Origin of the sequence: Klebsiella sp. JN_Kp127, assembly GCF_040062505.1 — a bacterium.
Lineage (GTDB): Bacteria > Pseudomonadota > Gammaproteobacteria > Enterobacterales > Enterobacteriaceae > Klebsiella > Klebsiella quasipneumoniae.
The window spans coordinates 1-57,084 of record NZ_JBEAHS010000041.1 but is presented as its reverse complement, the minus strand read 5'-3'; the positions used below and the strand labels follow the sequence as shown (position 1 = coordinate 57,084).

The 57,084-nt window shown below is 58.3% G+C and carries 54 protein-coding genes and 1 riboswitch (1 of these 55 only partly in view); of the genes, 33 read left to right on the top strand and 21 right to left on the bottom strand.

Features of this window, described 5'->3' with window-relative positions; all coding sequences use genetic code 11:
• Together ABLV04_RS15750 and adhP are read right to left on the bottom strand one after the other, a co-directional pair.
• On the bottom strand, positions 1-775 hold the 5' end (the start) of the coding sequence (locus ABLV04_RS15750; RefSeq protein ID WP_032452998.1) for a TIGR04028 family ABC transporter substrate-binding protein. The gene continues 848 nt to the left of window position 1, outside the view; 775 of the gene's 1,623 nt are visible here — the first part of the coding sequence; its start codon is at positions 773-775; its stop codon lies off the left edge, out of view.
• 171 nt (positions 776-946) lie between these two features.
• Positions 947-1,957, bottom strand: a complete 1,011-nt coding sequence (gene adhP, locus ABLV04_RS15745) for an alcohol dehydrogenase AdhP (protein ID WP_002906221.1) — start codon at positions 1,955-1,957, stop codon at positions 947-949.
• A 253-nt stretch (positions 1,958-2,210) separates the two neighbouring features.
• On the opposite strand from adhP, the gene ABLV04_RS15740 reads away from it, so the two are divergent.
• Complete coding sequence (locus ABLV04_RS15740; protein ID WP_023289834.1) at positions 2,211-2,810, top strand: inorganic diphosphatase; 600 nt, start codon at positions 2,211-2,213, stop codon at positions 2,808-2,810.
• 143 nt (positions 2,811-2,953) lie between these two features.
• Positions 2,954-3,907 (top strand): helix-turn-helix domain-containing GNAT family N-acetyltransferase, encoded by a 954-nt coding sequence (locus ABLV04_RS15735; protein ID WP_032452996.1) that lies wholly within the window; start codon positions 2,954-2,956, stop codon positions 3,905-3,907.
• 35 nt (positions 3,908-3,942) lie between these two features.
• Here the strand turns inward: ABLV04_RS15735 and ABLV04_RS15730 are convergent, their stop codons facing one another.
• Both ABLV04_RS15730 and ABLV04_RS15725 read right to left on the bottom strand, forming a co-directional pair.
• Positions 3,943-5,655: an ABC-F family ATP-binding cassette domain-containing protein gene (locus ABLV04_RS15730; RefSeq protein WP_180265890.1), complete on the bottom strand. Its 1,713-nt coding sequence runs from the start codon at positions 5,653-5,655 to the stop codon at positions 3,943-3,945.
• A 523-nt stretch (positions 5,656-6,178) separates the two neighbouring features.
• Positions 6,179-7,876 carry an NAD-dependent malic enzyme gene (locus ABLV04_RS15725; protein WP_180265891.1) on the bottom strand — a complete coding sequence of 566 codons (1,698 nt, stop codon included), beginning with the start codon at positions 7,874-7,876 and terminating at the stop codon, positions 6,179-6,181.
• A gap of 78 nt (positions 7,877-7,954) precedes the next feature.
• Between ABLV04_RS15725 and ABLV04_RS15720 the strand changes: the two genes are divergently transcribed.
• Positions 7,955-8,062, top strand: a complete 108-nt coding sequence (locus ABLV04_RS15720) for a hypothetical protein (protein WP_032425875.1) — start codon at positions 7,955-7,957, stop codon at positions 8,060-8,062.
• Here ABLV04_RS15720 and sra read toward each other — a convergent pair.
• On the bottom strand, positions 8,059-8,199 hold the full coding sequence (gene sra, locus ABLV04_RS15715) for a stationary-phase-induced ribosome-associated protein (protein WP_012541615.1): 141 nt from the start codon (positions 8,197-8,199) through the stop codon (positions 8,059-8,061). The genes ABLV04_RS15720 and sra overlap by 4 nt on opposite strands.
• A gap of 177 nt (positions 8,200-8,376) precedes the next feature.
• A complete protein-coding gene (locus ABLV04_RS15710; protein ID WP_180265982.1) occupies positions 8,377-9,228 on the bottom strand; it encodes a Vmh family MBL fold metallo-hydrolase in 852 nt (283 codons plus the stop codon).
• A 114-nt stretch (positions 9,229-9,342) separates the two neighbouring features.
• Between ABLV04_RS15710 and ABLV04_RS15705 the strand changes: the two genes are divergently transcribed.
• Complete coding sequence (locus tag ABLV04_RS15705; RefSeq protein WP_044523447.1) at positions 9,343-10,236, top strand: LysR family transcriptional regulator; 894 nt, start codon at positions 9,343-9,345, stop codon at positions 10,234-10,236.
• Between the two features lie 67 nt (positions 10,237-10,303).
• On the opposite strand, the gene ABLV04_RS15700 is transcribed toward ABLV04_RS15705, so the two are convergent.
• Both ABLV04_RS15700 and ABLV04_RS15695 read right to left on the bottom strand, forming a co-directional pair.
• Complete coding sequence (locus ABLV04_RS15700) at positions 10,304-10,549, bottom strand: YmjA family protein (protein ID WP_044523445.1); 246 nt, start codon at positions 10,547-10,549, stop codon at positions 10,304-10,306.
• Positions 10,550-10,738: 189 nt separating this feature from the next.
• Positions 10,739-11,653, bottom strand: coding sequence for an SDR family oxidoreductase (locus ABLV04_RS15695; protein ID WP_023289828.1), 915 nt, complete (start codon positions 11,651-11,653; stop codon positions 10,739-10,741).
• Positions 11,654-12,307: 654 nt separating this feature from the next.
• Between ABLV04_RS15695 and ABLV04_RS15690 the strand changes: the two genes are divergently transcribed.
• From ABLV04_RS15690 to ABLV04_RS15670, 5 genes are all read left to right on the top strand, one after another.
• Positions 12,308-12,493 carry a general stress protein gene (locus ABLV04_RS15690; protein ID WP_008804757.1) on the top strand — a complete coding sequence of 62 codons (186 nt, stop codon included), beginning with the start codon at positions 12,308-12,310 and terminating at the stop codon, positions 12,491-12,493.
• 345 nt (positions 12,494-12,838) lie between these two features.
• Positions 12,839-13,054, top strand: a complete 216-nt coding sequence (locus ABLV04_RS15685; RefSeq protein WP_004202641.1) for a hypothetical protein — start codon at positions 12,839-12,841, stop codon at positions 13,052-13,054.
• Between the two features lie 23 nt (positions 13,055-13,077).
• Positions 13,078-13,584: a ferritin-like domain-containing protein gene (locus tag ABLV04_RS15680; protein WP_023289827.1), complete on the top strand. Its 507-nt coding sequence runs from the start codon at positions 13,078-13,080 to the stop codon at positions 13,582-13,584.
• Positions 13,585-13,600: 16 nt separating this feature from the next.
• Positions 13,601-13,774: a hypothetical protein gene (locus tag ABLV04_RS15675; RefSeq protein WP_044523443.1), complete on the top strand. Its 174-nt coding sequence runs from the start codon at positions 13,601-13,603 to the stop codon at positions 13,772-13,774.
• A gap of 39 nt (positions 13,775-13,813) precedes the next feature.
• Positions 13,814-15,439: an alpha-amylase family protein gene (locus ABLV04_RS15670; protein ID WP_180265892.1), complete on the top strand. Its 1,626-nt coding sequence runs from the start codon at positions 13,814-13,816 to the stop codon at positions 15,437-15,439.
• Here ABLV04_RS15670 and ABLV04_RS15665 read toward each other — a convergent pair.
• The 3 genes from ABLV04_RS15665 to ABLV04_RS15655 form a co-directional block, all read right to left on the bottom strand.
• Entirely contained in the window at positions 15,436-16,431 is a 996-nt protein-coding gene (locus ABLV04_RS15665) for an SDR family oxidoreductase (protein ID WP_180265893.1), read from the bottom strand. The two genes, ABLV04_RS15670 and ABLV04_RS15665, sit on opposite strands and share 4 nt — an antisense overlap.
• A gap of 317 nt (positions 16,432-16,748) precedes the next feature.
• Positions 16,749-17,195 (bottom strand): YetF domain-containing protein, encoded by a 447-nt coding sequence (locus ABLV04_RS15660; RefSeq protein WP_023289822.1) that lies wholly within the window; start codon positions 17,193-17,195, stop codon positions 16,749-16,751.
• Between the two features lie 8 nt (positions 17,196-17,203).
• Entirely contained in the window at positions 17,204-17,707 is a 504-nt protein-coding gene (locus ABLV04_RS15655; protein WP_180265894.1) for a hypothetical protein, read from the bottom strand.
• Between the two features lie 145 nt (positions 17,708-17,852).
• Between ABLV04_RS15655 and ABLV04_RS15650 the strand changes: the two genes are divergently transcribed.
• The 4 genes from ABLV04_RS15650 (at position 17,853) to ABLV04_RS15635 (ending at position 19,947) form a co-directional block, all read left to right on the top strand.
• Complete coding sequence (locus ABLV04_RS15650; RefSeq protein WP_032452981.1) at positions 17,853-18,257, top strand: YdeI family stress tolerance OB fold protein; 405 nt, start codon at positions 17,853-17,855, stop codon at positions 18,255-18,257.
• A gap of 15 nt (positions 18,258-18,272) precedes the next feature.
• On the top strand, positions 18,273-18,419 hold the full coding sequence (locus ABLV04_RS15645) for a hypothetical protein (protein ID WP_065881663.1): 147 nt from the start codon (positions 18,273-18,275) through the stop codon (positions 18,417-18,419).
• A gap of 113 nt (positions 18,420-18,532) precedes the next feature.
• Positions 18,533-18,964 carry an OsmC family protein gene (locus ABLV04_RS15640; protein ID WP_004202630.1) on the top strand — a complete coding sequence of 144 codons (432 nt, stop codon included), beginning with the start codon at positions 18,533-18,535 and terminating at the stop codon, positions 18,962-18,964.
• 113 nt (positions 18,965-19,077) lie between these two features.
• A complete protein-coding gene (locus ABLV04_RS15635; RefSeq protein WP_180265895.1) occupies positions 19,078-19,947 on the top strand; it encodes an oxygenase MpaB family protein in 870 nt (289 codons plus the stop codon).
• 1 nt (position 19,948) lies between these two features.
• On the opposite strand, the gene ABLV04_RS15630 is transcribed toward ABLV04_RS15635, so the two are convergent.
• Positions 19,949-20,635, bottom strand: a complete 687-nt coding sequence (locus ABLV04_RS15630) for an ABC transporter substrate-binding protein (protein WP_180265896.1) — start codon at positions 20,633-20,635, stop codon at positions 19,949-19,951.
• Between the two features lie 221 nt (positions 20,636-20,856).
• Here ABLV04_RS15630 and ABLV04_RS15625 point away from each other — a divergent pair, with 221 nt between their 5' ends.
• The 11 genes from ABLV04_RS15625 to ABLV04_RS15575 all read left to right on the top strand — a co-directional run bounded on the left by ABLV04_RS15625 (position 20,857) and on the right by ABLV04_RS15575 (position 35,038).
• Positions 20,857-21,798, top strand: a complete 942-nt coding sequence (locus ABLV04_RS15625) for a cation diffusion facilitator family transporter (protein ID WP_180265897.1) — start codon at positions 20,857-20,859, stop codon at positions 21,796-21,798.
• A 242-nt stretch (positions 21,799-22,040) separates the two neighbouring features.
• Positions 22,041-22,958 carry a bestrophin family ion channel gene (locus ABLV04_RS15620; protein ID WP_032452977.1) on the top strand — a complete coding sequence of 306 codons (918 nt, stop codon included), beginning with the start codon at positions 22,041-22,043 and terminating at the stop codon, positions 22,956-22,958.
• A gap of 319 nt (positions 22,959-23,277) precedes the next feature.
• Positions 23,278-25,578, top strand: coding sequence for an FdhF/YdeP family oxidoreductase (locus tag ABLV04_RS15615; protein ID WP_348815878.1), 2,301 nt, complete (start codon positions 23,278-23,280; stop codon positions 25,576-25,578).
• A 146-nt stretch (positions 25,579-25,724) separates the two neighbouring features.
• Entirely contained in the window at positions 25,725-26,606 is an 882-nt protein-coding gene (locus tag ABLV04_RS15610) for a LysR family transcriptional regulator (protein WP_023289814.1), read from the top strand.
• Between the two features lie 402 nt (positions 26,607-27,008).
• Positions 27,009-28,244 (top strand): PTS transporter subunit EIIC, encoded by a 1,236-nt coding sequence (locus ABLV04_RS15605; RefSeq protein WP_348815894.1) that lies wholly within the window; start codon positions 27,009-27,011, stop codon positions 28,242-28,244.
• Between the two features lie 50 nt (positions 28,245-28,294).
• Positions 28,295-30,907 (top strand): family 78 glycoside hydrolase catalytic domain, encoded by a 2,613-nt coding sequence (locus ABLV04_RS15600; protein WP_348815892.1) that lies wholly within the window; start codon positions 28,295-28,297, stop codon positions 30,905-30,907.
• A gap of 42 nt (positions 30,908-30,949) precedes the next feature.
• Complete coding sequence (locus ABLV04_RS15595) at positions 30,950-31,894, top strand: helix-turn-helix transcriptional regulator (RefSeq protein ID WP_023289811.1); 945 nt, start codon at positions 30,950-30,952, stop codon at positions 31,892-31,894.
• A 186-nt stretch (positions 31,895-32,080) separates the two neighbouring features.
• Positions 32,081-33,364, top strand: coding sequence for a carbohydrate porin (locus tag ABLV04_RS15590; RefSeq protein ID WP_180265898.1), 1,284 nt, complete (start codon positions 32,081-32,083; stop codon positions 33,362-33,364).
• A gap of 32 nt (positions 33,365-33,396) precedes the next feature.
• The gene (locus ABLV04_RS15585) at positions 33,397-34,362 is read left to right on the top strand and encodes an alpha/beta hydrolase (RefSeq protein WP_023289809.1); all 966 of its coding nucleotides are present in this window, start codon (positions 33,397-33,399) and stop codon (positions 34,360-34,362) included.
• 25 nt (positions 34,363-34,387) lie between these two features.
• On the top strand, positions 34,388-34,711 hold the full coding sequence (locus tag ABLV04_RS15580; protein ID WP_023289808.1) for a PTS sugar transporter subunit IIB: 324 nt from the start codon (positions 34,388-34,390) through the stop codon (positions 34,709-34,711).
• A 9-nt stretch (positions 34,712-34,720) separates the two neighbouring features.
• Positions 34,721-35,038, top strand: a complete 318-nt coding sequence (locus ABLV04_RS15575) for a PTS lactose/cellobiose transporter subunit IIA (RefSeq protein ID WP_180265899.1) — start codon at positions 34,721-34,723, stop codon at positions 35,036-35,038.
• 36 nt (positions 35,039-35,074) lie between these two features.
• Here ABLV04_RS15575 and ABLV04_RS15570 read toward each other — a convergent pair whose 3' ends face one another.
• Positions 35,075-36,481 carry an MFS transporter gene (locus ABLV04_RS15570; protein ID WP_180265900.1) on the bottom strand — a complete coding sequence of 469 codons (1,407 nt, stop codon included), beginning with the start codon at positions 36,479-36,481 and terminating at the stop codon, positions 35,075-35,077.
• Between the two features lie 590 nt (positions 36,482-37,071).
• Between ABLV04_RS15570 and ABLV04_RS15565 the strand changes: the two genes are divergently transcribed.
• Positions 37,072-37,752 carry an MgtC family protein gene (locus ABLV04_RS15565; protein ID WP_032452970.1) on the top strand — a complete coding sequence of 227 codons (681 nt, stop codon included), beginning with the start codon at positions 37,072-37,074 and terminating at the stop codon, positions 37,750-37,752.
• Positions 37,753-37,833: 81 nt separating this feature from the next.
• On the top strand, positions 37,834-38,895 hold the full coding sequence (gene zapE / locus ABLV04_RS15560) for a cell division protein ZapE (protein WP_023289804.1): 1,062 nt from the start codon (positions 37,834-37,836) through the stop codon (positions 38,893-38,895).
• Between the two features lie 34 nt (positions 38,896-38,929).
• On the opposite strand, the gene katG is transcribed toward zapE, so the two are convergent.
• Positions 38,930-41,107: a catalase/peroxidase HPI gene (katG, locus tag ABLV04_RS15555; RefSeq protein WP_044523422.1), complete on the bottom strand. Its 2,178-nt coding sequence runs from the start codon at positions 41,105-41,107 to the stop codon at positions 38,930-38,932.
• Between the two features lie 343 nt (positions 41,108-41,450).
• Positions 41,451-41,530, top strand: a riboswitch (ZMP/ZTP riboswitch).
• A 17-nt stretch (positions 41,531-41,547) separates the two neighbouring features.
• On the opposite strand from katG, the gene ABLV04_RS15550 reads away from it, so the two are divergent.
• The 3 genes from ABLV04_RS15550 (at position 41,548) to ABLV04_RS15540 (ending at position 45,159) form a co-directional block, all read left to right on the top strand.
• A complete protein-coding gene (locus ABLV04_RS15550) occupies positions 41,548-42,180 on the top strand; it encodes a LysE family translocator (protein ID WP_023289802.1) in 633 nt (210 codons plus the stop codon).
• Positions 42,181-42,401: 221 nt separating this feature from the next.
• On the top strand, positions 42,402-44,312 hold the full coding sequence (gene mrdA / locus ABLV04_RS15545) for a penicillin-binding protein 2 (protein WP_168443671.1): 1,911 nt from the start codon (positions 42,402-42,404) through the stop codon (positions 44,310-44,312).
• 109 nt (positions 44,313-44,421) lie between these two features.
• Positions 44,422-45,159 carry a glutamine amidotransferase gene (locus ABLV04_RS15540; RefSeq protein WP_180265901.1) on the top strand — a complete coding sequence of 246 codons (738 nt, stop codon included), beginning with the start codon at positions 44,422-44,424 and terminating at the stop codon, positions 45,157-45,159.
• On the opposite strand, the gene pqqF is transcribed toward ABLV04_RS15540, so the two are convergent.
• The 7 genes from pqqF to ABLV04_RS15505 form a co-directional block, all read right to left on the bottom strand.
• Positions 45,156-47,441: a pyrroloquinoline quinone biosynthesis protein PqqF gene (pqqF, locus tag ABLV04_RS15535; RefSeq protein ID WP_348815872.1), complete on the bottom strand. Its 2,286-nt coding sequence runs from the start codon at positions 47,439-47,441 to the stop codon at positions 45,156-45,158. The two genes, ABLV04_RS15540 and pqqF, sit on opposite strands and share 4 nt — an antisense overlap.
• Positions 47,441-48,583, bottom strand: a complete 1,143-nt coding sequence (gene pqqE / locus ABLV04_RS15530; RefSeq protein ID WP_032452962.1) for a pyrroloquinoline quinone biosynthesis protein PqqE — start codon at positions 48,581-48,583, stop codon at positions 47,441-47,443. The genes pqqF and pqqE overlap by 1 nt, the downstream gene beginning before the upstream one ends.
• Complete coding sequence (gene pqqD, locus ABLV04_RS15525) at positions 48,570-48,848, bottom strand: pyrroloquinoline quinone biosynthesis peptide chaperone PqqD (protein ID WP_044523416.1); 279 nt, start codon at positions 48,846-48,848, stop codon at positions 48,570-48,572. The genes pqqE and pqqD overlap by 14 nt, the downstream gene beginning before the upstream one ends.
• A gap of 2 nt (positions 48,849-48,850) precedes the next feature.
• Positions 48,851-49,606, bottom strand: coding sequence for a pyrroloquinoline-quinone synthase PqqC (gene pqqC / locus ABLV04_RS15520; protein ID WP_023289796.1), 756 nt, complete (start codon positions 49,604-49,606; stop codon positions 48,851-48,853).
• Entirely contained in the window at positions 49,600-50,526 is a 927-nt protein-coding gene (gene pqqB / locus ABLV04_RS15515) for a pyrroloquinoline quinone biosynthesis protein PqqB (RefSeq protein WP_048297569.1), read from the bottom strand. The genes pqqC and pqqB overlap by 7 nt, the downstream gene beginning before the upstream one ends.
• Before the next feature lie 54 nt (positions 50,527-50,580).
• Positions 50,581-50,652 carry a pyrroloquinoline quinone precursor peptide PqqA gene (gene pqqA, locus ABLV04_RS15510; protein ID WP_002905689.1) on the bottom strand — a complete coding sequence of 24 codons (72 nt, stop codon included), beginning with the start codon at positions 50,650-50,652 and terminating at the stop codon, positions 50,581-50,583.
• Between the two features lie 136 nt (positions 50,653-50,788).
• Complete coding sequence (locus ABLV04_RS15505; protein ID WP_348815870.1) at positions 50,789-51,808, bottom strand: dipeptidase; 1,020 nt, start codon at positions 51,806-51,808, stop codon at positions 50,789-50,791.
• Between the two features lie 242 nt (positions 51,809-52,050).
• Between ABLV04_RS15505 and ABLV04_RS15500 the strand changes: the two genes are divergently transcribed.
• The 4 genes from ABLV04_RS15500 to ABLV04_RS15485 all read left to right on the top strand — a co-directional run bounded on the left by ABLV04_RS15500 (position 52,051) and on the right by ABLV04_RS15485 (position 56,503).
• The gene (locus ABLV04_RS15500) at positions 52,051-53,043 is read left to right on the top strand and encodes an alpha/beta hydrolase (protein ID WP_348815868.1); all 993 of its coding nucleotides are present in this window, start codon (positions 52,051-52,053) and stop codon (positions 53,041-53,043) included.
• An 86-nt stretch (positions 53,044-53,129) separates the two neighbouring features.
• Positions 53,130-53,870, top strand: a complete 741-nt coding sequence (locus ABLV04_RS15495) for a response regulator (protein ID WP_017900551.1) — start codon at positions 53,130-53,132, stop codon at positions 53,868-53,870.
• Positions 53,867-55,210: an ATP-binding protein gene (locus ABLV04_RS15490; RefSeq protein WP_180265904.1), complete on the top strand. Its 1,344-nt coding sequence runs from the start codon at positions 53,867-53,869 to the stop codon at positions 55,208-55,210. Before ABLV04_RS15495 ends, ABLV04_RS15490 begins: the two co-directional genes overlap by 4 nt.
• A 102-nt stretch (positions 55,211-55,312) precedes the next feature.
• Positions 55,313-56,503 carry a cytochrome c biogenesis protein CcdA gene (locus ABLV04_RS15485; protein WP_101989560.1) on the top strand — a complete coding sequence of 397 codons (1,191 nt, stop codon included), beginning with the start codon at positions 55,313-55,315 and terminating at the stop codon, positions 56,501-56,503.
• Positions 56,504-57,084 lie beyond the last annotated feature (581 nt).

The following is a 57,084-nucleotide window of genomic DNA, read 5'->3' as shown; positions in this document are numbered from 1 at the left end:
CCTGGCGAATAAAGCCCGCCTGGCCCGCCAGCAGCGCGCCGATGCGCACGCTGTCTTCCGGGGTGACAATATAGGTGATGCCGTCGAGGTTAGCGGGGCCCTGCTGGGCGATGTTTTTCGGCCCCCACTGATAATCCTTGCGCGCCACCAGCGTCAGCTCGCGGCCCGGTTTTTCATCCTGCACCACGAAGGGACCGGAGCCGATGATGTGCCGGGCATCGCCCAGCTCCTCGAAATTGCGCTGCAGGGTGCTGAGGGAGACCAGGCCGGAGCCGATGGTGGCGGTCCCCTGCAGGAAGCCCGGCGACGGCTTGTTGAAGTAGAATTTCACCGTCAGCGGGTCGATCACTTCGCTGCGCTGGTAGTTATTGATCACCTCCGAGACGGGCAGGCGATGGGCTTTATCCCCCAGCCCATAGGTGTCGAAGTTTTTGGCGACCGCGGCGGCGTCCAGCGGCGTGCCATCCGAGAAGGTGACCCCTTTTCGCAGGTGGAAAGTGTACTCGGTTTTATCGGCATTGCTGGTCCAGCTTTCGGCGATCCACGGCTCAATCTCCAGCGTTTTCGGGTTCTGCCAGGTCAGCTTGTCGGTGATCTGATTGAGTATGCCGCCATTGGGATAAAAGCCGCCGGCGGGTGGATAGAGATTGGTGTGCGGTTGCTGCTCCAGATAAATCAAGGTACCGCCTTTAACCGGCGTGTCGGCGGCCCAGACGGAAAAGGCGCCGGAGAGAAACAGCGCGGCCAGCGCGGGCAGGCGAAAATGACGATGCATGGTGAATTCCTTTGTTATCTATTGTGTTGCCATCATCGGGCGCGGCTAAAAACAAAGGAACCAAGGAATTGCGCTAAGCATTTGCGGAAATTGCATTTACTTTACGCGGCGGGAAGCGAGGGGAAGCGCGAAAGGAGAAGCGCCTCGCCCGGGCGGGAGAGGCGCTGGCGATTAGCTACGCAGATCGATAACCATACGGCCGCGGATCTGACCCTGTTCCATCTCTTTGAAGATGGCATTGATATCTTCCAGCGGACGCAGGGTGACTTTCGGCACCACTTTGCCTTCGGCGGCGAACTGGAACGCTTCCACCAGATCCTGACGGGTGCCGACCAGCGAGCCGACCACCTCGATACCGTCGAGTACCAGACGTGGAATATCGAGGCTCATCGCCTCTGGCGGCAGGCCTACCGCCACCACGCGGCCGCCGGCGCGAACGGCATCCACCGCCGAGTTAAAGGCCGCTTTGGCCACCGCGGTCACCACCGCAGCGTGGGCGCCGCCGGTTTTTTCCTGAATCACTTTCGCCGCATCTTCATTGCGCGAGTTGATGGTCAGGTCAGCGCCCATCGACGCCGCCAGCTCCAGCTGGCCGTCGTTGACGTCGATAGCGATCACTTTGGCGTTAAAGACATTCTTGGCATACTGCAGCGCCAGGTTGCCCAGCCCGCCGAGGCCGTAGATAGCGATCCACTGGCCCGGCTTGATGTGGGAGACCTTAACGGCTTTGTAGGTGGTGACCCCAGCGCAGGTAATGCTGCTGGCGGCGGCGGAGTCGAGGCCGTCCGGGACTTTAACCGCGTAGTTGGCGGTGACGATGCACTCTTCCGCCATGCCGCCGTCGACGGTATAGCCAGCGTTTTTCACCGAGCGGCACAGCGTCTCGTTGCCGCTGTTACAGTAATCGCAGTGGCCGCAGCCTTCGAAGAACCACGCCACGCTGGCGCGATCGCCCGGCTTCAGGGAGGTGACGCCAGGGCCGACTTTTTGTACTACCCCGATCCCTTCATGACCGAGAATAACGCCGGTTTTATCGCCAAAATCGCCGTTTTTCACGTGCAGGTCAGTATGACACACGCCGCAGCATTCCATTTTCAACAGCGCTTCGCCGTATTCCAGCGGGCGCAGCGTTTTTTCCGTAACGTTAACCTGATGGTCGTGAGTAACAACAGCTGCCTTCATGCCTGTCTCCTTGAGAGCGGATTGATTAATTTTATTAATGCAATATTACCCAATAAGGATTAGACGCTATGGAGAAAAAAACAAGGCGCTTTAGTACAGGATGTGGTTTTTTGCTACAGCCGTAGCACAAAATTCAGACAATACCTCTAATTTTGGTAGGTAATAATAGCGTCACGGAATAGTCATGTTTTCTTCATCACCCAACTCTATTGTTTTGCGCATCAATTTCTTATAACAACAGAGTGATACAACAATGCATCTGGTCAAAACGCTCCTCACCGCCGGTCTGCTTTTTTCCGCCGCCGCGCAGGCTCACAATGTGCTGGAATTCCCGCAGCCGGAAAACAATCCGGAAGAGTTTTACGCAGTCACCGAGATCCCGGCAGGCGGGATCATTAAGTATGAAACCGACGCTAAAACGGGGTTTATCGTCGCCGACCGCTTTCAGTCGATGCCGGTGGCTTACCCGGCGAACTACGGTTCATTAACCCAGTCGCTGGCCGGGGATGGCGACCCGCTGGACGTAGTGTTTTACACCCGCGCGCCGATGGCCCCGGGCACGCTGATTAAGCTGCGGCCGATCGGCGTTCTTAAGATGATAGACGGCGGTGAGAAAGACGACAAAATCATCGCCGTCCCGGCCAGTAAAATTGATCCGACCTATGACGACATTCAGACCATCACCGATCTGCCGAAAATCGAGCAGCAGCGGCTGGAGGCCTTCTTCCGGGTCTACAAAGAACTACCAGAGGGGCGGAAAAAGGTCGAGCTGGCCGGTTTTAATGATGCCGCCGCCGCGAAGCAAGAGATCAAATCGGCCTGGGAGGCCTGGAAGGCGAAGAACCCGCAATAATACTTATCGCGGGCGCAGTCCGGCGCCCGCGGCACACCATCATCCGATACGCTACCTTGCCATGCTGGATAGTTTATCCTCTTGACGCGGCCTGAAGTAAATGGTTGTATTATACAACTATCTACTTCACTGGACGCCTCACGATGTCTGACACGCCTTTAATCCAACAGATCCGTACTGCCTCGCGGTTAATGGTGCGCGAGCTGGGTTTTATGAACACCACGCTGGCCGCCACCCACTATTCACCCTCGGCGGTGCATACCCTGCTGGAGGTGTCGGTCAGGGGGACGATAACCGCCGCGCAGCTGGTCACATTGCTCGGGCTGGAAAAATCGAGCGTCAGCCGGATGGTCGCCCGTCTGCTGGCCGCCGGAGAGCTGGAGGAGCGCCCCTGCGCGGAGGACGCGCGGTCTAAATCGCTGGCGCTGACCGCGAAAGGGCACGACACGGTGGCAACGATTAACGCCTACGGTACCCGCCGGGTGGTGGAGGCGTTAGCGCATCTCGATGAGACGCAGCAGCGGACCGTCGCCAGCGGACTGGCGGCCTATGCTCAGGCGCTGGCGCAGTGTCGGGATGCTGCGCTTGCGGAAACGACGCCGCAAATTTCGCTGGTAACCGGCTATCAGCCGGGGGCGATCGGCCGGATAGCCCAGATGCACGGGGAGTATTACGCCCGGCACCATGATTTCGGCGCTTTTTTTGAAGGCAAGGTTGCCAGCGGCGTCGCGGAATTCGCCACCCGGCTTTCCTCGCCGGTCAACCAGATCTGGCTGGCGATGCGCGAGGGGAAGATTGTCGGTTCGGTGGCGATCGATGGCGAGGATCTCGGCCAGCAGCAGGCGCATCTGCGCTGGTTCATTCTCGATGACAGCTGCCGGGGAACCGGCATTGGCAGGCGGCTGCTCAGTGAGGCGATGGCTTTCTGCGACAGTCGTCAGTTCAGCGCCGTTCAGCTGTGGACGTTTAAAGGTCTGGACGCGGCCCGCAAACTGTATGAGTCCTTTGGCTTCACGTTAACCCGCGAATGGCAGGGGGACCAGTGGGGAAAGATGATGACCGAGCAGCAGTTTACCCGGCCAGGAAACGCCGGCTAAGGGCGTGGTGCCTTAGCCGGCGGGGAGTGCGAAGATTACGCCAGCTGGTTAAGCAGCCGGGCGATCTCCTCTCGCCACTGGGTCTGCAGCGAGGGCTTTTGATGTTTCGGCTTACGGGCCATATCGTCCGCCAGCCATTGCTCCAGGGCTATCAGGCGTGTCAGCAGCGCCTCTTCATCATCAGCCGCGAGTGACGGCTCCTGGGATGAGGAGGCCGCCGTCAGGGTGGGGGTCTGCGCCTGCAGACGGGCATAGACCTCCTCCAGACTGTGCCACTCCGTTAACCCGGCGCTGTCGATCAGCCAGAAGCGGTTACAGCTTTCGCTAATAAGCTGGCGGTCATGACTGACCAGCAGCACGCCGCCGGGATAGTCGCGGAGCGTCTGCGCCAGCGCCGCTTTGCCCTCCATATCCAGATGGTTAGTGGGTTCATCCAGCAGCAGCAGGCTGTAGCGCGCCAGCGACAGACCGACGAACAGCAGCCGCGACCGCTCGCCGCCGCTGAGGGCGCAGACCTTCTGTCCATGCCTCGCCCAGCCAAACCCGGCGGCGATCAGCGCCCGTTTACGGGTGTCCGCCGACGGGGCGAACGGCATCAGGGCGTCGAGCAGGCTGGCCTCGTCCGGCAACTGCGCCAGGGTCTGGTCGTAGTACCCGGGGTGAAGCCGGGGGTGCAGACGCAGCCCCGGAAGCGGCGATGCGTCGTTCATCTGCTGCCACAGCAGGCGCAGCAAGGACGATTTACCGCCGCCGTTGCGCCCCATGATGGCCACGCGATCGCCGCTGCGCAGTCGCGCCACGCCGGTGGTGAACAGGGCCGGCAGTCCCGGCGCGGGAGCCACCGGCAGCCTGTCCATCTCCAGCAGGCGGTCCGCCGGCAGGGCGTCCCCCTGCAACACCAGGCGCCACGGCGGGCCGATGCTGAGCTCGGTCTGCTCGTCTTTCAGGCGGGCGACCTGCTTCTCCATCTGTTTGGCTTTGCGTGCGAGATCTTCGTTGTCATACACCCGCCCCCAGGTGGCCAGCCGCCGGGCGCTGGCGCTGACCCGGTCGATCTCTTTTTGCTCCGCCTTATGACGTAACGCGGCGCTTTCATCCTGCTCCTGCAGTGCCTGACGGGCAGCGCTGCAGGGCAAGGCGAAGCTGTGCAGCGTCTGGTCGCGGAGGATCCAACTGGCATTAGTTACAGCATCCAGTAAAGCGTTGTCGTGTGACACCAGCACGAAGCTCCCCTGCCAGGTTTGCAAGAAGCTTTCCAGCCACAGCAGGGTGGGCAGATCGAGATGGTTGCCGGGCTCATCCAGCAGCAGCAGGTCAGGCTGGCGGATCAGCGCCCGGGCCAGCAGCAGGCGCGTATGCTGTCCGCCGCTCAGGGTGCTGGTTTGCTGCTCCATCACCGCCGGCGTGAAGCCCATCTGCGCCAGCAGGCGTTCGGCCAGCCAGCGCTGTGCTTCCCGCGCGTCGGCGGGTAACAGGTCCAGCACCGCCTGCAGCAGCGACTGCGAACGCAGCGCCTCCGGCAGATGCTGTTCAACGCGGGCCATCAGACACTGACCGGCGAGTGAGACGCTGCCCGAGGTGGGCGCGAGGGTGCCGTCCAGCACCTGCAGCAGGGTGCTTTTGCCGCAACCGTTATGGCCGATGAGACCGATACGGTCGCCTTTCTTCAGGGTGAAGGAGAGGGTTTTAAACAGCGGCCCGAAGGCAGTCTCCACGTGGAGCGCATGGGCAGTTAGTAATGTACTCATAGTCAACTTACTCAAGAGTTACAGGCATGCGAATGCCTCGTCAAAACTCGCTGACGATAACCCGGTAAGCCGGAGAGAAGGGATTCTGTGAAGGGTCTTCGCTCAAGCCAAAGTTATCGCAGCACGATACCGATAACGCTTGAGCTGGCGCCATTGCCTAAGGCATGTGAAACAATAAACATTTCACAATACAGCATGGGGGGCCTCCTTTTATATTCAGTAAGTGAATGGGTGATGGCAGTGTAGTGGGGAAAGGGAAAGCGCGCCAGTGACAAAACTGGCAGGGTGTGGAGAAGCGTCGGATATCGATTGTCCCGCCACGCGCGGCTGCAGTTTCTGCCTGCGGATTGTCTGCGAGGGGGGAAGAGGCCTTGATTTTGCCTGGCACAGGGCGCGGGGCAAATGCTATCTGGTTTCTATTTTTACGATAAATGAATATGGGCGAAAAAGGCGTTTCAGTGGCGGGAAATATTATCCGGACGCTATTAATAACCGGGCCGATCGTGCGGCCCGGTGAGCGCGATTAAATTGAGGTGCGGCGGTAATTACGATATTCCGGCAGCCAGAAATTATCGCTGATGGACTGCAGCAGCGCTTCCGCGGACGTTTTCACCGCCACGCCCTGCTCCTGAGCCACCTTACCGACCGCGAAGGCGATCGCCCGCGAGACGGTCTGGATATCCTTCAACTCCGGCAGAACCGGGCCTTCGCCGTTGTTCACCAGCGGCGAGTGTTTCGCCAGGGTTTCGCTGGCGGCCATCAGCATCTCGTCGGTGACCCGCGACGCGCCGGAGGCGATCACCCCCAGACCAATGCCCGGGAAGATATAGGAGTTGTTGCACTGGGCGATGGGATACTGTTTGCCTTTCACGGTGACCGGGGCAAACGGACTGCCGGTGGCGACCAGCGCCTCGCCGTCGGTCCAGCTCAGGATATTCTGCGGCGTGGCTTCCACCCGTGACGTTGGGTTGGAGAGCGGCATCACGATCGGCCGCGGGCAATGCTTGTGCATCTCGCGGATAATCTCTTCCGTGAACAGCCCCGGCTGACCCGAAACGCCGATCAGGATGTTCGGTTTCACGTTGCGCACCACGTCCAGCAGGGACAGGACATCGTTAGTGGTATCCCAGTCCTGCAGATGTTCACGCTTCTGCACCAGCTTGTTCTGGAACGGCAGCAGATTAGGCATGCCGTCGGTTAACAAGCCGAAGCGGTCAACCATAAATACGCGCTGACGGGCCTCTTCTTCACTGAGTCCTTCGCGGACGATCTGGGCGATAATTTGCTCGGCGATGCCGCAGCCGGCGGAGCCCGCCCCGAGGAAGACGATTTTCTGTTCGCTCAGCTGGCTGCCGGCGCCGCGGCTGGCGGCGATCAGCGTCCCGACGGTTACCGCCGCGGTGCCCTGAATATCGTCGTTAAAGGAGCAGATCTCATTGCGGTAGCGGTTGAGCAGCGGCATGGCGTTCTTCTGCGCAAAGTCTTCAAACTGCAGCAGCACGTCCGGCCAGCGAGCTTTAATCGCCTGGATCACGTCGTCAACAAACTGATAGTACTCGTCATCGGTAATACGCGGATGACGCCAGCCCATATACAGCGGATCGTCCAGCAGCTGCTGGTTGTTTGTCCCGACGTCCAGCACGATGGGCAGGGTGTAAGCCGGGCTGATGCCGCCGCAGGTGGTGTACAGCGACAGTTTACCGATCGGGATCCCCATCCCGCCGATCCCCTGGTCGCCGAGGCCGAGGATACGCTCGCCATCGGTCACCACAATCACTTTGACATTATGGTTCGGGACGTTTTGCAGAATGTCGTCAAGGTTATGGCGATTCTGGTAGGAGATAAAGACGCCGCGGGCGCGACGGTAAATCTCGGAGAAACGTTCGCAGGCGGCGCCCACCGTCGGGGTATAGATAACCGGCATCATCTCTTCGAGATGGTTGCCAATCAGGCGATAGAAAAGGGTCTCGTTGGTGTCCTGGATATTACGCAGGTAAATGTGTTTGTCGATTTCTGTTTTGAATCCCTGATACTGGATCCAGGCGCGTTCCGCTTGCTCTTCGATGGTTTCAACCACTTCCGGCAGCAGGCCAAGCAGGTTGAAACTGCTGCGCTCTTCCATACTGAAGGCGCTGCCCTTGTTGAGCAGAGGGAATTCAAGCAGAACGGGGCCCGCGTAGGGGATGTACAGGGAACGGTTTTTCTTATGGGTAAATTGCATCGCACTAACTCCTTGATCGTGTCCACAGTCCCGGCGCGGCGATAAGCGAAGGGCGGGTGGAAAAGCAGCGGGCAGAGTATAGAGCAGAAGGTCTTCAAGCGGGTAAACAAGCCGTCAATTGCCATAAAAAAACACCATCCTGGCAACAGGACGGTGTTGTTTATCATCACTCAGGCTGAAAATTAACCACCGCGGCGTTTGCGGCCGGTAGCATGGATATGGTTGAGGGTGGTTTCTTCATCGCCTTCCAGCACCACTTTTTTCTGCTGGGAAAGCTTATAGTTCAGACCGAGAAGATGACGTGCCTGATGGTTCGATTTCATTCTGACTCCTTTATCCTGTTCTGGTTTCAAGGGCAAACCCGGTGATGACCGGATGAAATGTAACCCAAAGTTGGCCGCATGTTTTTTATGCGGCCTCAGGTAGGGTGGTCCATTTTCAGGGCAATAGCAACCTTAGCGCGCCAGATTAAGAACAGTCTCCCTCGCGCAGCGCCGGCATTACCACTTCATCTCGCCGGTGTTAACTTTGGCGCTAAGCTCCAGCGAGCTGGTTTCCGCCAGCCCCGGCCACTGCGTCTCCATGGCCTTGATCACCCCGGCGGAATCCTTATGTGTCTTCAGCGCCTGCTCAAACTGCTGGAGGTAGGTTTTTGTAAAGCGCACCGCGCGGTCACCCTCCGGCGGCGTGCCGAGGTAATGCCCCGGGATCACCTGCTGCGGGTGCAGGGCAATCATCTGGTCCAGCGTAGTGCGCCACTGCTGGCGACTGGCCGGCGTCTGGGTGTCGGCGGTCCAGAGATGCATGCCCCACGCCACGCCGGTGCCGCCGAGGATCGTTTTGTTCGCCCGGATCCAAACGAACGCCGCGTAGTCATGCGGCTGCATAATCGTCACTGTTTCGCCATCGATGGTAAAGCTGTTGGCTTTCAGCGTCTGCGGGACGTATACCTGCGTCGGCGCGCCGTCTTTCATCTGCGGGCCCCAGTACGCCAGCTTTGCCGCTTTGGTGGCTTCAATATGTTTAACCACTTCCGGCGTGGCGACCACTTCCGCCTGCGGGAAGGCTTTCACCAGCGGCTCAAGGCCAAAGTAGAAGTCAGGATCGCCGGAGGTGATCACAATCCGCGACAGCGGTTTGCCGTTTTTCCTGATCATGTCCACCAGCTTTTCGCCGTCTTTGACGCTGAACTGGGCGTCAAACAGCACCGCTTCATGCGGGCCGGAAACGAGGGTGGAGTTGACGGCAAAAATACCTTTCTCCTGAGGGTTGTAAGTCTGCAGCGTCAGCGGCGCCGCGAAGACCGCGCCGCTGAACAGGGCGGAGGCAATAGCAAGGGCAGATAATTTCATCATTTATTCTCAGTCACAGGGGAATGCGTAGCATTGTACGGATTTCGCTATTTGATAGAATTCCTGAAATAAGAGATGCTGAGTTTCATAAATCGTGCAGATGAAGGGGGCGTGATGGACAGGGTGATTGCGGCGCAGGTATATCTGCGGATTTGCGAACTGGGAAGCCTCAGCGCCGCGGCGCGCGCGCTGGGGATGTCGCGCCCGATGGTCAGCCGCTATCTGGAACAGATGGAGAGCTGGGCCGGCGCCCGGCTGATCCATCGCTCAACCCGGCGGCTGACGCTGACCCCGGCGGGGGAGAAGGTGTTGCTCAAGACCCGCGGGTTGACGCGGATCGCCGATGAAATCGCCGGCGAGCGCCAGCGGGCCGACCCCAGCGGCACGCTGCGGGTGGCGTGCGCGCATTTTACCGCGATGCAGCTGATCTCCCCGCTGCTGCCGGACTTTCTCGCTCGCTATCCGCTGTTGCGCCTGGAGCTGGATATCAATAACCATCCGGTCAGCCTGATCGGCGAGCGCATCGACGTGGCCATTCGCATTACCGATAATCCGGAGGCCGGGGCTATCGCTCGCCGTCTCGGCGTGTGCCGGTCGCTACTCTGCGCTGCGCCGCGCTGGCTCCGCCAGCATGGTCCGCTGACGACGCTTGACGATCTGCAACAGCATAACTGCCTGTTATACAGCCATTTTGCCGGCCAGCGCTGGCAGTTCAGCGATGCGCAGGGGCAGGAGGCGTCGGTGTCGGTGAACGGTAATCTGAGCGCGGGGATCTCTTCCTTGCTGCTGGAGGCGGCGGTCGCCGGGTGCGGTATCGCGATGCTCCCCGAACTGGAGGCGCGGGGCGCGATTGCCAGCGGCGCGCTGGAGGTGGTGCTGCCTGACTGGACGCCGAAGGCGCTGAGCGTTTACGGCATCTATCTTTCCCGCGACTATCAGCCCGATGGACTGCCGCTGTTTCTGGATGCGCTGCAGCGACGTCTGGGGGAGACGCTCGCCGATGCCTGAGCAGCGGCGTCGCCTTCAGCGGCAACACCGGCGGGCGGCGGCCCTGCCGGTGAGCTGACGATAAGACTTACTCGTTGCCCCACTGATTGAGGAAGTTAGCGATATCGTCAATACGGCGCTCGTCAACGGCCGCCTCGCGGGCCATCTCCTGCTGCGCTTCTTCGTCTATCTCTTCGTTATTGGTTAACCGCGCAATCAGCAGCTGAAAATAGCGCGCCAGCGCATCGCGTTCCTCATCCTTAACCGGGGCAGCCGCTTCGGTCTCGTATTCGTCCACGATGTCATAAAATTTCAGGGGGATGTCATTACTCATCTGTCGTCCTCAGGATTGGCGTCAGGGCCGGGGTTAGCGCACAGCGGCGGGCGAGTATCATAGCATGCGGCCGGTAGGCTGCAGGAGAGGAAAAATCGCCGCGCCGGCGAGGCGAGAGGGCAGATACCAATCCCCGGGGGCGGAGGGTAAAACCGGCGCGCGATGTCGCACGCCGGTCTGCCGGGAGGCTTAGACTACCCCGTCCCCACCGTCAGAGCACCAAACCTGGCCGGAGGTATAAGAGCAGGCATCGGATGCCAGGGTGACGTACAGCGGGGCGATCTCGACCGGCTGTCCCGGACGCCCCATCGGCGTGTCCTTCCCGAACTGTTTCACTTTCTCGTCCGGCTGACCGCCGCTGGACTGCAGTACCGTCCAGTAAGGGCCTGGCGCCACGGCGTTAACGCGAATGCCGCGTTTTGCCACCTGTTTGGCCAGCGATTTAGTGAAAATCGCCAGGCAGGCTTTGGTCTGGGCGTAATCGAGCAGGATCGGACTGGGTTTATAGGCCTGCACCGAGGTGGTGTTGATGATCGCGCTCCCGGCCTGGAGATGGGGCAGCGCGGCGCGGGTGATCCAGAACGGCGCGTAGACATTGGTTTTAAAGGTGGCGTCAAAGTCTTCGGTGGTGAGCTCCTCGAGAGTCTCACAATATTGCTGACGCCCGGCGTTATTGACCAGGATGCTCAGGCCACCCAGCTGTTCCACCGCATCGGCCACCAGCGACTGACAGAAGGACTCGGAGCGAATATCCCCCGGCAGGGCCACCGCGGTGCGGCCTTCGGCTTTAATCAGGGCGATGACTTCATCGGCATCCTCTTGCTCTTCCGGCAGATAGCTTATGGCGACATCGGCCCCTTCGCGGGCAAAGGCGATCGCCACCGCGCGGCCAATGCCGGAGTCACCGCCGGTAATGAGCGCTTTCTTACCGGCCAGCCGCCCGGTGCCGGTGTAGCTGGTTTCCCCATGGTCCGGTGACGGCTCCATTTCAGCATCCAGACCCGGCGGGTTTTGTTCTTGCTCCGGGAACTCCGGACGTGGAGCCGTCTCTTCTGGCAACATGGAGGTGGGTAATTTCTTCATTGGCGGTTTTTCATCTTGCATAGTCATCTCCTTCAGACAGAACGGGCCAGCTGTAAGGATAGGTCAGGTTCCCCCATCGCCAGACCCCGGGTGATTCGCCCAGGGCCAGTGAATGCCCGGGAAAAGAGGCACTGTTATTCCTTAACCGACTGATCCCCGGCGTATTTAAGTGAATAGCGCTGCGTTAATATCGCTGGGGTGAAATTAGGATTATTCCATCAATATTTAACGTGGCTGGGCTATTTTTCTCCCCGGGGAATTTTTTTAAAGACGGAGAGGAAGACGCGTCGTGAAAAAGGGAATATTAAGTTAACCCGCTACGCATGGCTAATAACGCCATGCCTCTTAGGTGGTATTTTTTGTAAGGGTGGCTGTCCGGGAGTGGAAGAAATATTTATTCATCACTTTATTTTCATTTGTTTACAAACGAGGATCGCTGTCTGCAGAACAGACCATAATGGGCATATAATCCAAATCGAAGAAGGGGTTGCGAAAAGATTAATTTTTAGTGCCGCTTCGCTGTGGTTAATTTATTTATTGCTAACGCTGATTAATGGCCGGAATTAATTTGACTCCTGCGGGTATTCCTCTAGTGTTAGATATCGAGGGCGATGATTTGTAACAGGGTCATTTTCCATTTACCAACCGATATTGATCAAACCAAAGGTGAACATTATGGCAGAGCATAGAGGCGGTTCAGGTAATTTTGCAGAAGATCGTGAAAAAGCATCCGAAGCCGGGCGTAAAGGTGGACAGCACAGCGGCGGGAACTTTAAAAATGATCCTGAGCGTGCATCCGAAGCCGGTAAAAAGGGTGGTAAGAACAGTCATGGCGGCGGCCGTAAAGCCGGCGACAGCTAGCGACTGATGACCCGTGACGCCGTTTCGACGGCGTCGGGACAGAAACCTGTGGGCCTGGCGGTCCGCAGGTTTCTGTTTATTTGCGAACGCTTTCCTTCACCCATCGTCTATTGTCCGCGACGGAAGAAAAGGAGCAGGATAATTAAATTATAGCAACCTTAATTATTAAGCGCTGTTTACCGCAACGGCAATGTGCCGGCGAAGCGGTAAGGGCGAGTAAATGACGGCACTGTTTTTATGGCTGTGGAAAGGGAAGATATTGTCAGTCGGGTATTAACCGCCGGATGCCAGGGTGGGCAGCAACACATCCGCTTGCTAAATATTGTTCAGATCTAAGGTAATAAAATGAAACTGACGCCGGTATTTATTAAGCGTTGTCATCTTGTGGCCGCCGTTATGTGGGTGGGTCTGGCGATACCCTCGTTAATCTGGTGGAAAGACAGCGTCTTGTGGGTCATTCTCATCAGTATTTACGCTAATATTGTTGGGCATTTATCCGGATATAGCGCAGCGCGAGCTGACCAGGCGGCGGAAGAGAATGAAGATTCCCCGTCAAAATAAAAAATTAATGATCAGAGGTGTATATGACGGATAGTGAAAATTACCATAACTGGCTTCGCGATGCCCATGCCATGGAAAAACAGGCCGAGTCACTGCTTATGGCCACCATCAGACGCCTCGATAATGAACCGCAATTACGGACCCGCCTTGAACAACATCTCTATGAAACCCGTCGGCAACTGTCGGCCCTGCAGGACCTTATCGCCCGCAACCACATTTCCCGCTCGGCGTTGAAGGATGCGATGAGCCGGGTCGCAGCCCTGGGCCAGACTATTGGCATCATGCTGCCCGGCGATGAGCTCATTAAACTGATTATCACCGCCTACGTTTTTGCCCATTTTGAGGTCGCCTGCTATACCGCTTTATTAACGGCGGCGAAGCGAGTGGGGGACCATAGCGCGATGCCTACTCTGGAAGGGATCCTTGCCGAAGAGAGAGGGATGGCTGACTGGCTGCTGCATCATCTGCCGGCGCTGACCGGGCAATATCTGATGCATAACAATCTGCCCGGCGTTGAGGCCGGACAATAAGCCGCCGGAGTCAATTATGGTTAAGCGCCACACCATCGCGCTGCTCGCCACTGAGAAAGCGGTTCCGCTGAAATTAACCGCCAGGCAGCAGGCGCTGGTGGACGCGGTGGCGAACAGGGCACCTCCTGCAGAGCCCGATCCCGTACCGCCTGTCGGCAAAGCAGACGTCAGGAACAGGAGGGCGCGCTGAGGAAGCTGACAGTGGCGGGCAGAACGCAAGGTGATAGTGATGCAACAGGAAGAGTGGTTTCACAGAGCGGTCATCTATCAGGTGGACAGTTCTCTGTTTTACGATGCCAACGGCGATGGGTTTGGCGATCTTGCCGGTATCCGCCAAAAGCTGCACTACATTCGTAGTCTGGGGGCGACGGTGCTCTGGCTGACCCCTTTCTATCTCACCCCACTGCAGGATGATGGCTATGATATCAGCGACCATCTGCAGCCCGATCCCCGCTTCGGGACCATCGCCGACGTGATTGAGCTGATTGCCCGCGCCCGGGAGCTGGGACTGCGGGTGATCGTTGAGCTGGTTATCCAGCACACCTCCGCCCGGCACCCGTGGTTTCAGGCGGCGCGACGCGATCCCCGCTCGCCGTGGCGGCCATACTATCTTTGGGCCGATCGGCCGCCGGAGAACGACGATCCGCCCATGTTTCCCGGCGTCGAGGAGAGCGTCTGGAGCTGGGACGACCAGGCCGGACAATACTATCGTCACATGTTTTATCGGCATGAGCCCGACCTGAATCTCGCTCATCCGCCGGTGATCGCCGAAATAGAAAACATCATCACCTTCTGGCTGCAGGCCGGGGTGTCAGGATTTCGTCTCGATGCGGCGTCACATCTGGTGAAGCAGGCCGGGAAGGGCGAAGAGGCGCGGGGCTACCCGCTGCTGACGCATCTTCGCCAGGTCGTGCAGCGCCTCAATCCCGACGCGATACTGTTGGGTGAAGTGGACGTGGAGGTGGAAGCGTATCGCCATTATTTCGGCCGCGGCGATCGGCTGCAGATGGTGCTCAATTTCTGGCTTAATAAATACCTCTATGTCAGCCTGGCGCAGCAGCGCGCCGCTCCGGTGGTGAAGGCGCTGCAGGCGATGGTGGCCCCGCCGGACGGATGCTGCTTCGTCAACTGGCTGCGTAACCATGATGAACTGGACCTGGAGGGGATTGGCGAACGCAACAAGCGCCAGGTTATCCGCACCTTTGCCCCGGATAAATCGATGTCGGTTTACCAGCGCGGCGTGCGCCGGCGGCTGGCGCCGATGCTGGGTGGCGATACCCGACGCATCGCGCTGGCCCATGCTATCCTGCTGGCGCTGCCTGGCGTGCCGGTGATGCGCTATGGCGACGAGATTGGTATGGGCGACGATCTGCGCTTACCGGAGCGCTACGCGGTCCGAACGCCGATGCAGTGGTCGGCGGCGCCCAACGGCGGCTTCTCCCGGGCGGCGCGGGAGGATTTGCCGGTAAAACCGGTGGCCAGCGGACGCTTTCGCTACCAGCGGATCAATGTCGAAGCGGCGCTGCGCCACCCCCGCTCGCTACTGCATCGGGTGCGCAATATGGTGCTGGCGCGCACGGAATATACTGAACCGGGATCCATCCCTTTTACCCTCCTTGCGGTGAAGCCTGCCGCGGTGCTGGCCTTGTGCTATCGCAGCGAATCGCGGGAGGTGCTGATGCTGGCGAACTGCGGCCAGCAGGCGGTAGAGGTCCAGCTCCCGCCGCTGGCCGAGGGCTACTGGAGCCCGATTCTGGAAGATAAGTTCTACCAGGACGGGCTGCGCGGCGGGAAAGAGGCGCGGCTGGCGCTCTCAGGGTATGGCTACCGCTGGTTCAGCCGCAGCCTGCCTTAGCGCCGTCTCCCCGGTCGACGGAACAACGCGCGCAGGGCCATCGTCGCCACCGCCACGCCGACGCCGGCAGCCACTTTTCCCGGGAGATCGGCGCTGATGGTCACTGCTTTACGCCGTGCGCCATCGTTAAAGGGGCCGTGTCCGGGATGATTGCCGCGCACCGGCGTGAACAGGTCGTCCTGGTGCTCTGCCGGCTTCGGCTGGCCGGTAAACTGTCCCTCCCACGCTTTCTTCACCATCAGCCGATCGAGCAGACGAGGGAAGAAGACCTGGCCGAGGATCGACTGGATGGTGCTTTTCCCCACCCACAGCTCGTTCACCGGCCGCTGGATCACGCTGTAGATAGCCTCGGCGGCGACCTCCGGCTGATAGACCGGCGGTACCGGCTGCATGGCCTGATCCATTTTGTTGCGTGCCCAGCCAAACTGAGCGGTGTTCATCCCCGGCAGCTGGACCATGGTCAACTGGATGTGGGTTTTCTCATGCATCAGCTCGGTGCGCACGGCATCGGTGAAGCCGCGAATGGCCGCTTTGGCTCCGCAATAGGCCGACTGCAGGGGGATCGAGCGCCAGGCCAGCGCCGATCCAGCCTGAATAATCACCCCCCGATCCCGGGGCGTCATCACCTCCAGCGCCGCGCGGGTGCCGTTGACATAGCCGAGATAGGTCACCTCCGTCACCCGGCGAAATTCGTCGTCGCTCATCTGACGAAAGGGCGCCAGCACGGTGGTCATGGCGTTGTTGATCCAGACGTCTATGGCACCGAGGGTGGCTTCCACCTCGGCGGCGGCGCGCTGCACAGCCCCGGAATCGGCAACATCGGCGCTAATCGCCAGCGTTTTGACGCCAAACCGTTCGCAGGCCTGCTGCGTCTCCTGCAGACCCGTTTCATCGCGGGCGATCAGCGCCACGTGATACCCTGCGCGGGCGAAACGCAGCGCGGTGGCTTTTCCTGCCCCGGCGGTTCCGCCGGTAATAACCATCACGGACATAGTGACCTCATTCATTTTTTCGCTATCGTAAATTTAAGCTGCACGGATCGAATAATTATTAAGCACAAATAACAACGGTGAGGTGGGAAATATCCTGGAATAAGCGCAGTGTGAATCAGGCGACATATCCTGATGACTCTGGCCTGTTTCTGCATAAGCAGGCGTTGAGGTTCTATAATCTGTAAGGTCCCTGACAACCCGCGAGGAGGAAAAATGTTGACATTAAACACGCGTAGCGTTGAAGAAGAGGATGACGCCACCCGCGCCCCGGAATCGGGGGATAAACAACCGGAGCGCGATAAATAGCTATTCCGCTGTTATTCCTGTTGCGGAATAATGGATATCTGGCCGTTACGTTCGAGAATAGCGAATTTGATCGCTTTCAGTTCATAAATCCCATGGTGCTGCCTGGCCGCCAGCAGGATATCATCGACAGAAATATTGACGAGCTTGATTTTCTCATCGATGACAGCACCATTTTCCACCACGATAACCGGCGTGCCATCAAGGAAATTTTCCGCCTGGGCAAATTTTTTCTTAATATAACCAAATAAAATATCAATACTCACCAGGGTGACGATAGTCAGCATCGAACCGGTGACGGAATAGTCTGTGCTAAGCATCGCCTGCTGGGTGGCTTCGCTGATAATCAGCAGCAATATCAGGTCAAAATTCGTTAACTGCATCAGGGTTCGTCTGCCGGCAATCTTGAAAATAATCAGCAATATCAGATAGATTGCTGCGGCTCTAAGGACCATTTCCATCGCGACTCCTACGGATAGACAAACTGCTGCCAACTGACGGCAGGGCGATCGTTGACGGCCGCCTGCAGGGAGAGCGTGCCTATGGTTTTGGGGGTAATCGCTAACCACACCGAGAGCGGCGAGCGGCTGGTCGTCCGCTGATACACCAGATATAATTTCCCGTCGGCACTGTACATTTTATCCGGCTGCGGGCGGATATCGCCAAGCTGGTAGCGAGTTAATAACGTGGCGGCGAAGCTGATCGTCGTGTCATTTTCCTGGGTGGGTTTGATCTGAATATTCAGTTCGGTTTCACTCATCAGTCTGGCATAACGCTGGTAATCGACGTTTAATTCACCTCCGGCGCTTTCCCGGTGCGCCTCACTGAAATAACCAGAGGACCACAGGCCGCTTAACGCGGTAAGGATAATGAGGCTGAGTGCAATTATCCCATAGCGCCTGAAGCGATATTCAAAGCGGAGGGCTCGTTCATTTTCGTCGACGATGGGACAAGGCTGTTGATTCTCAATCATTATTATTTTCCCCGCGTTTCGTTTCGGCATCAGCGCAACGATAAGGACATTCTTATATTAGACGATATCAGAACAATTGACTTTGTAAAAATGGCCAGCCTCAGCCAGGCTTTATTCTGTTCATCAGCAAAAACAAGGAGGCATGATGAAAAAATTAGCCTTGGCCATGGCCTGTTTGTTTGCCGCCGCTGTCGCGCAAGCGGACGATAAGGGCGGTTTTAGCCAGGATGCCGCGCCGCCGCCGCCGCACAAACTGGATGACGGCTATCGCGGCGTCGAGGAGGGGCGGATCATGACCGTTGAGCAGGCGAAAACCATGCACGACGGCGCCACGATTTCGCTGCGCGGCAATCTGCTGACCCGGCAGGGAGATGACCGTTATCAGTTTCGCGATAAAAGCGGCACCATCACCGCCATTATTCCGGTTGCCGCGTTTAATGAACAGCATGTAGAGCCTGACGATCTGGTCAGTATTAACGGTAGCCTTGATCGCAAAATGACGCCGCCGGTAGTGCGTATCGATCGCCTGCTCAAACAGTCGCCTAAATAAGGGGAGCTTGCCGGTATGAGCACAACATCTCACACGCATGGCGAGGAGCGCGGGAAGCACCCTGCGCGCGAGGCGCCGGGCGAACAGGGCGAAGTGCCGCGTAAACGGGACGATAGCGAGGATGACAAAACCGATCCTTACCATCCTCACGATGGCCGTTAGCGTCACCCGCAACGGGAACTTTCGGGAACGCCGGGGTGGCGGGCCGCAGAATAGACGCAGGTTCGCCATCAGGCACTATACTTTTTGTTCGACATCATCACAGGAGGAGTCATATGGCGATTCATAAGAAAGGGCTGGCGCACTGGGAAGGCGATCTCAAGCATGGCAAAGGCACCGTGTCGACGGAGAGCGGGGCGCTGAGCCAGCAGCCCTACGGCTTTAACACCCGTTTTGAAGGGGTGAAAGGCACCAACCCCGAGGAGCTGATCGGCGCCGCGCATGCCGCCTGCTTCTCGATGGCTCTGTCGCTGATGCTCAGCGAAGAGGGCTATACCGCGACGTCCATCGACACCACCGCGGTGGTCACCCTCAATAAAACCGACGGCGGGTTTGCGATAACCGACATCGCGCTGCAAAGCCAGATTGTCCTGCCGGGCGTCGCGCCGGCGGCGTTCGATGAGATCATCCAGAAAGCGAAGGCCGGCTGCCCGGTATCGCAGGTGCTGAAAGCCAATATCACCCTCGACTACCAGCTGAATCCGTAAGCTGTCGTGCCCGCACTCTGCGGGCACCGTTCCCGCGATCTCTCTCCCCGCCACTGCCTCCGCTGCGCAATAGTGGTATCTTTGGTCCTTTCGCAAACGTAAAGGACTCCATCATGATCGGCATTCGCGGGATGATCGAGGCGCAGGTGCTCGGCCTGACCGGCATGGCGCTAAAAGAGATTGATTTTGAACAGCCCAAAGGGGAGCCGGGGCTGTTTGGTCCGCAATCAGCCATCTGGCAGGTGCATGGCGATTTTACCTCTATGTTGTGCGGCGGCATTAGCGCGCTGCTGCTGCAGATGCTGCATCCCCTGGCGCTGGCCGGCGTCTGGGACCACTCCCGTTTTCGCGAGGATATCTTTGGCCGCCTGCGCCGCACCAGTCAGTTTATCTCCGCCACCACCTTTGCCGCCACCCCTGACGCGGAGCGGCTGATCGCCAAAGTGCAGGGGATCCATCAGCGGATCGCCGGGGTGGATAAGGACGGCACGCCGTATCAGGCAAGCGACCCGGCGCTGTTGACCTGGGTGCATGTCGCCGAGTGCAGCCGCTTTATGGCCTCCCACCTGCGCTATAAGCGCACGGTGGTCAGCGTCCAGCGCCAGGAGGACTATTTTCGCGAGTCGGCGGAGATCGCTCGCCGGCTGGGGGCCGAGGATATTCCCCGGACGCCGAATGAGGTCGCGGACTATCTTGAGGCGATGCGCCCGCAGCTGCGCTGTGACGAACGTACCCGGGAGGTGGCCGAGGTGCTGCTCACCACCCGTCTGCCGGGTCGCCTGAGTCAGCCGGTTGGCCAGGTGATGATGCGGGCCGGGATCGATCTTCTGCCGCCATGGGCGCAGGAGATGCTGGGACTGTCGCTGACGCCGCTGCAGCGGCGCACGACGCGTCTGATGGTGCAGGCTATCGCCCGCGTGCTGCGCGCCTCGGTACGCAACGGCGCCTGGCATTGCGCCATGCGCCGGATGGCAGAGACGTGATTCAGCCCGCCTCGCTCAGGTGCCGGGCAATCAGCGCCTCCAGGCTACCGTCCGCTCGCCATTCGTTCAACGCATCGTTCACCGCGCTAAAGCGGGCCACGTCTTCCCGGGCGACGCAGATGGCCTGCTGGATCTCAGTAAAATTATCCGCCAGGACCCGCACCCCCGGGTGGCGGCGCGCTGTCGCCTCCAGCGGCTGACGGATGCCGGCGACCATATCCCCTTCACCGGCGAGGAAGGCGTCGATGGCCTCCTGCGAGGAGGGGAGACGATTCAGGCTGGCGTGCTGCAGATGGCGGGTTAGCCACAGATCGTAGGCGGCATTTTGCCCGACGTTAATCGTGGTTGCCGGGCGATCCATATCGGCCACGCTCTGGCAGGGCGAACCGGCTCTCACCAGCGCGGTTCCCTGGATGGTGATATAGGGAGAGGTAAAGCGCAGGGTCGCCTCCCGTGCCGGATCGATGGCCAGAAAGGCAATATCCCAGCGTTCGCCGCCGGCGTCGGCCACCACTTTACCGGCGGCAGGATAGGTGACGAACTCGGCGGCGACGCCCCAGCGCTTCGCCAGTCGATGGCTGAGCTCGGGGGTAATGCCTGTCGGCGCGCCCCTTTCGCCAGGATGGGCCAGTACCGCATTGCCCAGATTAATGGCAAAACGCAGCCGGGAGGGTGTGATCTCTGACATCGCTGACTCCTGTGGTGGCTAAGAGAAGGCGGCCCGACCTGTCGGCGCCAGTGATAAGATAGTCCATCCGCGCGCGGTTGTACCTCTCCGGCCACACTTTCAGAATCTATTCATTAACGACCGCAGCGAATTCGTTAAACGACAAGGCAATGGCTTTTATATTGTTAAGCATAAACTCAGCTTGTCAGTTTATTCTTCCCGCTCACTGAGGGAGAGAAATAATGACACAACATAATTTTGAAAATGATAATAAATATCATCAGCGTTCGGAGCAGGCGCGAAAGAGTACCCTGGTTAGCGTGGTGGTCAATATTTTTCTCTCCGCGTTGCAGATTGCGGTGGGAATATTCTCGGGTTCCCAGGGGTTAATTGCCGATGGAATGCACTCTTTTTCCGATCTGCTCGCCGATGGCGTTGTGCTGGTGGCGAATAAAAAGAGTCGCCGGCCCTCTGACCACGATCACCATTATGGCCACTGGCGCTATGAGAACGGCGCCTCTCTGGTCCTCGGCGCGATCCTGGCGCTGGTCGGGGTCGGTATGCTGTGGTCTGCAGCGGGTCATCTCGCGCAACCGCAGACGATTGCGCCGGTGCACAGCGTGGCGCTGTGGATGGCGCTGACGGCGCTGGTGGTCAAAGAGGGGCTGTTTCGCTATATGCTGGCGGCCGCCAGGCGGCTGAACTCCTCGTTGCTCATCGCCAACGCCTGGCATGCCCGCTCGGACGCCGCGTCATCCCTGGTGGTGGCGCTGGGGATTATCGGTAATCTGGCCGGGTTTGCCTGGTTCGATCCGCTCGCCGCGCTGGCGGTGGGGCTGGTGATTACGCGGATGGGCTATCGTTTCGCCGCCACCGCGCTGCACGATTTAATGGACCGTGCCGTCGATGAAGAGACGCAGCGGGCGATCGCCGGCACGCTGCGGGCCACGCCGGGCGTAGCGGGTCTGCACGATTTGAAAACCCGTAAGGCGGGGGATCTGGTGCTGGTGGATGTCCATCTCGAGGTGGCCGGAGAGCTGTCGGTAGCCGAAGGGCATCAGATTGCCCGGCAGGCGCGGGCGCGGGTCATAGCGCACCATCCGGTGCTCAATGTCATGGTGCATCTCGATCCCAGCGCGGCGGTTGCCGGTTCGCCGGGGGAGGCAAACTGCCTGACGTCATAAGCGGAAAACAGACTGGCTCAGCGGTTATTTAACCTCTGAGCCATTATTCCTCGCGCCACCCGCTCGCACATTGATTGCCCGAACGATAAATAAGGCTCATACTGAGCCGGCCATGACCATCGCTAAATAATGGCGCAGATCTGCCCGTTGCAGTTAACGATAAAATAAACCAATCGGTTCATCGATACTCTCTATTTTTTATTAAGAGATAATAACCAGAGCGGTATTCAGGAAGTCAGACAATGATCATTCGGCCAGAACAACACTGGTTTCTTCGCCTATTTGACTGGCACGGCTCCGTGCTGTCGAAAATCATCTTTCGTCTGCTGCTTAATGTGCTGATGTCCATCATCGCCATTATCAGCTATCAATGGTACGCGCAGTGGGGGATCCACTTAACGGTGGCGCCGTTCAGCCTGCTGGGGATCGCGATAGCGATTTTCCTCGGCTTTCGCAACAGCGCCAGCTACAGCCGCTTCGTCGAGGCGCGCAATCTGTGGGGGACGGTGCTTATCGCCGAACGTACGCTGGTGCGCCAGTTGCGCAATATCCTGCCGGCCGAACACGATGCCCATCGCCGCATCGTCAGCTACCTGGTGGCTTTTAGCTGGAGCCTGAAGCACCAGCTGCGCAAAACCGATCCGACGGCTGACCTGCGGCGGTTGCTGCCGGCGGACCAGGTGGCGGAGATCCTCGCCAGCTCAATGCCCACCAACCGGATCCTGCTGCTGGTCGGCAACGAAATCGGCCAGCTGCGCGAGGCGGGCAAGCTTAGCGACATCACCTATGGGCTGATGGACAACAAACTCGATGAGCTGGCGCACGTGCTGGGCGGCTGCGAAAGGCTGGCCACCACCCCGGTGCCGTTCGCCTATACCCTGATCCTACAGCGCACCGTGTATCTGTTCTGCACGCTGCTGCCGTTCGCCCTGGTCGGGGATCTGCACTACATGACGCCGTTTGTCTCGGTCTTTATCTCCTACACCTTTTTGTCGTGGGATTCACTGGCGGAAGAGCTGGAGGATCCCTTCGGCACCGCCGCCAACGACCTGCCGCTGAACGCGATGTGCAATACCATTGAGCGCAATCTGCTCGACATGACCGGTCAACATCCGCTGCCGGAGACGCTGCGTCCGGACCGGTACTTCAACCTGACCTGAGCCCTGCGCACCGGGCAGTTTCCGCTGCCCGGTCATCACTTTCCCGCGCCCATGCGACCCGCCGCGCGGAGGGGGCGATAAAAGCAAAATTTGCAAATAAGTTAAATTTAACACCCGATAGATAACATCAATTATACAGATTTGTGGTGTATGTTATTATTCGGTTAACAAACGCAGTACCTACGCTTTCCCATCGTACTATCCTTGAGAAACAGCATTCTTATCAGGTGACGCCGCGCACACCACGCCTCGTCGCCGGGGTCGTCGCACGCTTTTTTTTCGCTGGCGGCGGCCAGAACAGAGCAGCAGGAGTAAAAAGATGACCAATAAAAGACGCGCGGTTCCCGGTGTTCACCCTTATGACGGTCCGGCAGGCGGGTGGGGCGCGTTGAAGGCGACGGCCATCGCCGTGCGTACCCAGATGGATGCCTTTGAAGCGCCCGCCACGCTGCTGCGAACCAACCAGCCTGACGGTTTCGATTGCCCGGGCTGCGCCTGGCCGGATAAAGAGCATAAATCCACTTTTCAGTTTTGCGAAAACGGTGCCAAAGCTGTGACCTGGGAGGCGACCACCAAACGGGTGACGCCAGCGTTCCTCGCGGCTAACACCGTGACCTCCCTGCTGGCGAAAAGCGATTTTGAACTGGAGGGCTATGGCCGCTTAACCCATCCTTTGGTTTACGACCGCGCCAGCGACACGCTGCGCCCGGTGGCGTGGGAAGAGGCTTTCGCCCGTATCGGCGAGATCCTTCGCGGCCTGCAGCCGGATGAAGTTGAATTCTACACCTCCGGACGGGCCTCCAATGAAGCGGCGTGGCTGTTTCAGCTGTTTGCCCGCGAGTATGGCACCAATAACTTTCCCGACTGCTCTAACATGTGCCATGAATCCACCAGCGTGGGCCTGCCGCAGTCGATCGGCATTGGCAAAGGCACCGTTTCCCTCGACGATTTTGACCAGACCGAGCTGGTGATCTCTATCGGCCATAATCCGGGCACCAACCACCCGCGGATGATGGGCACCCTGCATGAGCTTTCCCGCCGCGGCGTGCCGATTATCGTTTTTAATCCGCTGCGTGAGCGGGCGCTGGAGCGTTTTGCCGACCCGCAAAACGTGATGGAGATGGCGACATATCGCTCGACGCCGATCGCCTCGACCTACTACCAGGTGCGGGCCGGCGGCGACGCGGCGGCGCTGAAAGGGATCGCCAAAGCGCTGCTGCAGCTGGAGGAGGAGCAGGGCCAGGTGCTCGACCACGCGTTTATTGCGCAACATACCCAGGGGTTCGCCGCCTTCGCCGACGATCTGCACGCCACCCGCTGGCAGGACATTGAGCAGGAGTCCGGCCTGACGCGCGAGTCGCTGACCCAGGTCGCCGTGGCCTACGCCAAATCCAGGGCCACCATCGTCACCTACGGCATGGGGATCACTCAGCATAATAAAGGCACTTCCAACGTCCGGCTGATTGCCGACCTGCTGCTGATGCGCGGCAATATCGGCAAGCCGGGGGCCGGCATCTGTCCGCTGCGCGGCCACTCTAACGTGCAGGGAAACCGCACCGTTGGGATCAGCGAAAAACCTTCCGCGGCCTTCCTCGACAGCCTGCAGCGGGTGATGGGGATCACGCCGCCGCGGCATCATGGTCACGATGCGGTGAAGGCGCTGGAGGCCATGATCGCCGGCGACGCCAAAGCCCTGATCTGCCTCGGGGGCAACTTCGCCGTGGCGATGCCGGATCACGAACGCGCCTTCCCGGCGATGCGCGGCCTTGAGCTCAGCGTGCACGTCGGCACCAAGCTCAACCGCTCGCACCTGCTGACGGCGAAAGAGACCTTTATTCTGCCGTGCCTTGGCCGCACCGAGCTTGACCTGCAGGCCAGCGGCCGACAGTCGATCACCGTCGAGGATTCGATGTCGATGGTGCATGCCTCGTCAGGCAAGCTAAAACCCGCCTCGCCGACGCTGCGCTCGGAGCCGGCGATTGTCGCCGGTCTGGCGAAGGCCACTCTGCCGGCCAGCAAAGTGGACTGGCTGTATCTGGTGGAAGATTACGACCGTATTCGCGATCTGATCGAACAGACCATTCCGGGGTTCGAAAATTATAACCAGCGCATTCGCCACCCCGGGGGCTTTCGCATGCCGCTGCCGCCGACCGAGCGCATCTGGCCTACCGCCACCGGCAAAGCCATGTTCTCGGTTTTCAAAGGCGTGCATGAGAACGTGGTGGTGGAGGGCGAGGAGGTGATGCGCTTAGTGACCCTGCGCAGCCACGACCAGTACAACACCACCATCTACGCTATGGATGACCGCTACCGCGGCGTCTTCGGCCGCCGCGACGTGCTGTTTATGAACGAGCAGGATATGGCCGCCCAGGGTCTGGAGCATGGCGATCGGGTCGATATCCACACTGCGCTGCCGGGCAGCTCGCTGACGCTCAGAGATATCACGGTGGTGGCCTACGGCATCGCGCCCGGCACCGTCGGCGCCTATTATCCGGAAGCCAACGTGCTGGTGCCGCTGAACTATCTGGATGAAGAGAGCGGGACGCCCTCCTATAAGTCGGTCCCCGTCCGCCTGACGCTGCGCTCGAAAGAGATCCGCCCGCTGTCCGGCGTGCGTTAAAGAAGGAGGGCGTTGGGCGGCGTCGCGCCGTCCTGCGCCCGTCGCCCCCTCGTCTCCTCGCTTGAATTTATCGGTTATGAAACTAACATTCTGGTAACCTGTGCGCGGCCCCGGGGGTGAACGGCGGGGTTCAAACGGGAAAAAGAATGGACATTAAGCAACTCAAGTATTTGATCGCGCTCGATCAGACGCGCCATTTTGGCCAGGCGGCGGCAGCCTGCCATATTACCCAGCCGACCCTCTCCATGCGCATTCGTAATCTGGAAGAGGAGCTGAACCTGACCCTTATCCAGCGCGGCCAGCGCTTCGAGGGTTTTACCCCGGAGGGGGAGCGGATCCTGGCCTGGGCGCGGGCGGTGCTTGCCGCCCATGACGGTCTGGCGGCGGAGGCGGCCATTTGTCGCGGACAGATGGTCGGTCAGCTGCGGGTTGGCATGGTGCCGCTGGCGAGCCTCAACCCGATGCAGCTGATTAAACCTCTCGCGGAGAAATACCCGGCGCTGCAGTTCAGCCTGCTGTCAATGACCTCGGAGCAGATTATCGATGGCGTCAGCCGCAACCAGCTAGACCTGGGGATCTGTTACCTGCAGCATCTTGATGAACGTCTGTTTAAGATCGCCCGGCTGCCGCAAACCCGGATGGGACTGTTGCACGATAAACGCCATTTCGACTTCAGCGACGGGACGCCGGGGTGGGATACGCTGGCGACGCTGCCCCTTGGCTTTCTGACCAAGGGAATGTACTACCGGGAATCCATTGAAATCAGCTTTAAGGCCAAAGGGCTAACGCCGAAGTCTGTCTTTGAAAGCGATTCGACGTTTCAGATAATCCAGGCGGTGCAGGCGGGGATCTGCTGCGCCATCATGCCGCTCAACAACGGCCTGGAAGCCCTCAGCGACAATCTTGACATCCTGCCCATCGCCGAAAGCCAGGTCGATTCGCAGCTGGCGCTGATTATGCGCCAGCAGGAGCCGGTCTCGACGCTGGCGGAAAAATGCTTCGCCGAGGCGCAGGGGATTTTTGGCTGAGGTGGCGCGACTGGCCGGGCGGCTAGTCAGCAACCATGTCTACATAGTCCCCCGTGGGGGGGGCAAGCAGAGCTCCGGCAGGGCAAGGGCATGGGTAGAAGCGATAGTGCGGCGCTTCACACCAGTGTTCAAATGACACAAGCTTTAATGACCATCCTTTCTCCTTCCTGCGATATACATCACAAATATTAACTACGGCAACAGCCGTCATTTAAGTTAACAACAACCGATATGTATTACCCCATAATGAAAGATTAGGCTGACTCCCTGGTTAGATTATGATGCATTAATGTCATGCCGGCATATGAATTGTTAAATCAGTATGTCTGAAAACTAATAACATTACGGACTGTTTACATGTCATCTCACACCCATATTCTACAAGAAAAGGCTTTGCAGATGATGCAAAGCATTGGTCAAAATATTTATCTTAAGTCCATTATGAGCGGTATGATGCTCATATTGCCTGTCACGATTATGAGTTCTGTGGCGACTTTGATTAAAGTTTTTCCCTTCGCACCGTATCAGGATTTTTTGTTACACCACAATTTAACTCGCTTCTTTGACATCCCGATCACTTTTACGAATAATTTTTTAGCCGTCATTGTCGCTTTCTCCGTCGCCTATACGCTAGCGAAGCATTTCGATGTTGATGGCTTTATGTCAGGCCTGATTTCCATGATCTCTTTCTTTATTCTAACGCCTTATGATGTCGGGGAGACAGGGCCGTTAGGACAATCCTTTTCAATTCCTGGTCAATGGTTAGGGCCCATGGGTCTTTTTACCGCCATTCTGGTAGCGATAATTTCAACACGAATATTTGTGGTGATAACCCGCAAAGGGTTAATTATCAAAATGCCTGAAAACGTGCCAGAATTTATATCCAAATCGTTCTCTTTATTGGTTCCTGGTATCGCCATCCTGACGCTGTTTACAATTATTTCCGCAGTCATTACCAGCGTGGGTTATGGTAGCATTCATGAAATTATTTATAAATTAATCCAGGTTCCTCTAACATCCCTCGGATCCGGTATTTGGTCAGTTATCTTTGTTGCTGTTGTCGCACAATTGCTATGGTTTTTTGGTCTACATGGCCATGCGATTACGCTCGGTGTCGTCGCGCCGATCTGGTTCGCCATGGATGCCCAGCAGCTTGCTGCGTATGCTGCAGGCGTAGACTTACCCAACATTACTGGCTTCGCGTTCTTTATGACCTATGGCGTTGCTGGAGATTTATTACCGCTGGCTATTATGCTCGCTTTTTTTGCAAAGAGCGCACGCTATAAAACGCTCGGGAAAATCGCCTTACCACCGGCCATCTTCACAATTGGTGAACCGATGGCTTATGGCGTGCCGCTGGTAATGAATTTTACTCTGGCGATCCCTTATATTTTTATCAATGGCATCATGCTCGGCATTGCCTGGTATTTGACGGTCATTGGCGTATTGCCGCGTGTCGCCGGTGTCAGTACGCCAGCCGGTATGCCGATTATTATTTCTGGTTTTATGCAGGGGAGTTGGAAAATAGCCGCTTTCCAGTTTATAGGACTTTTTGTGCGGTTTGCAGGATGGTATTTCTTCTTCAAGGCTGCCGACCTTATCGCTTGCCGGGAAGAAAATCAGACGGATATCATTTGAATGTCCCAGAAAAATGCGCCAGCAACGCCAATTTAGCCATGGTGGGGAAGATGTTAAGTATCAATTACCAAACGGAAAATATTATTGTCGATCATCTGCCGATTATGGTGTGCTGGTCTACTGATTATCCTCAAAAGTCATTTTTGATAAAAGTTTATAAGGGTGTTGAACAGATATCTCTTATCACAAGAGAGGGTAATGATACAATTATCACCCTCGATGCAATATCGTTACAATGCTTTACTTCTTATACGATAGAAGTTCTTACACATGGTGAGAATGGTGAGAGCAATGTCTTTAAAAATAGTTTTACAACCAGTAACCTTGGTCAATTTTCCGGTCGTTGGGTAAGTGGGGGGCACCACTTCACCGATGATGATAATTACTATCGCGGTAAACGTAATGTGGTGATGAGAAAAACAATTTATCTTGAAGAAGAACTGCTCGATGCCCATATCAGCATTGTCGGACTTGGTTTCTATAAATTGTATATCAATGGTAAAGAGGTAACCCGCGGTGAACTGAATACTGACTGGACTAATTACGCTAAAGTTATTTATTACGATACGTACAGTATAAAACCGTTTATCAATAAGCCGAAAAATGAAGTGGTTGTTGAGCTAGCCGATGGTTGGTTTAATCCTGCGCCGCTTAAATTGTTTGGTAAATATAATCTTAGAGAGACATTAACCATTGGCGAACCACAGGTCATTGCCGATGTCCATATGAAATTTGCAGATCGCGAAATAACTCTCGGTAGCGATGCCGACTGGCAATACTGCGAAGGGGCTTATACCTTTAACAATATCTATTTGGGTGAGCGCCTGGATATGAATTTGTTTCGTGGAGACAACACGACTGATTTGCTGATGCCTGACTGGAAAAATGTGGAGCGGAGCAATGGACCTGAAGGCCGTCTGGTCTCGAGTTTTATTCCAAAAATTAACCATACATTATCCCTGGGGGCAGAGCATATCCACGTAGTAGACGAAGAGAAATTCATTATTGATTTCGGTGCCATCGTGACCGGGTTTATCGATTTATCCATTACCGCGTCTGAGAACCAGCGTGTCGAACTGCTCTATAGCGAACTCGTTGATGAAAACTACCAACTGAATACTGACTCAACCCTTGCGGGATTTGTCGGCAAAGAGGTTGCTGAAGGCGTGATCATTGACGGCGGAATGGGAGCACCGGCGAGAGCGGAGCAGAAAGACGCCTTTGTATGCCGCAGTGGGAAAAACCATTTTGTCAATACCTTTACCTGTCATTCGTTTCGCTATGTGCAGATAAGCGGTGTTAATATCGAACAATTAAATAATGTTCAGGCTCTTTCAGTACATACTGTACTGAGAGAAAACGGTGGCTTTTATTGTTCTGATCCTTACATTAATAAGCTTTTTGAGGTTGCCAAAAGAACTAAACTGAACAACATTCATTCGGTATTCGGGGATTGTGCACGTGAACGTTTCGCCTATGGCGGCGATCTCGTCGCACTTGCCCGGTCGCAAGTGTATCAGTTTGACTCCGCCGCTATTTATAAGAAAACTATTTTTGATTTTATCAATGATATTCGCCCCTGTGGTGGGGTGACGGAAACCGCGCCATTTATGGGAATTAAAACCAATGGAGTCGGCGGGGAGGCGGGCCCTCTGGGCTGGCAACTAGTATTACCCTATTTGATTGCTATTCATTATCGACATTATGGCAATGTCAACCTGCTGGCCGAAAGCCTGCCATTTCTTGAAAAGCAAATCCTTTCACTGGAAATGCACAACTTCGAGGACCTGGTGACCTGCAGCCTGGGTGACTGGGGAAGCCGCGATCATGATATGCGTCATTACAAAAATGGCTCGCCGGCTCTCCATTTCACCAGTGCTTGTTTCTATTATTATCATTTGTTAATTATCGCAAAAATATGTGAAGATCTTGGGTTAAAAGAAAAATGGTTAAAATATATTAGTAAGGCCAATAAACTCAGAGAGAAAATTGTATCACTCTATAAGAATGCGGATGGCAGTTTTGCCGATCGTAGCCAGACCAGCTATGTTTTTGCAATCTACTTCGATTTGTGTGATGATGTCGAGGAATCATTGAACGCACTGGTCGATCTCATCAAAAAAGAGCAAAATGTTATCACTTGCGGGATTTTTGGCCAAAGTTTTGCCTATGAAATATTTCACCGCTATGGTCATAATGAATTAATCCTTGAATGGTTAAGAGTCGAAGCCGGATTCAAAAAAATGCTTAAACATGATGCCAGCACATTGAAGGAATTTTTTGGTGATAACCTGAATGGTTCAAATAATCACGCGATGTTCAGCTCCTATACCAGCTGGTTGTTTCAAGCTTTAGGTGGTATTACCGTCGCTGAGGAGGCGGTTGGGGCGGATGTTATTTTAATCAGTCCATCTTTTACTGAGACGATTAACTTTGTGGATTGCTGGCATCAAACCATCAGAGGGCGTATTGAATGTCGCTGGCGGCGCTATAAGAAAGGAATTGAATTAGTCGTCAAAGTGCCATTTAACCTCAAAAAATGCACCCTTAAATTACCAAAGGCGTATCAACTTAATAAACAATTACCTGCACCGATAGATTGTGACACCTATCATCAGTTTTATGACATTACAGATGCAGGTGAAATAAAAGTACTATTGTAATGATAGTGCATACCCAAACGTTCGCTCCAGTTAGGTACTTTTATGTTACACCATGATATTCATGAAAAGCTACTAGCTTATACCGATAGAGAACTCGAACTGCTTCGCGCTAACTATCAACTGTGTCATAAATTCAAAAGCCATATGGAGCGAAGGTTTTTCAAAGATAATTACATTCATATTGAAAAGCAGACCCGATTTACGAAAATTCCGTTGCATTCTCATGGATTTATTGAGCTTATTTATATATATCAGGGTAAAATGCATCAGAAGATTAATGACGAAAATCTCACCCTGGGTAAGGGTGAGATCCTGCTTATCAACCAGTTTGCCAGGCACGAAATTGAAGCCGCAGGGCAGAATGATATTATCATCAATTTTATTATTAAGACTGAGTTTTTCGGGCGGTTGATGTCCCTTTTTGATGAAAATAACATCATCTCCCGTTTTATTCTTTCAGCAATTAATGGCAGGAAAAAACATGGGGAACATATTCACTTTAAAGTGGGGGAAATTGACGCAATTCAAAGCATTATGCATGTGATCATCAGCGAAATCTATAGCAATAACTCCTTAAAAGAGATTCGCGTCAATTTCCTGGTGGGACTGTTGATGACGGAGTTACTGTCGAATGTGCAAGCCAGCGATTATCATATCAATGGGAGTTACAATGAATCTCTTGCCATGGCCGTGTTGAGATACATTGATACAGATTACAAAACAGCCAGCCTGAAGGAGATTTCCTGTCGTCTAAATCAACCTAATTATAAGGTGAGTAAACTGATAAAAGACTTCACCGGTAAGAACTTTAGCGATTTGTTGGTTGAGAAACGCATAGATGTTTTAATCCACCTTCTTAAGCATACTAATCACTCCATTATTGACGTTATCAATATGACGGGTTATGAAAATGCTTCACATTGTTATAAGGTATTTAAAGAGAAATATAATATGAGTATTAAGGAGTATCGTGACCTGAACTCCTGAATGGTAAAATTGGCTCACACTGTCCATGCTATTGCATGTTTTTGTAATAAGTAAAATCGGCAACAACCGATATATAAAAAGGCAAGCAGGGTTATAACGCAGGTGGCATTCTTTAAATAAAATCAGTTAAGCAATAAAAATAATAATTTGATTTATTTATATCTCTTACCTGATGGAGTCAGAAGAATGAACCCCAGAATTATTATTCCAGGCGTTATCTCATGTTTACTTCCTGCTACCTTTTGCCATGCGGCAAATCTCAGCGACGACGGCAGCTTTAAATTAAATGGGTATGGCATGGTCGCTGGAGATTTTCAGAGCGAATTAAACCGGCCAAAAAATATGTCGTTGCATACCGACCCCACAGGTCCTAATCAGGATCCCCGCGGCAAAATGGGCGATTTAGGAAACAGTTTCTGGCACGATTACTGGACATCCATGGCGATAACCAAAAAATGGCAGGGTCTGGTTTCCCCCGAACAATGGGCTGATTATACCTATGAAATGGTGGGTTATGGCGATAAAACGGTAGAAACGGCACAGAATTATGGGCGCTTTGGCGGACTCTCCTTTCTCCCCGAGGGCGCAAACATATGGGCTGGGCGTCGTTACCTCGATCAACGTATTAATATCTTCGCCTACAATACCAAAGAAGTACATATTGATTCCGGCCTCGGTTATAACAGTAAAAATTTTGATTTAAACGTTGGTACCGACCAGATCGACTGGTCCAGCGATACCGCGCCGCAGGCGATAGAGGGCTCGCGGCGCATCGTTGATATGGCTTATCGTTTCGATCAGACAGAACTGGGTATGACCTATGTTAAAGAAATTGATGACCCATTGGGTACCGGCAAGCAGCAAGCAATCAGTTTTTCCGCGAAATACAGCATGCCGTCTTTTTGGGGGGTGGCAAAGGGACAATCTACCGTCAAATTACAGTACGGCAAAGGGGTGATCGCTCCTTATTTGAACACCAGTCGTATTACCGTCCTTAGCGAAGAGGGCGATTCTTCAATGCGCTTTTCCACCGACGGAAACTTGACGTTGTTTGATGATTTTTCCGTCTCGCCGGCTTTCATCTATGAATATACTAAGCGTGAAAAAACGACTGACCGAACCACCTTTATACCTGATACAGGCTATTCAGGTGGGGACATGATCTATGGTTCCGCAAATGAAACTGGGATCTTTACCGGCGTAAATGTTAAGCAAAGTATTCATCACCAAAATCTTTCCATGTTGTATGAAGTCATGGTGAATAACACAATCAATAAAAATGGCGTCGAAGGCGCCAGCGGTGTCGGCTACAAAATTGCCGCCGGACCGGCACTACAGCTGGATGTCCTACCGTATGTTGCGCCAATTCTCAGTTTGACGGTCACCTACGCAGGCGGGGATAAAGAGGTCACGTTATTGCCGGAAGACTCGGAGTGGCGAATCGGGTATCGAATGGAAGTCTGGTTCTAAAACTTTACTACATCACTACAGGATATTACTCTATGAACAAACACGTCGCTGCTATGCTGATGATGCTTATTATTCCGCCTGCTTTTGCGCAAACACCATTAGCAGACAGCAAAACGATTATTATTAAACCCAGCGCTCTGGCCGTTGAGATGGTGCCTGATATTGCCTATTCATTTACGCAAAATATCATGGGGCGACCGCTCCAGTTATCGATGGATTTGCTCAAGCCTTATGCTGATAAACCATTACCTGCCGTAGTATTTATTACCGGCGGCGGCTTTCTCGATGCGCCCAAATCAAAATTTATCGGTCAGCGGGTGGATATTGCCCGGGCCGGTTACGTCGTCGCCAGCATTACCTATCGAGTCGTACCCAATGTGACTTTCCCGGGAATGGTTGAGGATGCGAAAACGGCGGTCAGATTTCTACGCGCCAATGCCGAAAAATTAGGCATCGATCCTAACCATATCGCTGTGATGGGCGAGTCGGCGGGAGGGTATTTAGCCGCCATGGTGGGCACCACCAGTGGCCATAAGGAATTTGATCAGGGAGAGTATTCAAATCAAAGTAGCGATGTGCAGGCGGTGGTTGATCTCTATGGCCTGTCTGATCTGACGAAAGTCGGCGCTGACTTCTCCGCGGATATTCAAAAAGCGCATCAGTCACCGGCCATTCCTGAGGCGATGCTGGTTAATGGTATTCCCTGGCAAGGTGGTGGCGCTATCTCCGCCTATCCCGAAAAGGCCAAACGGGCTAATCCCATTACCTGGATTTCGGATAAAACGCCGCCTTTTCTGCTAATGAACGGCGATGCTGACAATGTGGTCTCACCCAGCCAGTCAACGCTTTTACACGAGGCGCTGGTGGCTAAAAAAATACCGTCAACTCATTACGTGGTGCAAGGGGCGGACCACGCAGGTTTAATGTGGTATCAGCCTGAAGTATCGAAAATTATCATTAATTTTTTAGATAAAAATCTCAAAGGTAAGCATCAATAATACGTTATAGGATCAGGTCAATAAGATGAAAAAAATATTTTTGTGCTGCGCTGCCGGCATGTCAACCAGCATGGTAATGAATAAAATGAAGCAAGCGGCCGCGGCGAAAGGGATTGCCGTCGATATTATTGCTGTTTCAATGGATGATTTTGACCGCACGTTGCCAAATTACGATTGCTGTCTTTTAGGACCGCAAATTAAATATAAATTCGAAGAATTTAATAAAAAAGCCACTGCGGTGGGCAAGAAAGTCGCCATTATCGATAGCATGGATTACGGCATGATGCGTGGCGATAAAATTCTTGATGCGGCGCTGGCGCTGCTTGATGAACGTTCACTCAACAAGTAGGGAAACCGTATGGATATGGAAGCAACCGTCATGGAACTTATCATCAACGCCGGTGAATCCCGCAGTCTGGCAATGCAGGCGCTGCAGGCCGCCAGAAAAGGGGCATGGCATGACGTTGATAACCTGATGGAGGGCGCTGCTGATGCCGCAAAACGCGCGCATGATGTACAAACCATGCTTATCGGTATGGATGAGGGCTGCGGCAAGGTGCCGGTTAATCTTATTCTTGTACATGCTCAGGATCATATTATGACCGCCATGCTTGCACGGGAGTTGATCGCGGAACTGATTGAGGTTCAGCGTCAGCTGCAGCATCGCGGCAGGTAAGATATGTCGCCGCCGGAGGTGCGGCGGCGACAGCCATCAGATATTCTCCAGTCGAATGCCCCGGGTTCTCGGGCCGAAGATCCCCACCGACAGCATCACCATCAGCATACTGACGACGATAAAGCTAATCACCCCCGGCGTGCCGGCATATTGCAGAATAATGCCGATCAGGATGCTGGTCACCGCGGTCGAGAGCCGGCTGAACGAGTAGCAGAAGCCGACGGCGCGGGCGCGAATATGGGTCGGGAAGACCTCGGCCTGGTAGGCGTGGTAGCTGATGGTCAGCCAGGCGTTGGACCAGGTGATCATAAACCCGCAGATCACCAGCAGAACCGGACTGTTCTGCAGGGCAAACAGGGTGCCGAAGATGACGGTCATCAGCGCGGAGAGGACGATCTGCCACTTGTTCTCAAAGCGATGCACGAAGCGGGTGCAGAACAGGCAGCCCAGCGGATAGGCGAGGGTGATAAAGAAGGCGTACAGCAGACTGTGGGTAATGCTGGCGCCCTGACCGGAGAGCAATGCCGGCAGCCAGTTGCCAAAGCCGAAGAAACCGATCGCCTGGAAGAAATTCATCACCATCAGCATCAGGGTGCGCTGCCGATACTGCGGCGCCCAGATTTCGCGGAAGGTGCCGCGTTTGACGACGCTCTCCGTCGCCTGCGCATGCTTCGGCGACGGCGTCAGGCCGCAGCGGGCTTCCATCGCGCACATCACCGCATGCGCCTCATCATGCCGCCCTTTGGTTTCCAGCCAGCGGGCTGACTCCGGCAGTTTTTTGCGGATAAACCAGATTGCCAGCGAGAACAGCGCGCCGAAGATGATCACCCAGCGCCAGCCGCTGAGGCCGAAGAGGGTGGTTGGCACCAATATCCAGGACATCAGCGCCACCGCCGGAACCGACAGAAACTGGATAAAGAAGGCAAAGGCGAAGGCTTTATTGCGCAGGTGGGTAGGGACCCATTCGCTGAGGTAAGTGTCAATGGTCACCAGCTCAATGCCGAGGCCGATTCCCACCATAAAGCGGAAGAAGATCACCCCTTCCGCGCTGCTCTGGGTCGCCATCAGCAGCGAGAAAAAGCCGTACCAGGCGAGCGCCACCATAAAGGTCAGCCGGCGTCCCAGCTTGTCCGCCAGCGGCGCCAGCAGGCTCGCGCCGATAAACAGCCCCATAAAGGTGGCGGAGGCAAAGGCCGCCTGATCGGCGATGCCAAAGATCCCCGCCGCGCCGGTGTGGAAAATACCCTCCGCCAGCAGGCCCGCGCTGATGTACCCGGTCTGGAACAAGTCGTAGAGCTCGAAGAAGCCGCCGAGAGAGAGCAGGGTGATAAACGACCATAACCCGAAGGAGGCGGGCAACGCGTCAATGCGTCCGGTTAAGGTGGCGTGCGGTTGTCCTGGCGAAGCATAGGGCGTTTCGCCGAGAACCTGGGTGGTAGACATGGTGTTGTGTTCCTCAGGAAGAATGGTTTGCCTGCTAATGTTAAGTGATTGTTAATAGTTTTAAATTTTTAATCTTCAGCGTTAACGGCAATCTTTAGCGCAAGATCGTGCCGGACAGGCGGAAAGTTGAGATTTATGCTGCTTTTCGCCGCACGCCAGGGGAAGAATTGAAGTAAATCACCGTGGACGGCAATGTTCCCCGCCTGGCGTTATCGCGCTGCCCAGGGGCCGGGCCAGAGAGAGTAAACGAATCCTCACCGACGGCGTTTTCCCGCTTTACCCGCTATTACGCCGGGGTATAATGTGCCCACTTTCATACAGGAGTCATGCGTTGGACAGTCATCCTTATTGTTTTTCTCCGGCAAGCTAACGCGACTGTTTTCGCTGCTTGCCGAACCGGCGGGCAGCAATCTTTGATTATCGGATTGCCTCCCTTAATGTAGTGATTCGCGACCGTACGCGAGAGGCACCGTTATGTTTCTGTTTCCCACCAGCTTATTTCCTCCACCATCACCCGCCCGCTAATTGCCCGGCGCGGCTGAGCGCGACATCAATAATTTTTGGCTTTCTGTTATCTGGAGGAAGGCGCGATGGTATTTCCTTATATGACACATTTACTCGCGGCGATGCTGCTGGGGGCGCTGATCGGCGCGGAAAGACAGTGGCGGCAACGTATGGCCGGCTTGCGGACCAATGCGCTGGTGGCCACCGGCGCGGCGGTGTTTATTCTTAGCGCGATGTCGGCGTCGCCGGACAGCCCCGGGCGCATTGCGGCGCAGATCGTCTCCGGTATCGGCTTCCTTGGGGCGGGAGTGATCATGCGCGATGGCATGAACGTTCGCGGCCTCAATACCGCCGCCACCCTGTGGTGCTCGGCCGGTATCGGTGTCCTCTGCGGCCTGGGACAGTTCTGGAACGCGACGGCGGCGACGCTGATTATTCTGTGCGCTAATATCCTGCTCCGCGAAGCGGCGCAGCGCATTCATGCCTTGCCGGGCGCCGGAGACGAAGAGAAACGCTATATCTTGCGCGTCACCTGTTTACGCGAGCATGAAAAAGCCGTGCGTCAGCTGCTGCTGAATATTGCTCAGCAGCAGAGGTTCACCCTGCAGGGGCTGCAGTCGGCGGCGGCAGATACGGCGGATCAGCTGGAGATTTGCGCGGAGCTGATTAGCCATAAGCAGCATCACAAAACGCTGGCGCAGATTATGGCGCAGGTGGCCGGCCAGCAGAATGTCACCTCGGTACACTGGCGCGTCGGAGAAGCGTAGAGACAGACATGGCCGCTCGCCGCGCGATTCGCCAACCCGCGGGAAAGCGGCTAGAATGGCCTCCTGCCGGAGGTTATAAGAATGTTAAATAATGGATGTGTGCCGTCGGAAACAGGCCAGACTATGACGACGGCTGATTTTCGCTTTACCCGCGTGATGGCCGAGCAGGCGGCGCGTGCCCGTCTGACGCTGGACGACGATCAGCTGTCGCTCATCGCCCGCCTCGACGCCCTGGGCCAGCAGCTGTTGTCCGCGCCCGGCACGCCGCAGGGACTGTACGTTTGGGGACGCACCGGGCGAGGGAAAAGCTTTATTCTCGACCACTTTTTTGCCAGCCTGCCGCTCGCCGCCAGGCGTCGGGTCCATTTTCATCACTTCTTCCGCGAACTGCATCAGCGGCTGAATGCCCCCGGCGCGCCCGGCCTGCAGGCGGTGATGATGCAGATGACCTCCGGCTGCCGCCTGCTGTGCTTTGACGAATTTCATCTTCACGACCCCGGCGACGCCATGCTGATAAAGGCGCTGCTGGAACACCTTTTTCAACGGGGCATCGTGCTGCTGGCAACCTCTAACTACCCGCCGGAGATGCTGCTGCCTAATCCGCTGTATCACGATCGCTTTTTACCGTCGATCGCGCTGATCCGCGCCCACCTGGCGGTCGTCGCGCTTAACGGCGAGGAAGATTATCGCGAACGGCACCTGAGCCAGGATAACGCCTTCTGCAGCGGGCGGCTATGGGTTAACCCGAGCGAACAACAGCGTCAGCTGTACGATCTGCCCTCGCTGCCTGCCGAACCGGTTCCGCTGGCGGTAGGCTATCGCACGCTGCAGGCGGCCGCGGCGTCACCCGACTTGCTCCATTTCTCTTTTGCCCAGCTCTGCCAGGCCGCCACGGCGGTGATGGACTATCTGGCGCTCAGCGAACGTTATGCCGTCTGGTTGCTGGACGAGGTGCCGCCGCTGGCCACGGTAGGGCCGGCGGCCCAGCAGCGCTTTATCAACGTGATTGATGTGCTGTATGAAAAGCAGATCCGCCTGCTGCTGGTGACCCGCTGCGACCTGGAGACGCTGGTGGCCGGGGTGGAACTGGAGGATATTCAGCGAACGCGGAGCCGCCTGCAACAGCTGCCGCGGGCGGTATAAAAAAAACGCCCCGGCGGGTGCCGGGGCGAGGGGATCACAGGTCGAAACGGTCGAGGTTCATAACCTTGGTCCAGGCGGCGACAAAGTCATGCACCAGCTTCTGCTGCCCGTCGGCGCAGGCGTAGACTTCCGCCAGCGCGCGCAGGACCGAGTTGGAGCCAAACACCAGATCCACGCGGGTGGCGCTGTACTTCGCTTCGCCGGTTTTACGGTCGCTGCCGGTAAACAGCTCCGCCCGATCATCGGCCGCTTTCCAGACGGTGGCCATATCCAGCAGGTTGACGAAGAAGTCATTGCTGAGCACGCCGACGCGGTCGGTAAACACCCCGTGTTTGCTGCCGTCGTAGTTGGCGCCCAGCACGCGCAGTCCACCCACCAGAACCGTCATCTCCGGAGCGGTTAAGGTCAGCTGCTGCGCTTTATCGATCAGCAGCGTTTCCGTCGACACACCGCCCTCGATGCGACGGTAGTTGCGGAAGCCATCCGCCAGCGGCTGCAGCAGGTCAAACGACTCGACGTCGGTCTGCTCAGGCAGGGCGTCGACGCGGCCTGGAGTAAACGGCACGTTGACGCTGACGCCGGCCGCCGCCGCCGCCTGCTCCACGCCGACCACGCCAGCCAGCACGATGATATCGGCCAGTGACGCTTTGCCGGAGGCGCGCTGGATCGCCTGCAGGGTCGGCAGCACCCGACTGGCGATAGCATTGACCGGCCAGTCTTTCTGCGGGGCCAGCGCCAGACGCGCGCCGTTGGCGCCGCCGCGCTTATCACCGCCGCGGAAGGTGGAGGCGGAGGCCCAGGCGACCGACACCAGCTCACTCACCGACAGGCCGGCGCCGGCGATGGCGGTTTTCAGGCTGGCGATGTCGTCCGCGCTCGGCTGATGGGTCGCCGCCGGCAGCGGATCCTGCCAAATGAGATCTTCTTTCGGCACTTCCGGCCCGAGGTAACGGGATTTCGGCCCCATATCGCGGTGGGTCAGCTTGAACCACGCCCGGGCGAACGCCTCGTTAAAGGCCTGCGGATCGTTGAGGAAGCGACGGGAGATCTTCTCAAACTCCGGGTCGAAGCGCAGGGTCAGGTCGGTGACCAGCATGGTCGGTTTGCGCTTTTTACCCGGGTTAAACGGATCCGGGATAATTTCCGGCGCGTCTTTGGCTTCGAACTGGATAGCGCCCGCCGGGCTGCGGGTTTGCACCCATTCGTATTTGAACAGGTTCTCGAAAAAGTAGTTGCTCCACTGGGTGGGCGTCTGCGTCCAGACCACTTCCAGACCGGAGGTGATGGCATCCGCGCCTGCGCCGCTGCCGTAGCTGGAGTGCCAGCCCAGACCCTGAGCTTCCAGCGGGGCGGCTTCCGGCTCGGCGCCGACGTGGCTGGTCTCGGCTGCGCCGTGGGTTTTACCCAGGGTGTGGCCGCCGGCGATCAGCGCGACAATCTCTTCATCGTCCATCGCCATATTGCCGAAGGTGGCGCGAATGGCCGCCGCGGCGGACAGCGGCTCGCCGCTGGCGTTAGGGCCTTCCGGGTTAACGTAGATCAGCCCCATTTCGGTGGCGCCGATGGCCTGTTTCGCCAGGCTTTCCGGGTGACGGTGGGCCAGCCACTCTTTCTCATCGCCCCAGTCGACGTCCAGATCCGGTTCCCAGACATCTTCACGACCGGCGCCAAAGCCAAAGGTGCGGAAGCCGGCGTTTTCCAGCGCAACGTTACCCGCCAGCATGTAAAGATCGGCCCAGGAGATTTTCTGGCCATATTTCTGTTTCACCGGCCACAGCAGACGGCGGGCTTTATCGAGGCTGACGTTATCAGGCCAGGAGTTCAGCGGCGCAAAGCGCTGCTGTCCACGACCCGCGCCGCCGCGACCGTCAACGGTGCGGTAGGTGCCGGCGCCGTGCCAGGCCATACGAATAAACAGACCGATATAGCTGCCCCAGTCTGCCGGCCACCACTCTTGCGAATCGGTCAGCAGCGCTCTGAGGTCAGCCTTCAGCGCGGAGTAATCGAGCTTTTTAAACTCTTCCCTGTAGTTAAAATCCTCACCCAACGGGTTGGAACGACTGGAGTGCTGGTTCAACAGATCGACACGCAGCTGGTTAGGCCACCAGTCGCGGTTGCCGGTGCCGCTGCCGGCGCTCTGCTTGGGCGTCTCGGCGTGGAAAGGGCACTTTCCGGCGGATGCGTTGTTGGATGGGTCGTTAGACGTGCTCATATCAGGCTCCGTTTGCTTTTGTGAATGCCGTTACGATATACACTGCTACCAATAAGCGATATTTGAATGAGTCTACGGATTTAATAGCTAATTCCGTTCAACGAAGGGCGAAACACCCTCTTATATGCCCTGGCGGATCCAGGGGTAAAAAATAAACCTCATCATTAACCATAGTCGTAACGAGACGGCAAAGGAAACGATCTGTATCAAACGGGCAGAAGGAATGCTAATTGTTTGAGATATGACAATTTTACTATGAGAAAAGGATGAGGGTTTTCCGCTGCGCGAGCGTAACGAATGCCCGACGCAGGGGTTGTTGGCAGACACAGAATAAGCTAATACTTAGACACCATGTGACTGGCGCTAAAGACAGAATACTGTTGGGGAGCATGGTCAACGTCGCCGCGCGCCTGGGCATTACCGCTATCTGGAGATAAGTTATGCCTGAATTAGCTTCTTTAATGGCCTTTGCCGCGGTGGCGCTGGGGTTAGTGTTAACCCCTGGCCCCAATATGATGTATCTCACTTCGCGTTCGATTTGCCAGGGAAAACGCGCTGGCTTTATCTCCCTTGCCGGGGTGGCCGTGGGTTTTTTCTTCTATATGTTGTGTGCCGCTTTCGGCATTACCGCGTTGGTTTTCGCGGTCCCTTACGCCTACGATGCATTGCGTTTGTGCGGGGTCGCTTATTTGCTCTATCTGGCGTGGCAGGCGATTAAACCGGGAGGGCGGCCGATATTCGCGGTGCGCGACTTACCCGCCGACAGTGGACGTAAGCTGTTTCTGATGGGATTTATCACCAGCCTGGCGAACCCCAAAGTTGCCATCCTGTATTTGTCCCTGCTGCCGCAATTTATCACCCCCGGACTCGGCAGCGTGCTCAGCCAGTCGTTGATATTAGGCTGTACCCAGGTATTAATCAGCGTGGCGGTGAACGGCCTGATTATCTTGCTGGCCGGGCAGGTGGCGCTTTTTCTTGGTCGGCGGCCGGGCTGGCAACAATTTCAACGCTGGCTGATGGCGACGGTACTGGCCGGGATGGCGGTTAAGATCGCTTTTGAGGCCAGAAAATAACCGGGTTTACCGGGGAAAGGGGAGCCAGCGAGACCTGTCGCTGGCCAACCTCGCGCCCTGATGCCTTTCTCCCACTGCGCAAGGCTCTCCACGCTCTAACATGCTGAAACATTTCTGCCAGATCATTAGCAACCTTTCAGTAGGGCTAACGCCGCGATAAGGCTATGCTTCCCGGCCGTTACGCCGTTGGTTTTTCCCGTGATCCAGGTGATGTACCGCTAATGCCCCTTTTGAGAGATGAAATTCGCGACCACTCCGCGGAAGAGATGTTGTTTATCCGCCGGGCCGCAATCGCCTTTCTGCTGGTGGTGGTCTGCTTTGGCGTGCTGATTTTCAACCTCTACCATCTGCAGGTGGAGCAGCACGATTTCTACCAGACCCGCTCCAACCAAAACGATATCAAAATGCTGCCCATCGCCCCCAGCCGGGGGCTGATATTCGATCGCAACGGCATTCCGCTGGTGCAGAATATTACCCTGTATCGCCTGCAGGTGATCCCGAGCAAAATTCCCGATATGGCCGCGCTGCTGCAAAGCCTGACGCCGATTGTCGACCTGACTGCGGACGACATCGCCAGTTTCCGCGACGATATGCACCACAGCAGCCGCTATAAAGCGGTTACCCTCAAGTCCGACCTCAGCGACGTAGAGGTGGCCCGCTTCGCGGTCAACGAATTCCGTTTCCCCGGGGTGACGGTGGAGAGCTACCAGCAGCGTGAATACCCCTACGGCGCAGAGCTGGCGCACGTGGTGGGCTATGTGTCGAAAATCAACGACAGCGACCTGCAGCGGCTGGCGAAAGACGGTGAAGAGGAGAACTATGCTGCCGACCACAATATCGGCAAGCAGGGGATCGAAGGCTATTACGAAAAAGCGCTCCACGGCACCACCGGCTACCAGGAGGTGGAGGTGGATAACCACGGCCGGGTGGTACGTCTGCTGAAAGAGGTACCGCCGGTGGCCGGGAAAAACCTCTATCTGACCCTTGACCTGCACCTGCAGCAGTATATCGAGTCGGTGCTGAAGGGGCAGCGCGCGGCGGTGGTGGTGGTCGATCCCCGCGATGGCGGGGTACTGGCGATGGTCTCCAGCCCCAGCTACGATCCTAACCCGTTCGTCAAAGGCATCGGCTATCAGGCCTATAAATCGCTGCTGGATAACCCCGACCGACCGTTAATCAACCGTGTCACCCAGGGGCTGTATCCCCCGGCCTCGACGGTGAAGCCCTATATGGCGCTCTCGGCGCTCTCCGCGGGCGTGATCACGCCGAATACCACCTTCTTCGGGGCGCCGACGTGGACGCTGCCGGGCACGCAACGCCGCTATCGCGACTGGCTGAAAACCGGCCACGGCATGCTCAACGTCACCAAAGCCATTGAAGAGTCCGCAGACACCTTTTTCTACCAGGTGGCCTTCGAGATGGGTATCGACCGGATCCATGAGTGGCTGAGCAAGTTCGGCTACGGCCAGTCTACCGGCATCGATCTCAATGAGGAGTATGCCGGGGTACTGCCGAGTCGGGCGTGGAAGCAGCGGGTGCATAAAAAGCCCTGGTATCAGGGGGATACCATCTCCGTCGGCATCGGCCAGGGATACTGGATCGCCACCCCCATCCAGATGGTGAAAGCGCTCACCACGCTGCTGAACAACGGCAAGGTGCAGGATCCGCATCTGCTCTATTCGATGAAGCAGGGCAATCATGTGGAACGTTATCAGCAGCCGGCGAACCTGCCGCAGGTCGGCGATCCGAAATCCCCGTACTGGGGCATTGTGCGCAACGGCATGTATGGGATGGCTAATCTGCCCAACGGCACCGGCTACAAACTGTTCCACACCGCGCCGTATCAGATTGCGGCAAAGTCCGGAACCTCGCAGGTGTTCAGTCTGAAGCAAAACCAGACCTATAACGCCAAAATGATCCCGGTGCGTCTGCGCGACCACATTTTCTATACCCTGTTTGCCCCTTATCAGCATCCGAAGGTGGCGATGGCGCTGATCCTGGAGAACGGCGGCGGGGACGGGGTGGTGGCCGGACCGACGGCGCGCGCCATCCTGGACCATATTTTTGTCCCGCAGCAGGCGCCGGCGGCGGCCGCCGACGTGCCGCAGCGGGAGAGCGCGGACGCCCAGTAAGCGGCAGGACTTATTCCGCAGGCGCATCGTTCATAGAAATTGGTTATTTGTCCCCTTATCTTCCCGGCGGCATAGTATTTTTAAGGAACATGACGAGTGAGGAGGAAGGGTGACACGTAAGCGATTATTGCTGGTTCAGACCGGGACGCCCCCGGCAGCCATCCGCGAGGAGCATGGCGATCTGCCGCGCTGGTTCCGCACGCTGCTGGCGCCATGGCAGGCGCAGCTCACCGCGGTACGGGTGTTTGAGGACGAGCCGCTACCGGCGCCGGATCGCCAGACGGTGGCGGTGCTGACCGGCTCCTGGGCGATGGTTTCCGACCGCCTGGCGTGGAGCGAACGGACCGCCGACTGGATCCGTCAGGCGGTGGCTATCGGCATGCCGATGTTCGGCGTTTGCTATGGCCATCAGCTGATGGCTCATGCCCTGGGTGGCGAGGTGGCGTATCATCCAGCCGGACGGGAAAGCGGCAGCCAAACCGTTTCGCTATCGCCGTGGGGTGTCGACGACCCGCTGCTCCGGGACCTGCCGGCCGCCTTTCCCGCGCATCTGAGCCATATGCAAACCATTACCCGCCTGCCGGAGGGGGCCACGGTGCTGGCCGCGTCCGCTCACGACCCCCACCAGATCGTGCGCTACGGGCCGCATGCGGTCTCCACGCAGTTTCACCCGGAGTTCACCGCGCCGATTGCCCGCGCGCTGATCCGCTACCGGGAGGCGGTGCTGCAGGCAGAGGGCATCGACCCGCAGCGGTTATACAATGAGGTGCAGGAGAGCCCGCAGGCCGCGGCAATCCTCACGCGCTTCGTCAGCGCCTTTCTGCCCCCTGATGCACCCGGCCATTAATCCCCTGCAGTGAACAGCACCCGCCAGCGGCGACGCCGGCGGGACATCTCGTGGGCCAGGTCAACGACCGCTTCGACGCGCAGCGCGTCAGCCGCCTGCGCCGTCAGCTCCGGTAAAGCATACTTCTGACGCAGGGCGGCCAGCGCCTGCGCCTCGGGCGGCGTCCGGGCGCGGACCTGTGCGGCCAGGCGCTGCTGTAGCGGCCTGAAGGCCGCCTCATCCAGCGGCGGCAGCTGGCGCAGAAAGGTTTTGCAACAGCGCAGCAGTTCCACGGCGCGGCGGTCCGGGGACTGGAGCGCCATCAGCAGCCCGTCGCGATCGGCGACGCGCTGATAGCGGCAGCTCACCACATAGCCAATCTGCTGCTCTACCCGCAGGCGCTGGAAGAAGAGCGGTTCGCAGCGCTGCGCCAGCACCCGCAGAGCCGCCAGCGAGGCGCCATCCGGCAGCGGAATAAAGACCAGCAGCGCCGTATCGCCCCCGGGGAAAGCCAGCCGTTCGACGCCGCGCCGGCAGGGGCCGGGGAGGCTGCCCGGCGGGTTGACCGGGACGGTAAGCAGGCTCAGCTGGCGCGCGACCCACCGCGCATCCTCCGCGCTGCCGCCGGCCAGGGCCGCCAGCCAACCAGCCTGATGCTCTGATGTGGCTAACCGTTCGGGGAGCTGGGCCATGAGATGACGGATAGCAATACTCTCCGGCGGCGGGGTCAGCGGGTCGGCCGGGAGCGCGAGCTGCCGCACGATGGCCTGCAGAATAGCCTCCGGCCGACGGCCGGCAGCTGGCAACTGCAGGAACAGCTGCCAGCTGCCGTCGACGCGATGCCACTCGCCGTGGCCCCCGGCGTGGCGCAGCGCGGCGAGCAGCGGGCGCAGCTGTTCCCCGCGCGCCAACCCCTCGGCCTGAGTGGGCGAGCAGGAGAAGGGCGGTCGGAGCAGGAGCCTCGGCGGCTCTCCCGGTGACGGGAGGTGGAGCAGCGGCGCGGCTTGCGCCGGACTTTCGGCCACGAGGCCGCCAGCGGCTTGCGGATAAAAAGCGAATTTCAGCGCCGGGGCAGTGACCGGGCGGCGGCGCCAGCGGCTGAGCGGCAGGCTAAAGCCCTGGGTGGCAACAGGCTCCCCTGGGGAAAGGGTCTGGCAGGCCAGGCTGACCGTAGGGGCGGCCTGCAGGGCGGCGCAAAAATCGGCGAACCCGACGGGCGGCGCGCCGGGGGCAAAGCCGAATGCCCGCTGGCGCAGCTGATCGAGGGGCGACAGCGCCTGAAAACGGCGCCGGGAGAGCTGATAGTAGTGTTGCTGCTGGTCTGGCGTCGTCCGCTGTAGCGCCTGCAGCCAGTGGGTTATCTGCCGGTCGACCTGTTCCGGCTGGTCGCTGGCGAAGACCAGCGCCAGCCAGCCGAGGTGCCGATCCTGATACAGCCAGTTCAGCGCTACCTCGTGCGCCTGACCACGCTGGCGCAGCCCGGCCATCAGGCTGCCGGGGGCTTCATCGAGCAAAAACTCGCGCAGTAAGGTGACGTTGTCACTTAAGGCGATCAGCGGACAGCGCCACAGGGCGGGCTGGGCGTCGACCGCCAGCTGCAGTTCAGTGGTCTCGTCCAGGCGCAGCGGCGGCGCCAGCGGCGGAGCCTCGCCTGCGGCAAGCCCGGCGGCGAAACGGACCGCCAGCTCGCCGAGCGCCTCCAGCGACTGCGGCCCCTGCAGCCAGAGCTGCATCCGCCGGGCGACGTAATGGGTGTGGTGAAAATCGCGTAAGGCCGTCTGCAGCGCAGGGAGATCGCCCGCCAGCGCGTCGGCGCTGCCTACCTGAAAGCGGCGAAACGCCGCGGGCGCGCTGGCGGCGTGACGCACGGCGGCTTCCCGGCGCGACGGCTCATGCTGCTGGATAAGGCGGTACTCGGCGTCAATCACCGCCACTTCGCGCTGAATATCTTCCCTGAGCAGCCGCGGCGCCTGCAGCATCTCCTGTAGACGCGCGACACCGTCAGCCAGACCATCGGCGGCGACCTCGAAAAAGAACGCGCTATGGCGGGCCAGGGTGGTGGCATTCACGCTTCCGCCCTGGCGCTGCACCCAGCCCATCAGCCGGTCATCATCCCGGTAGCGCTCACCGCCGTAAAACAACAGGTGTTCCAGCAGGTGCGCCAGCCCGGGGAAGCGCGAGGGTTCGTGGTGGCTGCCGACGGCGACCCGCGCCAGGGCCGCCGCCCGTTCGGCCTGCGGCTGATGGACCAGGGTGGCCTGCAGGCCGCCCGGCAGCGTGACGGTGCGGGTCGCCAGCGTCATTACAGGTCCCGGGTTTTGTAGATCAGCTGCGAGCTGGCCCGGTTGCGGAACTGCAGCTGGCTGACTTTTATCTCGCTGCAGGCCGCTTCGCGCCGGGCGTCAAGGATTTTGTGATGATGCGGGGATTTGCTGCACACCGGGTCGGCGTTATCGGCGCTGCCGGTCAGCATAAAGGCCTGGCAGCGGCAGCCGCCGAAGTCTTTCTCTTTTTCATCACAGGAGCGGCACGGTTCCGGCATCCAGTCATACCCGCGGTAACGATTGAAGCCGAACGAGTCATACCAGATCGACTCCAGACTCTGCTCCAGCACTGACGGAAACGCCACCGGCAGCTGGCGCGCGCTGTGGCAAGGCAGGGCGGTGCCTTCCGGGGTGACGCTGAGGAAAATCGATCCCCAGCCGCCCATGCAGCCTTTCGGTCGCTCTTCGTAATAGTCCGGGGTGACAAACAGCAGGTTGGTGAGGTTGCCGCTGGCGGCCATTTTCTGCCGGTAGTCGGCGACCACCTGCTCGGCGCGGGCGATCTGCTCCCGGGTCGGCAGCAGCCCCTCGCGATTGAGGAACGCCCAACCGTAGAACTGGCAGGTGGCCAGCTCAACGTCATCCGCTTCCAGCTCAATGCACAGCGCGATAATTTTATCCAGCTGATCGATGTTGTGCCGGTGCAGAACGAAGTTGAGCACCATCGGATAGTCGCGCGCTTTCACCGCTCTGGCCATCGCCAGCTTCTGCTGGAAGGCTTTTTTGTTGCCGGCCAGCGCGGCGTTGAGCACTTCATCGCTGGCCTGGAAGCTAATCTGGATATGGTCCAGACCGGCCTCGCTGAAGGCGTCGAGTTTGCTCTCCGTCAGCCCTATCCCGGAGGTGATCAGGTTGGTATAAAACCCGAGGTCGCGCGCGGCGCGGATCAGCTCCGGCAGATCTTTACGGGTCAGCGGCTCGCCGCCGGAAAAGCCCAGCTGTACGCTGCCCATCGCCCGCGCCTGGCGAAAGACCTCGATCCATTGTTCGGTGGTCAGCTCTTTTTCCTGTTGGGCGAAGTCCAGCGGATTCGAACAGTAGGGGCACTGCAGCGGGCAGCGATAGGTTAGCTCCGCCAGCAGCCACAGCGGCGGATTGACGGCGGGTTTACGCTGGCTCACGGCAGGTGATCCACTTCTGTTGACAGGCTATCTGCAGGAACTCGATGACGTCGTCATCAACCCCCCCGGCTTCCGGGAAGCGGTCGTTGAGCATGGCGATAATCGCCGCGACGTCGCGCCGGCCATCCACCAGCTCGAGGATCGCCGCGGCGGTCTCATTGAGTTTGGCCATTCCCTCCGGATAGAGGATCACATGGCTCTCCTGGGCGGCTTCCCACTGCAGGCGGTAGCCGCGACGAAAGGCGACGATGGAGGTTTTTTGCATGGTTACACCAGTCGGGTCGTGTGCCAGGCCGCCTTGTCGGTGACCGTATGATAGGGCGGGCGCTGCAGGGCATAGGCCATGGTCATGGCGTCGAGCATCGACCATAAAATGTCGAGCTTAAACTGCAGGATCTCCAGCATCCGGTTCTGTTTTTCAGCGCTGTCGCAGTAGGCCTTCGCCAGCGCCAGGCCATGCTCAACGTCGCGGTTAGCCTGGCTCAGACGGCTGCGGAAGTAAAAATAGCCTTCCTCTTTGATCCACGGATAGTGCTGCGGCCAGCTGTCGAGGCGCGACTGATGGATCTGCGGGGCGAACAGCTCGGTCAGGGAGCTGCAGGCCGCCTCCTGCCAGCAGGCGCGACGGGCGAAGTTAAGATAGGCATCCACCGCGAAGCGCACGCCGGGCAGCACGTGGCGCTCGCTGAGCAGATCGTCGCGGCTCAGACCGACCGCTTCCCCCAGCCGCAGCCAGGCTTCAATCCCGCCGTCCTCGCCGTGGCTGCCATCGTGGTCGAGGATCCGCTGCACCCATTTGCGCCGGGTCTGCGCGTCCGGGCAGTTGGCCATGATCGCCGCGTCTTTCAGCGGGATAGTGGTCTGGTAATAAAACCGGTTCGCCACCCAGCCCTGAATTTGCTCGCGGGTCGCGTCGCCGTTATGCATGGCGATGTGGTAAGGGTGGTGAATATGGTAGAAGGCGCCTTTGGCCCGCAGGGCCGCTTCAAAGGCCTGCGGCGACAGCGTGTCGGTGATCAGCATGCGATATCCTGAAGGGTGATAGCCATCCCGTCCCAGCTCACTTCAATCCCCTGCTGCGTCAGCGCCTGACGCTGGGGAGAGCGCTCGTTAAGGATCGGGTTGGTGTTATTGATATGAATAAGAATTTTGCGTTTTGCCGGCAGGGAGGCCAGCAGGGCCATCATCCCGTGCTCATCGCCGAGCGCCAGGTGGCCCATATCGCGGCCGGTATTGCGCCCGACGCCAGCGGCCTGCAGTTCGTCATCCTGCCAGACGGTGCCATCGATCAGCAGACAGTCCGCTTTTTGCAGCCAGGGCAGAATGGTCTCATCCGGCTCACCGAGCCCCGGAGCATAGAACAGCGTCTGCCCGTTGCGGCGGTTTTCGATAAACAGCGCCACGTTATGGCCCGGCAGCGGCCGGTCGCGATACGGCGAATAGGGCGGCGCATTGCTGGCGATAGGCACCGCGGTAAACCGCAAATCAGGACAGGCGTCAACGGTAAAAGGCTGCTGCGGCGCGATGGGGTGATGCACCAGGCCGCCGTTCCAGTGGCGCAGCATGGTAAACACCGGGAAGCCGGTGGAGAGATCCTCATGGACCTCCGGGGTGCACCACACCTGGTGCGGGCAGCCTTCGCGCAGGCTGAGTAACCCGGTAGTGTGGTCGATCTGGCTGTCGGTGAGAATAATGCCGCCGATATGCGTTCCGCGCAGCACGCCGGTTTTATTTAACTCGGGCGTGTGGGCAATCTGCTGGCTGATATCCGGCGAGGCGTTGCACAGCACCCACTCTTGACCGTTATCGCTGACGATGATCGACGACTGGGTGCGGGCGCTGGCCTGGATCGTGCCGTCGCGCAGACCCTGACAGTTGGCGCAGTTGCAGTTCCATTGCGGGAAACCGCCGCCGGCGGCGGAACCGAGGACTTTAATGAACATGAAGACGGACCGGGTAATGAAAAAAGAGGCCCGCGCGAACGGCGGGCGGGGCGATTAGCGGTTAGAAATGTACAGCGTCACTTCCAGACCGAGACGTAAATCGATAAAAGCAGGTTTCTTCCACATGTTTTGTTCCTCTTAAAAATGACGACAGGCCTCACGGATAATGCAGGATCTGTGACGGCCGCCGCATATTGCGCTTCACCGGGAGAGAGATCAACCCGGAATCTGTAAGGAATTAACTTTATGTTTACAATATAACCTATTGTTGCCAAACATTTTTTAATACCCGCAGCCAGTTACGCCACAGCAGCTTATCCAGCACCAATTGATCATAGCCGCTGTCACGCAAGGCATTGATAAGCCGCGGTAAGCCGGCCACATCCCACAGCGCGTCCGGCAGGGTGACGCCGTCAAAATCCGAGCCAAGGGCCACATGATCCTCACCCATTATGTTAATAAGATAGTCGATATGCCGGATGATGGTGGCGAAGGGCGTGTCGCTATCGCGCCGTCCGTCGGCGCGCAGGAAGGCGTTGCCGAAATTAACGCCCACTACGCCGCCGCTGTCGCGGATCGCCCGCAGTTGCCGATCGGTCAGGTTGCGCGGCTGCGGGCACAGGGCGTGGGCATTGGAGTGGGTGGCCACCAGCGGGGCGGTGGAGTGACGGGCGGTATCCCAAAAGGCCTGTTCATTCATGTGCGAAACATCGATCTGCATCTTCAGGGCGTTGGCCTGAGCAATGAGCGCAATGCCCTCGCCGGTAAGACCCGGCCCGCTGTCCGGACTGCCGGGAAAGGCGCCGGTGACCCCGCAGCCGAAGCGATTGGCGATGTTCCAGAACGGACCAATGCTGCGCACCCCGGCGCGATAAAAGTCCTGCAGATCTTCGCCCTGGGCGTCGAACCCGCCGGCGCCTTCGATGTGCGCCACCATCGCCAGCGCATTATCCTGACGGCAGCGTTCGATATCCTCCGCGCTCAGGCACAGCCGCGCGCGGCTGGCGTCATGGGCGCAAATCGCCTTGAGGATAGCCAGCTGCTGCCAGAGGATCGTTAATGGGTCCCACGCCTGACTGGCGTACTGGGGCGCCACGCGGGCGATATACTCCTGCGGCGGTACAAAGAGGGCGAACAGGCCGCCGGCCAGACCGCCCTGGCGAATACGCGGATAATCGAGGTGGCCGTTCTCTATCCCGGCAAAGAAAGCGTTCACCGGATCCTCGCGATGGTGAAGCCAGAGATTCAGCAGCAGGTCATTGTGACCATCAAAAATCGCCACAGCGGGCTCCTGGGTTATCAGGTGGTAAAAATGGCTGTCACGGTAGCGGATTTATGCCCGGGGGCAAGCAGAAATTCACAAGCCAGCAACAATTGCCAACATTGATTATGTATCACACTGTATCCCGCGGCGGATCGCTGACATGAAGAGATAAAAACGGCCCCGGTCGGGCACACGGCGGATACAAATTTCCGCTTAACTGGTTACGTACTCTCTTGATGACGATGAAAGGTGACATAGCGATGAACAGATTATCCCTGATCCGGTATACCAGCGCCGCGGCGCTGGGGTTATCCACCCTGTGGTCCGCCGCCGTTTGCGCCGCTGAAGACGCGGGGGCGTTCGACAAGATCCACCAGATCCACGCCGGCGATCTGAATATTGGCTACGTGGATATCGGCCCGCGCGACGGCCAGCCGGTGATTCTGCTGCACGGCTGGCCCTACGATATTCAGAGCTATGCCCAGGTGGCGCCAGCTTTAGCGCAGAAGGGCTACCGGGTGATTGTGCCGTATCTGCGCGGCTACGGCACCACCCGTTTCCTCTCCGCCAGCACGCCGCGTAACGGTCAGCCGTCGGCGATGGCGGCCGATATTGTCCATCTGATGGATGCCCTGAACATCAGGCAGGCGGATCTGGCCGGCTTTGACTGGGGGGCGCGCACGGCGGATATCGTCGCCGCGCTGTGGCCGCAGCGGGTAAAATCCCTGGTCTCGGTGAGCGGGTATCTGATCAGCAGTCAGCAGATTGGCGAAAAACCGCTGCCGCCGCAGGCGGAGCTGTCGTGGTGGTATCAGTTCTATTTTGCCACTCCGCGCGGGGAAGCCGGTTACCGGCAGAACACCCATGACTTTGCGAAATTTATCTGGCATCAGGCGTCGCCGCAGTGGCAATTCAGCGACGCAACCTTTGCCAAAACCGCCCGGGCGCTGGATAACCCGGACCACGTGGCGATCACCATCAGCAACTACCGCTGGCGCCTGGGGCTGGAGAAGGGAGAAGCGAAGTATGCCAGCTATGAACAACGGCTGGCGGCGCTGCCGCCGATTACGGTGCCCACCATCACTCTGGAAGGGGCGAATAACGGCGCGCCGCATTCGGCTCCCGCCAGCTACCGGGCCAAATTTACCGGTAAATATGAGCACCGGGATCTGCAGGGGCCGGTGGGCCATAACCCGCCGCAGGAGGACCCGACGGCGTTTGTGCAGGCGGTGGTGGACGCCGATCGTTTGTAACCCGCGCCTTGCCGGCGGCGCGACGTTGCGCTTCCGGCAACACGGCTTATGCTTGTGAAGAGTCTATTTTGCCGCAGGAGCAGCCTTTGGAGCGTATTGACCACATCCTGGTCGTCGATGACGACCGCGACATCCGGGAACTGATTGTCGACTATCTGGAAAAATCGGGATACCGCGCCAGCGGCGCGGCGAACGGCAAAGCCATGTGGTCGGTGCTCAAAAACCATCAAATCGACCTGATTGTGCTGGATATCATGATGCCGGGCGAGGATGGCTTAACGCTCTGTCGCCAGCTGCGCGCAAACCCGCAACAGGATATCCCGGTGCTGATGCTCACCGCCCGCACCGACGACAGCGACCGGATCCTCGGCCTTGAGATGGGGGCTGACGACTATCTGGTGAAGCCCTTTGTGGCCCGCGAACTGCTGGCGCGCATCAAAGCCATTTTACGCCGCACCCGGGCGCTGCCGCCCAACCTGCAGATCACTGAGGCGGGCAGGCTGATCGCGTTTGGCGACTGGCTGCTCGATACCGCCGCCCGCCATCTGCTGGACGACAGCGGGGCGATTGTCGCCCTCAGCGGGGCGGAGTATCGACTGCTGCGGGTGTTTCTCGACCATCCCCAGCGGGTGCTGAACCGCGATCAGCTGCTCAATCTGACCCAGGGACGCGACGCCGAACTGTTTGAACGGTCAATCGACCTGCTGGTGAGCCGGCTGCGTCAGCGCCTGCGGGAGGATGCCCGGGAGCCGGCCTACATTAAGACGGTGCGTAGTGAAGGCTATGTGCTGTCGGTCCCGGTCTCCATCCGCGAGAGGCATGAATGAGGTTCTGGCCCGCCTCGCTGCAGTCGAGGCTGATGGCGCTGCTGTTTCTGGCGCTGCTGCTGGCGAATACCTTAACCCTGTCGCTGCTGTTTTATGAGCGTATGAGCAGCGCCCGCAGCGTGATGCTGGGCAATCTGGCCTCTGATGTCGCCACCAGCGTGGCGATCCTCGACCGTCTGCCGCCCGCTGAACGCCCGCAGTGGCTGCCGAAGCTGGCGCGCGGCAACTACCGCTATCAGCTGGACGCCGGCGAGCGCGGCGACTACCCGGACAGCTGGCGCGCCCGGGACGCGGCGCGCTCCCTGCAGGAGGCGTTGAGCGCCCAGTATCCGGTGAGTATTGTGGCGATCCCCGGTCCGCGGCAGCATATCCAGGCCCATATTACCCTCCACGATGGCGCCCCCTTAACCCTCGACCTGTGGCCGAAACTACCGCCCATCGCCCGCTGGCTGCCGGTGGTGCTGATCGCTCAGTTTGTCCTCCTGCTGGCCTGCGCCTGGTACGCGGTTCGCCAGGTACTGCAGCCCATCACTCGCTTTACCCATGCGGTGAATGCGCTTGAGCCGGCCAGCGACACGGCGGGAACCATGGCCGAGCAGGGGCCGGAGGAGGTGCGCCGTGCCGCCCGCGCGTTTAACGCGATGCAGACCCGCATCCACGATCATCTGCAGGAGCGGGCGCGGATCCTCGCCGCCATCTCCCACGATCTGCAAACCCCGATTACCCGGATGAAGCTGCGGGTGGAGATGGCCGACCAGCCTGAACTGCGCGACAAACTGCTGCAGGATCTCGACAATATGACCCGCCTGGTGCGCGAAGGTATCGCCTTCGCTCGCACTTCGCAGCCGCTGGAGGAGGCGCGCCAGCGGCTGAACCTTGACGCCTTTCTCGACAGCATCGCCTGCGATTATGCCGATGTCGGCCGGCCGGTGCGGTTTTGCCCCGAGGCGCGCGCCGGAGTGGTGTGGATCCCACCGCAGGCCCTGCGCCGGGTGATGACCAACCTTATCGATAACGGGCTGAAATTCGGCGCCACGGTAACGGTCGCCCTGAACCGCGACGCCGCCGGGGATATCATCATTCATGTGCTGGATGAGGGGCCGGGGATCCCTGAGGCGTCGCTGCAGGCGGTGCTACAGCCCTTTTTTCGCCTGGAGGACTCGCGCAATCGCGATACCGGCGGCACCGGCCTGGGGCTGGCGATCGCCGCGCAGCTGGTCAGCCAGATGAACGGCACGCTGCGCCTGGCCAATCGCCCGCAGGGCGGTCTGGATGCCAGCGTGCGTCTCGCCGCGCAGGGATTGTATCCTGCTGTATCACCGGCGCAGCTAGAAAACTAAGCCGACAATTCTCCCGCTTTCCCGACACATCCGCCCTACATCCCCTTGCTGTAATGTCGTGGCTGCCACCTTCGGCAGCGATGGCATAATGAGGAGAAGGCGATGTCGATATTCATTGCATTTTTGGGCGGGATGTTAACCCTGCTAAGCCCCTGCACGCTGCCGGTGATCCCGCTGCTGTTCGCCAGCGTCCGGGGCCGCCGGGGGCAACTGGCGATCATGCTGGCGGGCATGGCGCTGATGTTCGGCGCTGTGTCGTGGCTGGTGACGGTCGCCAGCGGTTGGGTCGTGAATCTGACGCTGGCTGGGCGCGGCCTGGCGCTGGCGTTCTTCGCCCTTGTCGGGCTGAGCCTGCTTTCGCCGCGCGTCGCGCAGCGGCTGACGTCACCCCTGGTGGCGCTGGGGAATCAGCTTAACGACGCCAGCTCACGCCAGCGCGGCTGGATCGGTTCGCTGCTGGCCGGGCTGGCGGTGGGTCTGCTGTGGGCGCCGTGCGCCGGGCCGGTACTGGGGGCGATACTGAGCCTGGGCTTTGTGCATCCGGGCCAGGCGACCACCGGCGGGTTGCTGTTAGCCTACGGCGGCGGCGGGGCGCTGATGTTATTCCTGCTCGGGTGGTGCGGCGCGGCGTTGATTGCCCGTCTGCGTCGCGGGCTGGCGTTCGGCGAACGGCTGCGCCGGCTGGCGGGGGTAGCGATGCTGGCCTCGGTGGCGCTGATCGCCAGCGGCGGCGACCGCTATTTGCAAAGCGCGGGAGGATGGAGTCAGGCGCTGGAGCAGCGGCTGGCCGCCCGTCTGCCGCAGCCAACGCAGAAAACGGTTCTGCAACCGATCGCGACGCCCGAGCCCAGCAGCGCGATGCCTTCGCTGGCGGGGGGCAGCGCATGGCTCAATAGCCCGGCGTTAACCCCGGAGCGTCTGAAAGGCAAAGTGGTGCTGGTGGACTTCTGGACCCGGGAGTGCATCAACTGTCAGCATACCCTGCCTTACGTGCGCGACTGGGCGAACAAATACCGCGCGGCCGGGCTGGTGGTGATTGGCGTTCATACCCCGGAATATCCCTGGGAGCGTTCGCTACCGCTGCTGCGCGAGGCGGTGAAGGCGTGGCGGATAACCTACCCGGTGGTGGCGGATAATGAGTACGCCATCTGGAACGCCTTCGGCAATCAGTACTGGCCGGCGCATTACATTTTCGACGCACGTGGGCAACTGCGCTATACCGCCTTCGGCGAAGGGGATTATGCCCGCCAGGAGCAGGTGATCCAGCAGCTGCTGCAGGAGAGCAAAGCCTGACCCGCGGACGCCGGTAACTGCCGGACGGTTCCCTTTATCCCTTATGCCCATTGCCGGGCGGCGCTGCGCTTGCCCGGCCTACAGGAGCGCGCAGGGAGAATGTAGGCCCGGTAAGGCGCAGCCGCCACCGGGCGTTGAAACGGGAAGGGTGCTGGATGCCTGTTGCCGGGCGGCGCTACGCTTGCCCGGCCTACAGGAGTGCGCAGGGAGAATGTAGGCCCGGTAAGGCGCAGCCGCCACCGGGCATTGAAACGGGAAGGGTGCTGGATGCCTGTTGCCGGGCGGCGCTGCGCTTGCCAGGCCTACAGGAGTGCGCAGGGAGAATGTAGGCCCGGTAAGGCGCAGCCGCCACCGGGCATTGAAACGGGAAGGGTGCTGGATGCCTGTTGCCGGGCGGCGCTGCGCTTGCCAGGCCTACAGGAGTGCGCAGGGAGAATGTAGGCCCGGTAAGGCGCAGCCGCCACCGGGCATCGAAGCTGGAACGGTGCTGGATGCTCATTGCCGGGCGGCGCTACGCTTGCCCGGCCTACAGGAGTGCGCAGGGAGAATGTAGGCCCGGTAAGGCGCAGCCGCCACCGGGC

Coding starts and splice junctions, on each gene's coding strand:
- ABLV04_RS15620 (WP_032452977.1), top strand. CDS start 22,041: ATGATCATTCGGCCAGAACAACACTGGTTTCTTCGCCTATTTGACTGG.
- ABLV04_RS15635 (WP_180265895.1), top strand. CDS start 19,078: ATGATCGGCATTCGCGGGATGATCGAGGCGCAGGTGCTCGGCCTGACC.
- ABLV04_RS15670 (WP_180265892.1), top strand. CDS start 13,814: ATGCAACAGGAAGAGTGGTTTCACAGAGCGGTCATCTATCAGGTGGAC.
- ABLV04_RS15605 (WP_348815894.1), top strand. CDS start 27,009: ATGCAAAGCATTGGTCAAAATATTTATCTTAAGTCCATTATGAGCGGT.
- ABLV04_RS15580 (WP_023289808.1), top strand. CDS start 34,388: ATGAAAAAAATATTTTTGTGCTGCGCTGCCGGCATGTCAACCAGCATG.
- ABLV04_RS15695 (WP_023289828.1), bottom strand. CDS start 11,653: ATGCAAGATGAAAAACCGCCAATGAAGAAATTACCCACCTCCATGTTG.
- ABLV04_RS15550 (WP_023289802.1), top strand. CDS start 41,548: ATGCCTGAATTAGCTTCTTTAATGGCCTTTGCCGCGGTGGCGCTGGGG.
- ABLV04_RS15705 (WP_044523447.1), top strand. CDS start 9,343: ATGGACAGGGTGATTGCGGCGCAGGTATATCTGCGGATTTGCGAACTG.
- ABLV04_RS15640 (WP_004202630.1), top strand. CDS start 18,533: ATGGCGATTCATAAGAAAGGGCTGGCGCACTGGGAAGGCGATCTCAAG.
- ABLV04_RS15500 (WP_348815868.1), top strand. CDS start 52,051: ATGAACAGATTATCCCTGATCCGGTATACCAGCGCCGCGGCGCTGGGG.
- ABLV04_RS15585 (WP_023289809.1), top strand. CDS start 33,397: ATGAACAAACACGTCGCTGCTATGCTGATGATGCTTATTATTCCGCCT.
- ABLV04_RS15575 (WP_180265899.1), top strand. CDS start 34,721: ATGGATATGGAAGCAACCGTCATGGAACTTATCATCAACGCCGGTGAA.
- ABLV04_RS15590 (WP_180265898.1), top strand. CDS start 32,081: ATGAACCCCAGAATTATTATTCCAGGCGTTATCTCATGTTTACTTCCT.
- zapE (WP_023289804.1), top strand. CDS start 37,834: ATGTTAAATAATGGATGTGTGCCGTCGGAAACAGGCCAGACTATGACG.
- katG (WP_044523422.1), bottom strand. CDS start 41,107: ATGAGCACGTCTAACGACCCATCCAACAACGCATCCGCCGGAAAGTGC.
- ABLV04_RS15710 (WP_180265982.1), bottom strand. CDS start 9,228: ATGAAATTATCTGCCCTTGCTATTGCCTCCGCCCTGTTCAGCGGCGCG.
- ABLV04_RS15680 (WP_023289827.1), top strand. CDS start 13,078: ATGACGGATAGTGAAAATTACCATAACTGGCTTCGCGATGCCCATGCC.
- ABLV04_RS15730 (WP_180265890.1), bottom strand. CDS start 5,655: ATGAGTACATTACTAACTGCCCATGCGCTCCACGTGGAGACTGCCTTC.
- ABLV04_RS15700 (WP_044523445.1), bottom strand. CDS start 10,549: ATGAGTAATGACATCCCCCTGAAATTTTATGACATCGTGGACGAATAC.
- pqqF (WP_348815872.1), bottom strand. CDS start 47,441: ATGACGCTGGCGACCCGCACCGTCACGCTGCCGGGCGGCCTGCAGGCC.
- ABLV04_RS15685 (WP_004202641.1), top strand. CDS start 12,839: ATGAAACTGACGCCGGTATTTATTAAGCGTTGTCATCTTGTGGCCGCC.
- ABLV04_RS15570 (WP_180265900.1), bottom strand. CDS start 36,481: ATGTCTACCACCCAGGTTCTCGGCGAAACGCCCTATGCTTCGCCAGGA.
- ABLV04_RS15630 (WP_180265896.1), bottom strand. CDS start 20,635: ATGTCAGAGATCACACCCTCCCGGCTGCGTTTTGCCATTAATCTGGGC.
- sra (WP_012541615.1), bottom strand. CDS start 8,199: ATGAAATCGAACCATCAGGCACGTCATCTTCTCGGTCTGAACTATAAG.
- ABLV04_RS15660 (WP_023289822.1), bottom strand. CDS start 17,195: ATGGAAATGGTCCTTAGAGCCGCAGCAATCTATCTGATATTGCTGATT.
- ABLV04_RS15655 (WP_180265894.1), bottom strand. CDS start 17,707: ATGATTGAGAATCAACAGCCTTGTCCCATCGTCGACGAAAATGAACGA.
- ABLV04_RS15690 (WP_008804757.1), top strand. CDS start 12,308: ATGGCAGAGCATAGAGGCGGTTCAGGTAATTTTGCAGAAGATCGTGAA.
- ABLV04_RS15735 (WP_032452996.1), top strand. CDS start 2,954: ATGTCTGACACGCCTTTAATCCAACAGATCCGTACTGCCTCGCGGTTA.
- pqqB (WP_048297569.1), bottom strand. CDS start 50,526: ATGTTCATTAAAGTCCTCGGTTCCGCCGCCGGCGGCGGTTTCCCGCAA.
- ABLV04_RS15740 (WP_023289834.1), top strand. CDS start 2,211: ATGCATCTGGTCAAAACGCTCCTCACCGCCGGTCTGCTTTTTTCCGCC.
- ABLV04_RS15485 (WP_101989560.1), top strand. CDS start 55,313: ATGTCGATATTCATTGCATTTTTGGGCGGGATGTTAACCCTGCTAAGC.
- ABLV04_RS15645 (WP_065881663.1), top strand. CDS start 18,273: ATGAGCACAACATCTCACACGCATGGCGAGGAGCGCGGGAAGCACCCT.
- ABLV04_RS15625 (WP_180265897.1), top strand. CDS start 20,857: ATGACACAACATAATTTTGAAAATGATAATAAATATCATCAGCGTTCG.
- ABLV04_RS15675 (WP_044523443.1), top strand. CDS start 13,601: ATGGTTAAGCGCCACACCATCGCGCTGCTCGCCACTGAGAAAGCGGTT.
- pqqC (WP_023289796.1), bottom strand. CDS start 49,606: ATGCTGATCACCGACACGCTGTCGCCGCAGGCCTTTGAAGCGGCCCTG.
- pqqD (WP_044523416.1), bottom strand. CDS start 48,848: ATGCAAAAAACCTCCATCGTCGCCTTTCGTCGCGGCTACCGCCTGCAG.
- mrdA (WP_168443671.1), top strand. CDS start 42,402: ATGCCCCTTTTGAGAGATGAAATTCGCGACCACTCCGCGGAAGAGATG.
- ABLV04_RS15565 (WP_032452970.1), top strand. CDS start 37,072: ATGGTATTTCCTTATATGACACATTTACTCGCGGCGATGCTGCTGGGG.
- adhP (WP_002906221.1), bottom strand. CDS start 1,957: ATGAAGGCAGCTGTTGTTACTCACGACCATCAGGTTAACGTTACGGAA.
- ABLV04_RS15490 (WP_180265904.1), top strand. CDS start 53,867: ATGAGGTTCTGGCCCGCCTCGCTGCAGTCGAGGCTGATGGCGCTGCTG.
- ABLV04_RS15615 (WP_348815878.1), top strand. CDS start 23,278: ATGACCAATAAAAGACGCGCGGTTCCCGGTGTTCACCCTTATGACGGT.
- ABLV04_RS15610 (WP_023289814.1), top strand. CDS start 25,725: ATGGACATTAAGCAACTCAAGTATTTGATCGCGCTCGATCAGACGCGC.
- ABLV04_RS15650 (WP_032452981.1), top strand. CDS start 17,853: ATGAAAAAATTAGCCTTGGCCATGGCCTGTTTGTTTGCCGCCGCTGTC.
- ABLV04_RS15600 (WP_348815892.1), top strand. CDS start 28,295: ATGTTAAGTATCAATTACCAAACGGAAAATATTATTGTCGATCATCTG.
- ABLV04_RS15665 (WP_180265893.1), bottom strand. CDS start 16,431: ATGTCCGTGATGGTTATTACCGGCGGAACCGCCGGGGCAGGAAAAGCC.
- ABLV04_RS15595 (WP_023289811.1), top strand. CDS start 30,950: ATGTTACACCATGATATTCATGAAAAGCTACTAGCTTATACCGATAGA.
- ABLV04_RS15725 (WP_180265891.1), bottom strand. CDS start 7,876: ATGCAATTTACCCATAAGAAAAACCGTTCCCTGTACATCCCCTACGCG.